57 protein-coding genes (2 of these 57 only partly in view) are annotated in these 57,671 nt (G+C 49.0%); 20 read left to right on the forward strand and 37 right to left on the reverse strand.

All coding sequences use genetic code 11. The features are described from left to right. From BLW29_RS13890 to katG, 13 genes are all read right to left on the reverse strand, one after another. On the reverse strand, positions 1-361 hold the 5' end (the start) of the coding sequence (locus BLW29_RS13890; RefSeq protein ID WP_090980442.1) for a carbohydrate ABC transporter permease. Its footprint begins 566 nt before the window's first position; the window shows 361 of its 927 coding nt (coding positions 1-361); the start codon lies at positions 359-361; its stop codon lies beyond the left edge, outside the window. 15 nt (positions 362-376) lie between these two features. After that, positions 377-1,321, reverse strand: a complete 945-nt coding sequence (locus tag BLW29_RS13895) for an ABC transporter permease (protein ID WP_090980444.1) — start codon at positions 1,319-1,321, stop codon at positions 377-379. Positions 1,322-1,544: 223 nt separating this feature from the next. Further along, positions 1,545-2,486 (reverse strand): ABC transporter permease, encoded by a 942-nt coding sequence (locus BLW29_RS13900; RefSeq protein WP_090980445.1) that lies wholly within the window; start codon positions 2,484-2,486, stop codon positions 1,545-1,547. Beyond that, a complete protein-coding gene (locus tag BLW29_RS13905) occupies positions 2,479-3,408 on the reverse strand; it encodes an ABC transporter ATP-binding protein (protein WP_090980447.1) in 930 nt (309 codons plus the stop codon). The genes BLW29_RS13900 and BLW29_RS13905 overlap by 8 nt, the downstream gene beginning before the upstream one ends. Then, on the reverse strand, positions 3,405-4,499 hold the full coding sequence (locus tag BLW29_RS13910) for a DUF4097 family beta strand repeat-containing protein (RefSeq protein WP_177186627.1): 1,095 nt from the start codon (positions 4,497-4,499) through the stop codon (positions 3,405-3,407). Before BLW29_RS13910 ends, BLW29_RS13905 begins: the two co-directional genes overlap by 4 nt. Positions 4,500-4,501: 2 nt before the next feature. Then, the gene (locus BLW29_RS31435; protein WP_177186628.1) at positions 4,502-5,245 is read right to left on the reverse strand and encodes a hypothetical protein; all 744 of its coding nucleotides are present in this window, start codon (positions 5,243-5,245) and stop codon (positions 4,502-4,504) included. Further along, positions 5,245-5,961: an ABC transporter ATP-binding protein gene (locus BLW29_RS13915; protein ID WP_090980450.1), complete on the reverse strand. Its 717-nt coding sequence runs from the start codon at positions 5,959-5,961 to the stop codon at positions 5,245-5,247. Before BLW29_RS13915 ends, BLW29_RS31435 begins: the two co-directional genes overlap by 1 nt. 3 nt (positions 5,962-5,964) lie before the next feature. Continuing rightward, positions 5,965-6,339, reverse strand: coding sequence for a GntR family transcriptional regulator (locus BLW29_RS13920; protein ID WP_090980452.1), 375 nt, complete (start codon positions 6,337-6,339; stop codon positions 5,965-5,967). Positions 6,340-6,509: 170 nt separating this feature from the next. Continuing rightward, on the reverse strand, positions 6,510-6,872 hold the full coding sequence (locus BLW29_RS13925; RefSeq protein ID WP_090980454.1) for a DUF1304 domain-containing protein: 363 nt from the start codon (positions 6,870-6,872) through the stop codon (positions 6,510-6,512). A 128-nt stretch (positions 6,873-7,000) separates the two neighbouring features. Next, on the reverse strand, positions 7,001-8,464 hold the full coding sequence (locus tag BLW29_RS13930) for an S-layer homology domain-containing protein (protein WP_090980456.1): 1,464 nt from the start codon (positions 8,462-8,464) through the stop codon (positions 7,001-7,003). 205 nt (positions 8,465-8,669) lie between these two features. Then, entirely contained in the window at positions 8,670-11,087 is a 2,418-nt protein-coding gene (helD, locus tag BLW29_RS13935; protein WP_090980458.1) for an RNA polymerase recycling motor HelD, read from the reverse strand. A 275-nt stretch (positions 11,088-11,362) separates the two neighbouring features. Beyond that, on the reverse strand, positions 11,363-11,761 hold the full coding sequence (locus BLW29_RS13940) for a DUF1398 family protein (RefSeq protein WP_090980460.1): 399 nt from the start codon (positions 11,759-11,761) through the stop codon (positions 11,363-11,365). Positions 11,762-11,922: 161 nt separating this feature from the next. Continuing rightward, positions 11,923-14,103 carry a catalase/peroxidase HPI gene (gene katG / locus BLW29_RS13945; RefSeq protein ID WP_371264721.1) on the reverse strand — a complete coding sequence of 727 codons (2,181 nt, stop codon included), beginning with the start codon at positions 14,101-14,103 and terminating at the stop codon, positions 11,923-11,925. Positions 14,104-14,531: 428 nt separating this feature from the next. Here katG and BLW29_RS13950 point away from each other — a divergent pair, with 428 nt between their 5' ends. The 5 genes from BLW29_RS13950 (at position 14,532) to BLW29_RS13970 (ending at position 18,415) form a co-directional block, all read left to right on the forward strand. Beyond that, complete coding sequence (locus BLW29_RS13950) at positions 14,532-15,596, forward strand: zinc-dependent alcohol dehydrogenase (protein ID WP_090980462.1); 1,065 nt, start codon at positions 14,532-14,534, stop codon at positions 15,594-15,596. A gap of 26 nt (positions 15,597-15,622) precedes the next feature. After that, complete coding sequence (locus BLW29_RS13955; protein WP_090980464.1) at positions 15,623-16,462, forward strand: AraC family transcriptional regulator; 840 nt, start codon at positions 15,623-15,625, stop codon at positions 16,460-16,462. A 43-nt stretch (positions 16,463-16,505) separates the two neighbouring features. Then, positions 16,506-17,282: a TIM barrel protein gene (locus BLW29_RS13960; RefSeq protein WP_090980679.1), complete on the forward strand. Its 777-nt coding sequence runs from the start codon at positions 16,506-16,508 to the stop codon at positions 17,280-17,282. 44 nt (positions 17,283-17,326) lie between these two features. Beyond that, a complete protein-coding gene (locus BLW29_RS13965) occupies positions 17,327-17,620 on the forward strand; it encodes a Dabb family protein (protein WP_090980466.1) in 294 nt (97 codons plus the stop codon). A gap of 165 nt (positions 17,621-17,785) precedes the next feature. Beyond that, on the forward strand, positions 17,786-18,415 hold the full coding sequence (locus tag BLW29_RS13970) for an HD domain-containing protein (protein ID WP_090980468.1): 630 nt from the start codon (positions 17,786-17,788) through the stop codon (positions 18,413-18,415). Positions 18,416-18,521: 106 nt separating this feature from the next. On the opposite strand, the gene BLW29_RS13975 is transcribed toward BLW29_RS13970, so the two are convergent. From BLW29_RS13975 to BLW29_RS13985, 3 genes are all read right to left on the reverse strand, one after another. Beyond that, complete coding sequence (locus tag BLW29_RS13975) at positions 18,522-18,878, reverse strand: VOC family protein (protein ID WP_090980470.1); 357 nt, start codon at positions 18,876-18,878, stop codon at positions 18,522-18,524. Between the two features lie 25 nt (positions 18,879-18,903). After that, complete coding sequence (locus tag BLW29_RS13980) at positions 18,904-19,368, reverse strand: phage tail protein (RefSeq protein ID WP_090980681.1); 465 nt, start codon at positions 19,366-19,368, stop codon at positions 18,904-18,906. A gap of 88 nt (positions 19,369-19,456) precedes the next feature. Further along, positions 19,457-20,140 (reverse strand): TetR/AcrR family transcriptional regulator, encoded by a 684-nt coding sequence (locus BLW29_RS13985; RefSeq protein ID WP_090980472.1) that lies wholly within the window; start codon positions 20,138-20,140, stop codon positions 19,457-19,459. Between the two features lie 140 nt (positions 20,141-20,280). Here BLW29_RS13985 and BLW29_RS13990 point away from each other — a divergent pair, with 140 nt between their 5' ends. Beyond that, positions 20,281-21,633, forward strand: coding sequence for an MATE family efflux transporter (locus BLW29_RS13990; RefSeq protein WP_090980474.1), 1,353 nt, complete (start codon positions 20,281-20,283; stop codon positions 21,631-21,633). A 103-nt stretch (positions 21,634-21,736) separates the two neighbouring features. On the opposite strand, the gene BLW29_RS13995 is transcribed toward BLW29_RS13990, so the two are convergent. Then, positions 21,737-23,074, reverse strand: a complete 1,338-nt coding sequence (locus BLW29_RS13995) for an aminoglycoside phosphotransferase family protein (protein WP_090980475.1) — start codon at positions 23,072-23,074, stop codon at positions 21,737-21,739. Positions 23,075-23,199: 125 nt separating this feature from the next. Between BLW29_RS13995 and BLW29_RS14000 the strand changes: the two genes are divergently transcribed. Beyond that, positions 23,200-23,907 carry a DUF4386 domain-containing protein gene (locus tag BLW29_RS14000; protein ID WP_090980477.1) on the forward strand — a complete coding sequence of 236 codons (708 nt, stop codon included), beginning with the start codon at positions 23,200-23,202 and terminating at the stop codon, positions 23,905-23,907. Here the strand turns inward: BLW29_RS14000 and BLW29_RS14005 are convergent, their stop codons facing one another. The 7 genes from BLW29_RS14005 to BLW29_RS14035 all read right to left on the reverse strand — a co-directional run bounded on the left by BLW29_RS14005 (position 23,908) and on the right by BLW29_RS14035 (position 32,883). Continuing rightward, complete coding sequence (locus BLW29_RS14005) at positions 23,908-24,492, reverse strand: Crp/Fnr family transcriptional regulator (RefSeq protein WP_090980479.1); 585 nt, start codon at positions 24,490-24,492, stop codon at positions 23,908-23,910. A 117-nt stretch (positions 24,493-24,609) separates the two neighbouring features. Beyond that, entirely contained in the window at positions 24,610-26,427 is a 1,818-nt protein-coding gene (locus tag BLW29_RS14010; protein WP_090980481.1) for a sensor histidine kinase, read from the reverse strand. Continuing rightward, positions 26,420-28,057, reverse strand: coding sequence for a response regulator (locus BLW29_RS14015; protein ID WP_090980483.1), 1,638 nt, complete (start codon positions 28,055-28,057; stop codon positions 26,420-26,422). The genes BLW29_RS14010 and BLW29_RS14015 overlap by 8 nt, the downstream gene beginning before the upstream one ends. A gap of 47 nt (positions 28,058-28,104) precedes the next feature. Next, positions 28,105-29,358 (reverse strand): FAD-dependent oxidoreductase, encoded by a 1,254-nt coding sequence (locus BLW29_RS14020; protein WP_090980485.1) that lies wholly within the window; start codon positions 29,356-29,358, stop codon positions 28,105-28,107. 75 nt (positions 29,359-29,433) lie between these two features. Next, complete coding sequence (locus BLW29_RS14025; RefSeq protein WP_090980487.1) at positions 29,434-30,981, reverse strand: extracellular solute-binding protein; 1,548 nt, start codon at positions 30,979-30,981, stop codon at positions 29,434-29,436. A gap of 90 nt (positions 30,982-31,071) precedes the next feature. Then, positions 31,072-31,950 (reverse strand): carbohydrate ABC transporter permease, encoded by an 879-nt coding sequence (locus BLW29_RS14030; RefSeq protein ID WP_256208607.1) that lies wholly within the window; start codon positions 31,948-31,950, stop codon positions 31,072-31,074. A 12-nt stretch (positions 31,951-31,962) separates the two neighbouring features. Further along, positions 31,963-32,883: an ABC transporter permease gene (locus BLW29_RS14035; protein ID WP_090980489.1), complete on the reverse strand. Its 921-nt coding sequence runs from the start codon at positions 32,881-32,883 to the stop codon at positions 31,963-31,965. Between the two features lie 225 nt (positions 32,884-33,108). On the opposite strand from BLW29_RS14035, the gene BLW29_RS14040 reads away from it, so the two are divergent. The 8 genes from BLW29_RS14040 to BLW29_RS14075 all read left to right on the forward strand — a co-directional run bounded on the left by BLW29_RS14040 (position 33,109) and on the right by BLW29_RS14075 (position 38,395). Next, the gene (locus tag BLW29_RS14040) at positions 33,109-33,486 is read left to right on the forward strand and encodes a MerR family transcriptional regulator (protein WP_090980491.1); all 378 of its coding nucleotides are present in this window, start codon (positions 33,109-33,111) and stop codon (positions 33,484-33,486) included. 1 nt (position 33,487) lies between these two features. Beyond that, positions 33,488-34,249, forward strand: a complete 762-nt coding sequence (locus tag BLW29_RS14045) for an SDR family oxidoreductase (protein WP_090980493.1) — start codon at positions 33,488-33,490, stop codon at positions 34,247-34,249. A gap of 187 nt (positions 34,250-34,436) precedes the next feature. Further along, the gene (locus tag BLW29_RS14050) at positions 34,437-34,871 is read left to right on the forward strand and encodes a DUF1641 domain-containing protein (protein WP_090980495.1); all 435 of its coding nucleotides are present in this window, start codon (positions 34,437-34,439) and stop codon (positions 34,869-34,871) included. A gap of 48 nt (positions 34,872-34,919) precedes the next feature. After that, positions 34,920-36,101, forward strand: a complete 1,182-nt coding sequence (locus tag BLW29_RS14055) for an NAD(P)/FAD-dependent oxidoreductase (RefSeq protein ID WP_090980497.1) — start codon at positions 34,920-34,922, stop codon at positions 36,099-36,101. A 212-nt stretch (positions 36,102-36,313) separates the two neighbouring features. Beyond that, positions 36,314-36,520 (forward strand): helix-turn-helix transcriptional regulator, encoded by a 207-nt coding sequence (locus BLW29_RS14060; protein WP_090980499.1) that lies wholly within the window; start codon positions 36,314-36,316, stop codon positions 36,518-36,520. Then, positions 36,517-36,948, forward strand: a complete 432-nt coding sequence (locus tag BLW29_RS14065; protein WP_090980501.1) for a hypothetical protein — start codon at positions 36,517-36,519, stop codon at positions 36,946-36,948. Before BLW29_RS14060 ends, BLW29_RS14065 begins: the two co-directional genes overlap by 4 nt. Positions 36,949-36,960: 12 nt before the next feature. Beyond that, complete coding sequence (locus BLW29_RS14070) at positions 36,961-37,146, forward strand: hypothetical protein (protein ID WP_090980503.1); 186 nt, start codon at positions 36,961-36,963, stop codon at positions 37,144-37,146. 154 nt (positions 37,147-37,300) lie between these two features. Beyond that, positions 37,301-38,395: a sensor domain-containing diguanylate cyclase gene (locus BLW29_RS14075; protein ID WP_090980505.1), complete on the forward strand. Its 1,095-nt coding sequence runs from the start codon at positions 37,301-37,303 to the stop codon at positions 38,393-38,395. 64 nt (positions 38,396-38,459) lie between these two features. On the opposite strand, the gene BLW29_RS14080 is transcribed toward BLW29_RS14075, so the two are convergent. Continuing rightward, positions 38,460-40,268, reverse strand: coding sequence for a discoidin domain-containing protein (locus BLW29_RS14080; protein WP_177186629.1), 1,809 nt, complete (start codon positions 40,266-40,268; stop codon positions 38,460-38,462). A 333-nt stretch (positions 40,269-40,601) separates the two neighbouring features. On the opposite strand from BLW29_RS14080, the gene BLW29_RS14085 reads away from it, so the two are divergent. After that, a complete protein-coding gene (locus tag BLW29_RS14085) occupies positions 40,602-41,174 on the forward strand; it encodes a hypothetical protein (RefSeq protein ID WP_090980509.1) in 573 nt (190 codons plus the stop codon). A gap of 32 nt (positions 41,175-41,206) precedes the next feature. Here the strand turns inward: BLW29_RS14085 and BLW29_RS14090 are convergent, their stop codons facing one another. Beyond that, entirely contained in the window at positions 41,207-41,794 is a 588-nt protein-coding gene (locus BLW29_RS14090; RefSeq protein WP_090980511.1) for an NAD(P)H-dependent oxidoreductase, read from the reverse strand. A 119-nt stretch (positions 41,795-41,913) separates the two neighbouring features. Here BLW29_RS14090 and BLW29_RS14095 point away from each other — a divergent pair, with 119 nt between their 5' ends. From BLW29_RS14095 to BLW29_RS14105, 3 genes are all read left to right on the forward strand, one after another. After that, positions 41,914-42,342, forward strand: a complete 429-nt coding sequence (locus BLW29_RS14095) for a MarR family winged helix-turn-helix transcriptional regulator (protein ID WP_090980513.1) — start codon at positions 41,914-41,916, stop codon at positions 42,340-42,342. A gap of 158 nt (positions 42,343-42,500) precedes the next feature. Next, a complete protein-coding gene (locus BLW29_RS14100; protein WP_090980685.1) occupies positions 42,501-42,980 on the forward strand; it encodes an RNA polymerase sigma factor in 480 nt (159 codons plus the stop codon). Further along, the gene (locus BLW29_RS14105; protein WP_090980515.1) at positions 42,981-43,592 is read left to right on the forward strand and encodes a zf-HC2 domain-containing protein; all 612 of its coding nucleotides are present in this window, start codon (positions 42,981-42,983) and stop codon (positions 43,590-43,592) included. Between the two features lie 20 nt (positions 43,593-43,612). On the opposite strand, the gene BLW29_RS14110 is transcribed toward BLW29_RS14105, so the two are convergent. The 6 genes from BLW29_RS14110 to BLW29_RS14135 all read right to left on the reverse strand — a co-directional run bounded on the left by BLW29_RS14110 (position 43,613) and on the right by BLW29_RS14135 (position 48,219). Then, a complete protein-coding gene (locus BLW29_RS14110; RefSeq protein WP_090980517.1) occupies positions 43,613-44,500 on the reverse strand; it encodes an NUDIX hydrolase in 888 nt (295 codons plus the stop codon). A gap of 12 nt (positions 44,501-44,512) precedes the next feature. Continuing rightward, positions 44,513-45,523 (reverse strand): AAA family ATPase, encoded by a 1,011-nt coding sequence (locus BLW29_RS14115; RefSeq protein ID WP_090980519.1) that lies wholly within the window; start codon positions 45,521-45,523, stop codon positions 44,513-44,515. Further along, a complete protein-coding gene (gene pnuC / locus BLW29_RS14120) occupies positions 45,520-46,197 on the reverse strand; it encodes a nicotinamide riboside transporter PnuC (RefSeq protein ID WP_090980521.1) in 678 nt (225 codons plus the stop codon). Before pnuC ends, BLW29_RS14115 begins: the two co-directional genes overlap by 4 nt. Before the next feature lie 177 nt (positions 46,198-46,374). Then, the gene (locus BLW29_RS14125; protein ID WP_090980523.1) at positions 46,375-46,779 is read right to left on the reverse strand and encodes a YflT domain-containing protein; all 405 of its coding nucleotides are present in this window, start codon (positions 46,777-46,779) and stop codon (positions 46,375-46,377) included. A 69-nt stretch (positions 46,780-46,848) separates the two neighbouring features. Further along, positions 46,849-47,010 carry a DUF1328 domain-containing protein gene (locus BLW29_RS14130; protein WP_090980525.1) on the reverse strand — a complete coding sequence of 54 codons (162 nt, stop codon included), beginning with the start codon at positions 47,008-47,010 and terminating at the stop codon, positions 46,849-46,851. A gap of 228 nt (positions 47,011-47,238) precedes the next feature. Beyond that, positions 47,239-48,219, reverse strand: coding sequence for an FAD-dependent monooxygenase (locus BLW29_RS14135; protein ID WP_218147102.1), 981 nt, complete (start codon positions 48,217-48,219; stop codon positions 47,239-47,241). Positions 48,220-48,348: 129 nt separating this feature from the next. Here BLW29_RS14135 and BLW29_RS14140 point away from each other — a divergent pair, with 129 nt between their 5' ends. Further along, on the forward strand, positions 48,349-49,068 hold the full coding sequence (locus BLW29_RS14140) for a DUF421 domain-containing protein (protein WP_371264722.1): 720 nt from the start codon (positions 48,349-48,351) through the stop codon (positions 49,066-49,068). 10 nt (positions 49,069-49,078) lie between these two features. Here the strand turns inward: BLW29_RS14140 and BLW29_RS14145 are convergent, their stop codons facing one another. The 5 genes from BLW29_RS14145 to BLW29_RS14165 form a co-directional block, all read right to left on the reverse strand. Next, positions 49,079-50,818, reverse strand: a complete 1,740-nt coding sequence (locus tag BLW29_RS14145) for an ABC-F family ATP-binding cassette domain-containing protein (RefSeq protein WP_090980528.1) — start codon at positions 50,816-50,818, stop codon at positions 49,079-49,081. A gap of 166 nt (positions 50,819-50,984) precedes the next feature. After that, the gene (locus tag BLW29_RS14150; protein WP_090980530.1) at positions 50,985-53,537 is read right to left on the reverse strand and encodes a glycoside hydrolase family 97 N-terminal domain-containing protein; all 2,553 of its coding nucleotides are present in this window, start codon (positions 53,535-53,537) and stop codon (positions 50,985-50,987) included. Positions 53,538-53,586: 49 nt separating this feature from the next. Then, the gene (locus BLW29_RS14155; protein ID WP_090980532.1) at positions 53,587-55,692 is read right to left on the reverse strand and encodes an alpha-galactosidase; all 2,106 of its coding nucleotides are present in this window, start codon (positions 55,690-55,692) and stop codon (positions 53,587-53,589) included. A gap of 110 nt (positions 55,693-55,802) precedes the next feature. After that, positions 55,803-57,458 carry an extracellular solute-binding protein gene (locus BLW29_RS14160; RefSeq protein WP_090980534.1) on the reverse strand — a complete coding sequence of 552 codons (1,656 nt, stop codon included), beginning with the start codon at positions 57,456-57,458 and terminating at the stop codon, positions 55,803-55,805. A 102-nt stretch (positions 57,459-57,560) separates the two neighbouring features. Next, positions 57,561-57,671 carry the 3' end of a carbohydrate ABC transporter permease gene (locus BLW29_RS14165; RefSeq protein ID WP_090980536.1) on the reverse strand. Its footprint extends 831 nt past the window's final position, so the window shows 111 of its 942 coding nt (coding positions 832-942); its start codon lies beyond the right edge, outside the window; its stop codon occupies positions 57,561-57,563.

The raw sequence follows: 57,671 nt of genomic DNA on the forward strand, positions 1-57,671 counted from the left end.
TCAGCAGCCCGTTAAGCTTGTAATTCGGCCTCGACAGGACATACCCCATCGAAGTCGTAAGCATTACGCCAAGCACGGTACCTACGACAGTAACGAGTACGGAGATGCCGAGCGCCTGACTAATCATCTTCCCTTGCTTGACAATATAGTGATAAGCCTCTCCGGAGAAAGCCGTCGGAATGAGATGATAACCATCGTTACGGATGGAATCCTCGCTGGCCAGCGATACGGACAGTACCACTAGGACAGGAACGAGGCAAAGCAACGCCAATATAATGAAAATGAGATGGAAACTTACGTTTGTGGCCTTCCCGATTCGGTTGAATTTGTCGAGACCGGATTCATATGCTTTTGCTTTCATTTTCCGCTTCCTCCTTTACATCATTGCGCTCTCTCGGTCTACACGACGAACGACCCAGTTGGCAATCAGAATGGTCACACAACCCATCACGGATTGTACGAATGCGGAAGCAGAAGCCATACCTACCGTTGCCGTCTTCAGCTGCTTATAGACGAGAACGTCGATGGTAGTCGCCACGTTGAAGAGCGAGTTAGAATCCCGCGGCACCTGGAAGAACAATCCGAAATCCGTGTAGAAGATGCGCCCGACGGCCAAGATGAACATCATCACGATGACCAGCTTCATAAGCGGCAATGTAATGAACCGAGCTTGCTGCCATTTGGAAGCGCCATCGATTACGGCTGCCTCGTAATACGTGCTGTCGATGCCGGTGATGGTCGCAAGATAGACAACCATGCCGTAGCCCAAGCCCTTCCATACATTCATGAAAACCAGAAAGTACGGCCAGTATTTAGGCTCCATATACCAGTTCACCGGATCCTTGCCGAGATCTGCCAGGAATTGATTGGCGATCCCTTTATCGAAGCTTAGAAACGCCCAAACAATGGCGGATACCACAACCCAAGATAAGAAATAAGGCAAGAACATCATCGTTTGATATACTTTGCCGGCCTTGCTGCTGTGCAGTTGGCCGATCATCAGTGCCAAAGTTACGGGTACCGCAATGCTTAGGATAATGAATATCAAATTGTATCCCAGCGTATTGCGCATCACGACCCAAGCATCATTCGACTTGAATAGAAACTCAAAGTTCTTGAAACCTGACCAATCGCTGTTGATAACGTTGCTGAGAAAGCCACCGTGAATCTTGAAATCTTTAAAGGCAATAATAAGACCAAACATCGGTAAGAAACAAAACAAGATATACCAAATGGTCGTCGGCAAGGCCAGAAACGTCAGTTCTGTATCCTGCGTGCGCCAGCGTGTTCGTAAGCGTTTACGCCCGCTCTTCATATCCATGTCAGCCACTCCTTCCGTTAGTTCACGTTCAGCGTGTACGCGCTTTCAAACTAACTGATGTCATTGTATAGAATGTTGCAGGCCTCATTCCAGACAACAAACATAAGACCGCAGTCAACAAACGTTAGGTTTGGGGGTGAATGTGCAAAATAAAAAAGCTTTCAATCGCCAGCATTTGGCGGTTTGAAAGCTTTTTACAAGTTCAGCTAATTTGTGGACCGACTTAGGCTGCCACATCCCTGCGCGTAAACGCAAGCCAAGAAACCAGGTTAAATACGACAAAATAAATGACGAGCATGATGACGGAGAAGGAAAGCGTCATGCCGTCCTGATACGGCCGCCCCTCCAGATACTGTGAAAGATTGATGTTGGCAAACAGCACGTACTTCGCCCAATCGTAACGCTGAATAAGCTCCGTCAAGATGTTTCCCGCGAACAATAAGAAGACGGAGGTCCCAATTGCCATTGCGCTGCTGCGGAACGCTGAAGATATCATGAATGCGATCGTGACATACATCACGGTGGATACACCGTTTAGCATATACGTTTTCCACAAGTTAACAAGCATGTTCCGCTCGAAGATGTCCCCATTCGAATCCATGCCGACCAGTGGCAAGTTCATATCGCCGAACTGATACAGCAATCCATTAATCAACACGGATACTACGAACAGCACGATTAATAAGAAAATGCCGAACAGAATCATGGATATATACTTAGAGATGAGGATCTTGAGCCGATTAGCGGGACGAATGAGGAGCAGCTTGATTGTCCCTGTTGAGAACTCCCCAGCCAAGCTGTCTCCGGCAATAATGACCATGAACAGCGTAATCAAGATGACTAACGTCGCGGAACCGTTAATGCCGCTCCACATCGTGCCGACCTCCGGCCTGATGTCATGCTCCAGCCTATAATCGATAAGTGCGATTCGATCCTTATAATATTTCTTTGATCCCTCGTCTGTTTTCGGATCCGCCAATTCCTTCTCGGCATCCGCCTTCTGCTCCTCGACTTGTTTCTGCCACGTCTCGGAACTAGGTGTTTTGTCGTAATGCCAATCCAGGATGCTCGCGGTAAATACGATCCCGATCATGATACCGACCATGATCCAAGTTCGCCAGCGGCGGTATACTTTCATATTCTCGTTCTGAATTAAGTTAACCAACCTGCTCGCCTCCCGTCATTTCCAAGAACCGATCTTCGAGCGACACCTTGATTGGATGTGCACCGAATACATCGATCCCGCTACCCATTAAGTAAGACAGAATACGCGGAATTCGTTCCCGTCCGGTCACGATTTCGGCGCCTCCCTCAACAAGCTTCACTTCTTTGACGCCTTCCAGCTGCTTAATCGCCGCCACCGCCTCATCCGTAAAGTCAGCTTCAATGAGATAGGACTTGCTCTGCTCATCCGTACCGATAAATTCGTGAATCGGTTTGATGTCCACCAGTCTGCCTTTCTGCAGAATAGCCACCCGGTCGCACATCAGCTCCATCTCGGAGAGCAAGTGGCTCGATACGATAACCGTAATGCCTTCGGTCCGTGTCAAGTACCGCAAGTAGTCGCGCAGCTCGCGAATTCCCGCAGGGTCAAGACCATTCGTCGGTTCATCCAAGATAAGGAGCGAAGGATTATGCAGCATGGCTTGCGCGACGCCTAGCCGTTGGCGCATGCCGAGGGAATACTTCTTCACCTTATCGTGAATGCGGTCCTCCAGCTTAACCAGCCTTACCACTTCGTCGATTCTTTCCTTAGTCACTCCGGGAACCATGCGTGCGTAATGGACCAAATTACGATAGCCGCTCAGAAATTTGTACATTTCCGGGTTCTCGACAATGGCACCTACGTGGCGGATCGCCTTCTCGAATTCGTTCTTGATGTTATGGCCTTGGATTCGAATTTCGCCTTTGGTGATGGACATCAAGCCGACCATCATTCGAATGGTGGTCGTTTTGCCGGCTCCGTTGGGACCGAGAAAACCGAATATTTCGCCTCTGGGCACGTCGAACGTCAAATTATCAATAATCGTTGTCTTGCCGACCTTCTTGGTCACATTGCGCAAGCTTACAACGGGTGTATCGCTCATCGTTGCGCCTCCTCTATTGGGGAATGAATAATAACCTCTCCGTTACTCGACGTAATGTCGACTTTCCATTTGCCGGTGCCGGTCGTACCTTTTAAAAGCGTCATATTCTCGTTGTCCGGGTTTGTGCTTATGAATGGCAGCTTCGTTAGAATGGCCCCATCTGTTGCCTCAACGTTAAAGCTAAATCCTCCATCCTGCGGCAGCACCACATCTGTTGTTCCGGACTGTGAACCCACTTTGATGTCACCGCGAATGCCATCCATCCGAATTTCGCCATCCACTCCGCTCAGATTAACGCTGCCGGTTATGTCGCTTACGTACACGGGGCCACCTTCGGTAACTCCGCTTACAGCTCCTTGGACGCGGCGGATAAACTGCTTTCCGGACTTGCTGCTCACCGATACATGACCTCGAACGTCCTCGATCGACGCGATTCCTGCCTTGTTGTTTAACGCGATATCCCCGTTAATGCCAGAAGCGTACACATGGCCATAGGAGCCATTAATGGTTACGCTGCCGGTGACCCCAACGAGCTCCACCAAGCCGCCGCTTGAGGTTACATCAACATCGCCATGAATCCCTTCGACACGAATGGGTTCCTCTTCAGCGCTGAGTTCCAGCTTCAAGCCATCCGGCACCAGCAGCGTGTAGGTGATGTCGTAATCATCTTGATCAAGCGTTTTCCCGCCGGCCATTGCAACCAAGGCGAGCTTACCCGCTTCATGATGCTGCTCGATGCTTACCGCCTTGTTCATCCGATCTGCTGCCTCTGCGTCCGATGCGGACACGGTAACCGCGTAATGAAGACTTACGTTGCCGCCGCTTGCTCGCTGCACCGTTATCGGACCGCCTGCCCCGGTGAGCTGAAGCTCCCGCAGTGTCCCTGGATCGGTAATCTCAAGCTGCCTCTCGTCCGTCTTTGTCACGCCATGGTTCGCTCGCTCACGGGCCTGCGTTCTCGCCTTGTTAGCGAATTGATCGCTAAATCGTTTGAAAGGCTCCTCTTTACGAATTCCAATATCCAGAATCATCGCCACGAATAGGACCAAGACTACGGAAAGAAGAAGCGTTCTCTTAGAACGTAACGTCATCTTCATACCTCCACTTCCCGTTCGAACATATACCCGTTCAGCCACGTTAATCCGACGATAATGAGCGCCACAACGATGAACGGTCCGGTTTGCACGAACGTTCCGTCCTGTCCTTCGCCGCCGATCCATATATCGGGTGTCCAACTCAGCAGAGCCGACAAGAGCGGGCTAACTCGCAGCGTGGCCCAGAGCGCCGTGACGAACGCGATGAGTACAACGAGCCACTTCAATCGCGCGACGAGCTGCCCGCATAGGAATGCGAATTGCACGATAACGACCGCGAATACCGTGATGAACAGGTAGAGCCAGAAGCTGTGCAGAAGCAAGTTCACGAGCTCGGGCTTGAAGCTTAGCAAATCGCGGACGATTCCCCACTCCTCCCACTTGGCGATGAGCAGTGTAAACGAGAAGCTTGCTGCAATCCACAGCATGACTCCAACCAGCAACGTTATCGTAGCTGCTAGCTTCGCCGCTAACACTTTCCATCCGCGTACGGGCAGCGAGAGCAGCAAGTAAATCGAATTCGTTCTCCACTCCGAATGCAACTGATAATAGCCTACGCCGATCGTGACCACAGCAATAAAGATATAAGGGAATAACAACGATAACATCGACAGCACGTCATCCTCCCATACGCCACTCTTGAACCAGAGTAAGAGATCCATCAGAAAGACCGCGACGGAGAAGACGCCGTATAAAGGCCAGACACTCTTCAGCTCTTTGCGGAATAAATTGCGGAATGCCATTACACGTACACCTTCTCCCATATGTTCTCGAGTGAACAGCCGAACTCCGCGCGCAGGTTCTCTGCGGAATCGAACAGCTTGATTCGTCCGCCTTGCAGGAAGATCACGTCATCGAACATCGGCTCAGACTCTTTCACCGAATGAGTAGATAAGATGATCGTTTGCTCTGCGGATTCGAATTCGCTGGCGATCGAACGGATGATCTTAGCACGTGAAGATGGATCGATGCCCGAGAAGGGCTCATCAAGCAGGACGAGCGGCACATCGCGAGATAAGGCAGCGATTAGCTTCAATCTTGCTCGCATTCCCTTAGACAAGCTGCGCACCTTCTGGTCGATATCAAGCTCCATCTTCGCGAGCATATCCGCCGCTTTGTCCTCCTTCCAATCCGGATAGAAGCCCGAGATGAAACGCAGCGTTTCCTTCACTGTCATCCAGCCATACAAATTGTCGATCTCCGGTAAATAAGCGATCTGCGCTTTGTTCCGAACGCCGGGCTCTCTGCCGTTTACGAGAATGCTGCCTGACGTCGGATAGATCATGCCCGCCATCATCTTAAGCAGCGTCGATTTGCCGCTCCCGTTCGGACCGAGCAAGCCGACTATTGTTCCTTTGCGGATTTGGAGATCGATTCCGTTAATCGCGTGTTTCAACAAGTAGCGTTTATGAACGCCGTGTAACTCTGCAATATTGGGTTGGTCGAACTGTTCATTCATGCTCTAAGCCTCCTCGCCTTCGTATAATTGCTTGCGAAGCAAGAGCTCTGTCTCTCCCGGTTCGACTCCCAGACCCCGCATCTCCTCGATAAATTGGCGTACCGCCGTGTTGGCCATCTCCGCTCGTATATGCAGCAGCAACGCCGGGTCGTTCTTGATGAACGTGCCTTGACCGCGCAACGTCTCCGTCAATCCTTCCCGCTCCATCTCCTGATACGCCCTTTGCACCGTATTCGGGTTAACCTGCGACATTTGAGCCCTTTCCTTCAAGGAAGGGATCTTGTCACCCGGCGCCAGCTCACCCCTGACTAACGCCTTCTTGACCTCGTCCACCATTTGCAAATATATTGGTTTCGGGTTGTCAAAATTAAGTTGCATGTCCGACCCTCCTATAGAACGCGAACCAGTGCACTACTAAACTAGTGTACTGATAATATATTTGGAACCCGAGTCGCTTGTCAATGGCTTTGTTTTGATTTGCGCCAAAAAGCCGCTTCCTATGCGGAAAGCGGCTTTTACAATCGCGATATGAGGGCATCAAGACTACCTTAAGTCATCAACACGAACGCCAGTGCAACGATGGCAGGCAGACCTTGCATAATCAAGATGGATCTCTTGGCCGTTACCCCTCCATAAATAGCAGCAACGAGTACGCAGCAGAGAAAGAATAGTTGAATCTGATGTCCGACAGCAGCTGCGGGATGGAACAATCCCCAGAACAAGCCCGCCGCTAAGAACCCGTTGTACAAACCTTGGTTGGCGGCAAGAGACTTCGACTCTTGCGCGAACGTCTTCGTGGTACCGAATGCCTTCATTGCCCTCGGCGTAGTCCACATAAACATCTCCAGTATTAAGATATAGATGTGCTCCGCTGCGACAAGTGCAACCAATAGTGCAGCTATAATCGTCATTTGCGTCTTCTCCCCTGCCTGTATGGCGGTAATACTTTATATATACATCCTACCGAACGCCGAGACAAGCACTACCTATAAAAAAAGAGCGCCACCTCGAAAGGCAGCACTCTTCATCATCCATTCTATTATGCGATGTTGTTCCAGTAAAACGTAAGTGTAACCGCGCTGGAATTGCCCGCAGCGTCAGTCAACGTACCCGTTACAACCAATTGATTGTTGTTGCCGCCGAGCTGCTTTAAGTAGCTAACGGATACACCGTCACCTTGTGCATCCAAAGCACCTAATTTAGTGATCAGATTCAAGGACGAAGCTGTTCCTCCAACAAGCTGCTGCGTGAAGGACAACGACGGATAAGATGCCAGGTTCACGTTTTGAATTGAAGTGATCGTCAAAGTAGCATCTTCATTTGACGTGATGTCTCCAGCAGTCAGGTAACCGCTTGTGATTGTGATTGTGCCATCGTTGCCATCGAGATCAACAGGAAGACTGTTGACGTTCGCTGCAGTCAGGTTTGGCGCTGCATCGTCTGCTTTAATGGTTAATGTAACTGTGCTGGAGTTGCTTGAACCATCGCGAAGCGTGCCCGTAACGACAAGCCCGTCATGGTTGGTATCCAACTGCTTAAGCAGCGACACGGATACGCCGTCTTCTTGTGGATCTAGCGCTCCAAGCTTGTCAATCAGATCAAGCGTATTCGAGCCGGAAGCCAGCGATTGAGTAAGCGATAGCGACGGATAGTCCGTCAAAGTGATGCCTTCAATTGCAGTAATGGTCAGAGTCGAAGCTTCGCTTACGCTAAGCGTTCCCTCTGTCAGATACGCACTGCTCTTAAAGCTGATCGAACCGTTTACGCCGCCTGTTACCGTTACGTTTCTGCCGTTAACCGTAGCTGCGGTGATGCTAGGTGCAGTTGTATCTCCTCCGCCGTATACCGGTGTTGTTGGCGGTGTTGGTTTATTTGCTTCTTCTTGTGCTTTCTTAATCTCTTCAAAGGCTTGCTGTCCGCCATATGCGCCTATAACCAGATCTTGTCGAGTAGCCAGTTTGGAACCGTCGACACCTGCAGGGAGGATTTTCTTATCAATGGCTTGTGTGATAGCATCGCTATACCATGGTGTTTTGGTGACGTCCACTTTACCGCCCAGGCCTCTGACGAATACAGTTGCAAGTTGGCCCATGTTGGTCGTGCCGCTAGGAGCAAATTTGTTGTCCCCAACTCCATCCATTAGTCCGGCCTTCTTCGCAGCTTCGATAAATGGAATCGCCCAAAAGTCAGTAGTTACGTCGCTAAACGACGAGGTTTTTACACTTGTATCGACTTTAAGACCAAAAATCAAAGCAGCCACTTTAGCAAATTGCGCACGGTTCATATTATCTTGAATTCCAAATGTTTCAGTGCCTTGACCCTCAAATACGCCTTTAGCCAATAACGCATCGATTTTGGCCTTAGTTGCCGCATCCAAGCCCGCCAAATCCGTAAAATCAGCCGATGTCTTTACTGTCGTGCTCTCTGCATGAGCAGCTACACCTGGCACAAGCAAGCTCACACCTAGCGGAAGCAGCAACCATTTTGAAGCTTTCTTTTTCAACGTAAAACACTCCTTTATTGATAATTAGTAAATTATTCTAGGTTTTATTTCGGCATGCAGACCTAATTTGTTTAGCTTTTAATGAAAATGAATGACAAAAGAACATGATTCTTTCGAACTATAGTTAATTTCTATAAAGTGGCTATCAACAAAAATAAACACGGCACCCAAGTCGGGTACCGTGTTTGCTGCGATACAGATACTTTTACACCTCAAATAAAGAGGAATCCAATGCCTGAATATATGGCGTCCATTCATCTGTCGTATAGAGTAGAAGCCGGTGCATCGCACGCGTACAAGCCGTGTAGAAGAGCTTGCGCTCGCTTTCCCGATGGTACACCGAAGAAGATGCATCATAGATAAGCACGGCGTCGAACTCCACCCCTTTGGCGAGGTAAGAGGGAATAACCATGATTCCCTTCTCGAAGTCAGGCGTCTCCTTCGTAACAAGCCGCAGCCCCTGACAACCATGAGCGGCAAGGCGCTCGTAGGCTTCCCTGCTCTCGGCCGCTGTCTTCGTAATAATAGCAATGGAGCCGAGGTCCTCCGACTGAAGAGCCGCGAGATCCGCTGCCATTCGCGCCGCCCTCATCACGTCGCTGCCCGTCTGAATAAGAAGGGGTTTCCTTCCTCTCCGATCAAAGGGCACAATCCCCTCTTCGCCGCCCGGCAGCAGCGATCTTGTAAACTCTACAATTTCGCGCGTGGAACGGTAACTGCGGGACAATAAGATGCGGCTCGTTTTATCCTCGCCATAGAGCTTGAGCAGCGGTGACTCCGCCTCATGTAAATTCGTAGCCTGCGTGAAGATCGCCTGACCGAAATCACCCAATACCGTCATGCGGGCACGAGGGAACAGATTCTTGAGAAACTGATATTGGAACATCGAATAATCCTGACCCTCGTCAATGAAGATATACCGAACCAGCGTATTCACCCGAGAGCCCTCAATGAGTTCTTTTAGATAGAGGTACGGTGTTGCGTCCTCGTAATACAGCTCGCGCCGATTCAGCTTCTCCCTCGTCTGCGCACAGATTTGCGGCCAAAGCTCAGGCACTTCCGCCGTATTCGTCATGGTTAGATACACGTCGTCATTCTCGCTGAACAATTGCGTGTATATCCCCTGCATGTCGATAAACAACATACTCTTTACGCTTCGCCTTAGCGGCTTGAAGGCTTCCTTCACGACCATGCGGCAGAGCATCTCTTCCTCTTGCTCGGCGAAGTTGAAGTCTGCTTCATCTCCGCGGCGCTTTTTCGTTACAAATTCCTGTACCTCCGCATACTGCTCGGCAAAATCAAACACACCGCGATCCTTGTGCAGTTCGCCAAATACCTCCGCATATTGCTCATTGTCCAGATAGTTCAGTTCCTCCTGAACCCACGAAGCAGACAGCTCTTCTCTCTCCAGCCGAGTCAGTTCCTTCATTAACCATTCCTGCAATAACGTTATGCGATTCGTTAGTCGAATCGAGGTGTCATACCTATAAAATTTCGATCGAATGAGATCGCCGGTAATGAGTACCCGATCGCGGAATCGAATGTCGTTAAACCTCATCCCTTCCTGCCCCAGCCATGACGCATAACCGTGGAGCGCCTGAAGGAACGCTTCCGACGACTTATATTGGATTCCGCTCAGACGGGACGCATACCCTTGCGCCGAAGCTTCGGTCAGGACATATTCAAGCTGGTCAAAGGAATCCTCCAGTTGAAATGCAGATCCAAGCCAATAGTCCAGATATTCTTGGAACGTCGTCTGTTGCATATTCTCCTCGCCAAGCTCCGGAAGAACGGTAGACACGTAGCTGTTAAACATCGGATTAGGCGAGAAGAGGACAATCTGATCAGCCGTCAGCTTATTGCGATGTTTGTATAGTAAGTACGCTACGCGCTGCAGGGCCGCAGAAGTTTTTCCACTACCAGCCACACCCTGCACAATGAGCATGCGGCTTCTATCGTCACGGATGATGGCGTTCTGCTCCTTCTGGATCGTCGCCACGATACTCTTCATCTGTGTATCAGCACCTTTGCCCAGCACCTGCTGGAGCAATTCGTCGCCGATCGTTATGCTGGAATCGAACAAGTTCTGGATCTGTCCGTCACGAATCTGGTATTGCCGCTTCTGCGTCATGATCCCCTTAATTGAACCCCCAGGTGTATCGTAAGCGACCTCGCCAGGAGAGTAATCGTAATACAAACTCGCAATTGGCGTACGCCAGTCGTACACCAAGAAATTCATGCCGTCCTGTTCCACGAAAGAGGATACCCCTATATAAACCTGCTCGATCAGATTCTGACCAGCCTCTTGAAAATCAATCCGGCCAAAATAAGGAGATTGCAGCAGTCGCTTGACGCTATTCCATTTCTGCTGCAGCTGCCGGTGGCTTCGCTCCCGTTCGGATAATACGGCTGCCTGCTGCTGGATCGTGAAGAAGGTCTCTTCGAAATCCTCATGCGTGCTCGTATTCACCGTAACTTCTTCCCAGAATCGCTTGCGAATGTCCGCTGCTTGATGACCCAGTTGATCCACTTTAGGCTCCAGCTCCACGACTGCTTCGCTAAGCTTGCTCATTGTCTGGTCCAGCCGCTCTTGTTCGTTCTCCCAATCCTTTGCGTGTATCATCCTTCTTAACACACTCCTTTAACCAATAATTTGGAGAAGCAAAAGAACATTTGACAACCCGCAATTCCCTGTGATAATATTAAGGTATAAGTAAGATGCAATAACTACGACCTAATACATAAAAATTGCAGAGAATTCTTTCATTATAGCATGATGTTTTTTCGAGCACAATTGGTTATTACGAGAAACACCCCGGGAAATTTTCCCGGGGTGTTTCTGTCTCTTTTGCAGACTAAGCTTGAACCTGTGATCAGGCAGCCCCCTCGACTTCGGGGTTATTCAAAAACCGGAACAGCCTCCACATAAGACTCGCCGGCTCTCCCGCTCGTATAGTTAATCGTACGATCGATCATATTCACTTCGTAATAGTGTACTCCTGCAGCAGCCATGTCCCGAAGAAATTCTGCAAAAGGAGTCCGATGCTGCTGATGATGTAACAGTCCTCTCTTTACGGCATCGGCATGGAACTGCTCCGCTACCTCAAGGGTTGACACCGAAGCCGATTTCGTTTCCTCGTACTGACTGTCTGCCCCCATATATACGATGTTGTCGTTAGCTACGCTTGTCCGATAAGAAACGACTCCTGCATGAAGCAATTCCTGAAACGTTCTTGGGTAGGGCCATCTTTCACTCTTGGATACCGAGCTGATTCGTTTGACTTCTTCGATATTCATAGGAAACCTCTCCTTTGAGATGTTAGTGTACGAGCTGGATTTAATGCCATAATAGCACACCTACAAGCCGGACAAAAAGGAAGAGCGCCACCTGAATTAGGCAGCGCTCTTCCGCTTCTATAAATGGAATTCAATAATTGCTCGGTCTACTCTCGAATCGGTTATGCAAGATCGTAACGGTCTGCGTTCATAACCTTCACCCATGCCGCAATGAAGTCACGCACGAACTTCTCTTGGTTATCGTCTTGCGCGTAAACCTCGGCAATGGCGCGCAGTACGGAGTTTGAACCGAACACGAGATCTACGATTGTAGCCGTACGCACGACTTCGCCTGTCTTCCGGTCTCGCCCTTCGTAAACCACTGCATTGGCCGGCTTCCACTGCAAGCCCATATCCAGTAAGTTGACGAAGAAATCATTCGTGAGCGTACCTTCGCGATCGGTGAATACGCCATGCGCGGTATTCCCGAAGTTCGTGCCCAGTACGCGCATGCCGCCTACAAGCACAGTCATTTCCGGTGCCGTCAGGTTCAGCAGCTGTGCCTTATCCACCAGAAGCTCTGCCGGGCTGACGCTATACTGCTTCTTCTGATAGTTGCGGAATCCATCGGCAGCCGGCTCCAGCACGGCGAAGCTTTCAACGTCCGTTTGCTCTTGCGTGGCATCGCCGCGTCCGGAGGTGAAAGGCACCGTCACATCAAAGCCCGCATCGCGAGCGGCTTTCTCTACTGCAGCGCTGCCGCCCAGTACGATTAAGTCTGCTAGGCTTACTTGCTTATCCAGACCACTCTGAATCGCTTCCAGTGCGGCAATAACCTTCGCAAGCTGCTCCGGCTGATTCACTTCCCAATCCTTCTGCGGAGCAAGTCGAATTCGAGAACCATTCGCGCCGCCGCGCATATCGGAGGCGCGGAATGTACTGGCTGAAGCCCAAGCGGTCGATACCAGTTCGCCGACGGTTAGTCCCGCGCTCAGAATCTTCAATTTCAGCTCTTCTACTTCGGCGTCTGTCAGCTCTGTCTCAGCTGCCGGAATAGGATCTTGCCAGATCAGAATTTCTTCCGGCACTTCCGGACCCAGATATCTTGCACGCGGGCCCATGTCACGGTGAGTCAGCTTAAACCATGCGCGAGCAAAGGCATCCGCGAACTCTTCCGGGTTCTCATAGTAACGGCGAGAAATGGTCTCGTACGCCGGATCCGCACGAAGCGCCATGTCCGCAGTGGTCATAATCGTCGGAACGCGAACGGATGCATCTTCCGCATCGGGTGCAAGATGCTCCTTAGCAGGGTTTATAGGCGTCCACTGGTTAGCGCCTGCCGGGCTCTTCGTAAGCTTCCATTCATACCCGAGCAGTAGCTCGAAGAAACCATTATCCCACTGCGTCGGATTTGCCGTCCATGCGCCTTCGATACCGCTCGTGATGGCGTCACGGCCTTTGCCTGAGCCATGCGTGCTCAACCAGCCCAAGCCTTGCGCTTCAATAGAAGCCCCTTCCGGCTCAGCACCGACGAGTGCAGCATCCCCCGCTCCGTGCGCTTTGCCGAAAGTATGCCCGCCCGCTACGAGGGCGACCGTCTCTTCATCGTCCATTCCCATCCGTTTGAACGTTTCACGAATGTCACGGGCACTTGCAAGCGGGTCCGGGCTGCCGTTCGGGCCTTCCGGATTCACATAGATCAAGCCCATTTGAACAGCCGCGAGCGGATTATCGAGCTCACGATCGCCTTTGTAGCGATTGTCTCCCAGCCATACCGTTTCAGCACCCCAGTAGATATCCTCTTCCGGATGCCAGACGTCCTCACGTCCGCCGCCGAAACCGAAGGTTTTACCGCCCATAGACTCAATGGCCACATTCCCCGTCAGAATAAACAAGTCCGCCCAAGAGATCTTGTTGCCATACTTCTGTTTAATCGGCCACAGCAGTCGACGCGCTTTATCCAAGTTGCCATTATCAGGCCAGCTGTTAAGGGGAGCAAACCGCTGCGTACCGGTTCCGGCTCCTCCACGACCATCGCCTGTACGATAAGTACCTGCCGAGTGCCACGCCATACGGATAAAGAATGGACCGTAATGACCGTAGTCGGCCGGCCACCAATCTTGACTGGTTGTCATCAGATCACGAAGATCCTGTTTAAGTTGTGGATAGTCCAGCTTAGCGAATTCCTCTGCATAGTTAAACGCTGCGCCCATCGGGTTCGTTTTCTGGTCATGCTGATGAAGAATGTTCAAATTCAGTTGATTCGGCCACCAGTTTCTATTCGACGTACCGCTAGATGCAGGACTCGTAGCGCTTCCATGATTGAACGGACACTTCCCTGCGTTAGCATGATCCATATTCATCGCTATCACCCCATTAACTAAAATTAGTACTAAATGATAATTATTCTAATACTAGTTATAAAACTAATCGCAGCAGAAATCAATTGTTTTTTTGGGGCTTTCTTCACGTCGTCAAGACTCTACCAAATATATATGTCCCACCCCGCAACCCTATGTCCAACGCTGCCAAATACGGACAATCCCGCTTCCTCCATTACCCGATTAAGGTCACTTTTAAATACTAGGTTTAAATCGTCGCGATCGGTCGTTTCTAGCTCCCCTCATTTGGGGAGCTTTTTTCATTACACCTGTAAAAGTGATAAGTATCCATCGGTTATTGATAATGGTTCATGGAATAATATGCTATATAATCAAGCTGTAAGCGATATCAACCGAGATTATATTCTTATTCATAAGTGATTATTATCTTACAATCAGGAGGATGAATCATGCTTAGACAATTGATCGCATCAGCCCCGCGTAAAGCGGCAATTATTCCTTACGAGGATCGTGCTATTCTGCCGAATGAAGTAAAAGTGCGCGTCGACCAGGCTTCGCCCAAACACGGTACCGATCTTGCAGGCTTCCGCGGAGAAAGCCCGCATACGGCGGATTACTTCGATGATAAAGAAGGTTGGAATCTGTTCTTGCCGAGGGATCCGAAGGATATTCAGACAGACGGCGGCTTTGGACGATGGAACCTCGGTAACATCTGGGTAGGCGTCATAACAGAGGCAGGTACCGAAGTAACGGAGTATAACGTTGGCGACCGCGTAGCTTGTTACGGCGGCATTCGTGAAACGCATATCGTGAACGCGGTTAACAACTATTATTTGAAAAAGATGCCTGAAGGCATGTCGTGGCAGAACGCGGTATGCTTCGATCCCGCTCAATTTGCGCTCGGCGGCATTCGCGACGCCCACGTTAGGGCAGGTGACCGGGTCGCCGTATTCGGACTCGGTGCGATCGGCCAACTCTCCGCGCAAATGGCAAAGCTCGCCGGCGCTAGCTGGGTGGCCGTTATCGATCCGATTGCGGGACGGCGCGAAGTCGCACTTAAGAACGGTGCCGATGCGGCATTCGACCCCCTCACGGATGACGTGGGGCTAGAGCTCAAGAAAGCGACAGACAAGCTCGGCGTCGATGTGATCTTGGAGACTAGCGCCAATGAATTCGCGCTTCAACAAGCGCTCAGAGGGCTGGCATACGGCGGCACAATCGCTTTCCTCGGCTGGGCCAGAGCGTTCAAGGGCGGGCTCGACTTAGGCCGCGAAGCGCATTTCAACAACGCCAAAATCGTCTTCTCCCGAGCGTGCAGCGAGCCGAATCCGGACTACCCGCGCTGGAGCTGGCGCCGAATCGAAGACGTCTGCTGGGATATCCTCGCGAGCGGCCGCATCGATTGCGAGAATATCATCTATCCGGTCATCCCTTTCGAGGAATCGGCCGCAGGCTACGAGAAATACGTGGATCAGAGTCCGGAGCAGAGCATTAAGCTTGGCGTCACATTTTAGTTCAAATCAAGAAAGGGGGAAGTGGTATGAGCGATAGCTTAAGCGATCTCTTGAGGCATGCCGAACTGCAAATCATTCAATTCGACGTTCACCGCCGGGATGAGATGAAGACGCTGAATCGCACGCTTCCCTTCTACGTGATGTCCTATTTGAAGTCGGGCAGCGCTAAGCTCCGAATTGATGGCGAGGAGATGGAACTTGAACCGGGGACGGTCGCCTTCATTCCCCCGAACGTGGCGCATGATCATTATAAAGACACCTCCGACCCAACCGAGTTTCTCTGGTGGCATTTCACCTTTGAAATCGAAGGCGTCATGGATGTCATGAACATGTTCCAAATTCCATTCGTGTTCCATCTGCAAGATCATGTGTATTTCGAGAAGGTATTCATGGAGTTCATGGAATCCGCGGATGCCCGCATGCATTCCTTGCCGCGCTCGATCTTAACGCGAGCGAAGTCGCTCGAGCTCTTATATATCATTCTTAACAGCGCACTCCGTCAGAAGAATGCCCAGAAAGACGTCGCCAAGTCGGATGTATTCCTGGACATGCTGACACGAGTCGTGCAATCGCCCGAAGAACCGTTAACGCTGCAGCAGATGGCCGATGAGCTGCACATGCATCCCACCTACGTAAGCAATCGGTTCAAGGAATTATTCGGCAAGTCTCCGCTTCAGGTACAACGTGAAATGCGGATTCAGAAGGCGAAGACGCTGCTGGAGACATCCGATCTATCCGTGACGGAAATTTCGCAACGGCTGGGCTATAGCGAATTACAGAATTTCACGAGACTATTCAAGTCCTATGTCGGCATAGCACCTACCCAATTTCGCGAGCTGAATCGCAAATGGCGGGTTTCGAAGTAAGGTATCGTTTCATCATAAAGGGTCAGGGGAGCGAATGGGCAGCATGAAATATTCATTGTGTATCGGGGCTTATCCAGGCAAGGACGCCGTCTATCATCTGGAGAAAATCAAAGAACACGGCTTTCACGGGCTCGAATACTACGCCTGGTGGGAGCTGGAGGACCTTAACGCTTTCGCCAAGGAACAAGAGCGGATCGGCGTCGGCATCAGCGCGACGTGCACGAAGTTCATCAGCTTGGTCGACGAGTCGCAGCGGGACGCCTACATCGAAGGCGTTAAGCAGACGATCGAAGCTTGCCGGGTACTGAACGTGAAGTCAATTATTTCTCAGACAGGCAACGAAATCGAGGGCATGCCTCGCGATGTTCAGCGTGCGACGATGGTGGAGACATTGAAGCGCTTGGCGCCTCTGCTCGAGGATGCCGGTGTCGTATTGGAATTGGAGCCGCTTAATGGGCTCGTCGATCATAAGGGACATTTCCTGCAGCATTCGGACGAATCGGTGGATGTCGTCGACCAAGTGGGCAGCCCGAACGTGAAGCTCGTGTTCGACGTCTACCATCAGCAGATTACAGAAGGCAACGTCATCCGCAACGCGACCGGTTACATAGAACGCATAAACCACTACCATATCGCGGATAACCCCGGCCGCAAGCAGCCAGGCACGGGAGAGCTAAATTACGTGAATATCCTGAATGCCATCAAAGGTACCGGGTTCTCCGGTTTTGTCGGATTGGAAGGCGGCTACACGATCGATACGGACGCAGCCATTCAACAGTTTAAAGACGAGATCTTGTCTCGAGTGGAAACCGGAATGTAAGATGGATAAGAACTACTACCGCTGCCTTACAGGAGGAATTATCCATGATTCAACGTACTTTACTTTTGAAATTCGCTGAAACAACCACGCATGAACAGCTTCTAGAGGTCGCGAAACGCTTCAAGGCACTGCAAGCTACCATCTCTGGAATCGTCGAAATTCAGGCGGGACTTAACATGGCGGAGAAAAGCAAAGAATATCAAGTTGTGCTTATGGTGAGATTCGAGAATCAAGATGCGGTGAATGCCTACACGATTCATGAAAACCATCAAGCTGTTGTCTCCTACATTCGCGAAGTTGGCAGATTAGAAAGTATCGGTGTGGATATTGAGATCTAAGTGTGCGTTTAATCGAAAGGCCATCCTTTGCAGGATGGCCTTTCTTCATGAATCTTCAGTCCACCGATTGCCAATATCGAGTTAACGATCCGTAAACAATCGGCTTATATACTGAATTTACGACGGCAGCAAGCCAACTCCAATAGAAGAAAGGAATGTGATCGTATGGGCATTCATGCGTATTTCCAATCGTTGACCGACTTGGAACGAATCATTCGTTGTCCCGGCAAATTCAAATTCCAGGAACATAGCGTTGCTGAGCATTCGTGGAAAGTGATTCAGTATGCCAAAACGCTGGCCGATATCGAAGAAAGCCATGGCGTCACTGTCGACTGGAAGAAGCTCTATGAGATCACCAGCAGTCACGACTACGGTGAAATTTTCATCGGCGACATTAAGACGCCCGTCAAGCACTACTCCATGGAGCTGCGCTCCATGTTACAGCAAGTCGAAGAAGGAATGGTGGCCCATTTCATCGATGAGCATATCCCTGAAGAATTCAAGTCCATCTTCCGCAGACAGCTGCGCGAAGGCAAAGATGATTCCGTAGAAGGGCGAATCCTCGAAGTGGCCGATAAAATGGATCAGATCTACGAAGCGTTCGCCGAGCTCCAGAAGGGAAATTCCGAGCAAGAATTCATCGTGATGTACCGACATGCGCTCATTAAGATCAAAGGCATGCGGCTGCACTGCGTCGATTACTTCCTGCAGCACATTTTGCCCGACCTCGTAAGCGAAGGCGCTCGCTCTCCAATCGACATCGAGCAGATCACGAAGGAAGCATTGGCTTCCTGATGCTGTGTACATTCCCGTTAGTATTGCTGCCCTATCAGCTGTTCATTCATCCGGTGAATTTATAAAGGCCATCCTTCTGCGGGATGGCCTTAACTTTGGTCTAAACTCAGTTCTCCAGGTCGTACGCAACGGGGTGAAGCGGTTGGTAGATCGAAAGATCCGCACCGCTCGGAAGCTTAATGGAGGCCAGCTTGCCCCAACCTTGATCGCTGATCGGCGCCGAGATTTCAACACCTTTTGCCGATAAATCCATTAGTGTCTTCTCAATGTCCTCGCACATAAAGTAGAACTCATGCTTGCTTGGTCCATCTGTAGGATGTACAGCAATTTCAGCAGGAGGAAGTTTAAAAATCAGCCACCCGCCGCCGGCATCCACACCTGCTAATCCGAGTACATCTCGCATGAATACCCTGTCTGCATCCGCGTCGGTGCTATACAAAATAATATGTGCAGCATTGATCATAGCGGCAACGTCACTGCCCTTCCGTTTAATATTCACCCTTAATAACGAAGAACGAACCCCGAATTGTTCCGGCTAGCTTGGACTTCTGCCTTGCGAACTTAAACTTCGGTTCCAGCTCCTTCGGTATCTCCATCCCTTCGGACAGCTTAAACCCAACAGCCCGCTTCTTAGGGTCATCGACCGTATACATCACATTGATGGAAAGGCCATCCTCATAGAAGACGTAGGTGAATTGAATGTTTTCCACTTGAAAACGCGAGGTCTCCAGAGGCTTGGCCGCAAACTCGATATTGCGCTCTTCCCTCAGAATCCGGTGCGCATAATCAAGGTCTTCCTGACTTTCGCTTGCGGGGACAGTCGTAAACACATGGTTGTATTTGTTCATGAAATAACGGGCTTCATTCGCGCGCAAGCCGGCAAGCGTCTCAGCTACCGGTGAAGACTCTAAACCAACTGTAGACACATTCTTAAAATCAACGATGTACGCCATTGTCATCCCTCATTCTCTCCATGATCCTTCTATTATTCCCCGATATTATACCAAATATTAGGCAAGACAAGCCTTCATTATTTGCATTCTACCTCTCCTGCTCTCCTATCACCTGTTCGATCCCGAGCAGGATAAGCCTCAAACCAAACTCAAACGCCCCGTCAGTCCCCATTACCTGGAACAGCCCCGTCGTGAACATTCTCCGGAACAGTCCCGCATCCGTCTCACTCATCGTGTCCAGCAGGCGAATCAACTCCTCACCTGGTTGCGGCGCTCCCTGCTCCTTAAGAATAGCGGCGACATTACGCTCATGCTGATAATGGTCTAGCACGAAGTAGAAAACATAATTCACAAGCGTGTTCACCGCTTGCAATTTCTGCTCTGCGTCAAGAGGCGTTGATTCAACGCAGAGCAGCATACGGTTGGTAAACCGGATAATGTCCGGTTCGTGGGGGAGCGTCATCATCATGAGCTGCGTGGAGCAGGGATAACGGCTGAGTACACTGCGCTGCGTGACTGCAAGACTCTTCAACTGCTCCTTCCAGTCCCCTTCCGACTGGAACTCCTCCAGAATAACTTTCGATACTTGGTTGGCGAGCCGCTGATAGAGATTCTGCTTGCTCTTGAAGTACCAGTACAGAGAAGGAGCCTGAATCCCCAGTCGATCGGCCAACCGTCTCAGGCTGAATTTCTCGATGCCCTCCTCTCCAAGAAGCTCCCATGAAGCTTCCAAAATCTTGTCTTCCGAAATCTGCGGCGGCTGCTTTTTCATCGTGATCACCCTTTTATCTAACAGTGTAAGTTTGTGCTTTACAGGTTTATACGATCATGATATCATCTAACACTGTAAGGTTCAAACTAACACCGTTAGATAGAGGCTTTCCACAATTAAATAAGAAAGAAGTGACTTCTATGGATGCAGAAAACCTCCATTATTTTGAGAAAGCACCGGTCGCCAAAGCCGTCGCTCATTTCGCTGTCCCGATGATGTTAGGAATGTCAATGAGTGTCATCTACTCCATCTTAAATGCCTATTTCCTTGGTACACTGGGGAATACCGCTATGTTAACTGCACTGGCACTAACCTTGCCGTTATTTGCGGCTATTATGGCACTAGGTAACTTAATTGGCATCGGCAGCAGTGCTTTCATCTCTCGTTTACTGGGGGAGAAAAGATATGATGATGTCAAACATGCGTCTTCATTCGCCTTCTACAGCAGTTTAGTTCTCGGTCTAATTATGATGGCCGCCGGACTTCCATTGATTGACGCGATTGTTCATGGTCTGGGAGCGACGCCTGACTCCTTCGGGTTCACGAAAGACTATGTCACGATTATGATTGTCGGTTCTCCGTTTATCGTCTTATTCTTCACGCTGGAGAATATCGTGCGTTCGGAAGGCGCGGCCATCACGTCCATGATCGGTATGATTCTTAGTGTCGTGGTGAATATTATTCTCGATGCGTTAGTCATCTTCGTCTTCCATTGGGACGTAATTGGTGTCGCTTCTGCGACGGTGATTTCTAACTTGGTTGCGAGTGCATTCTACGCCTACCACATCGGATATAAGAGTCCATTTCTAACCGTCTCTGTAAAATGGTTCAAAGCGAACAAAGAAATACTAGGCCAGGTATTCAAAATCGGAGTTCCCGTCTTTATTATGAGTCTCTTCCTAGGCGCCATGTCGCTCATCTTTAACCGTTACCTGGTCGAATATGGGGAGCAGGCCGTAGCGGCGTTCGGGATTTCATCGCGCTTATTGCAATTTCCCGAGGTTATTCTGATGGGTTTATGCGAGGGAGTCGTGCCGCTCATTGCCTATTCTTTTACAGCAAATAAATTACGCATGAAGCGGACCATTGCCTTCACCATTAAAGCGATTGTGGCGTTAGCGATCGTGTTCGGCGTTATCGTCTATCTGATTTCCGATCACTTAATTGGCCTGTTTACGAATGACCCGCAATTAATTGACATGGGCAGCTACATCCTGCATGTGACATTCTTATCCTTGTTCATTACAGGAATGACCGCGCTGTTTACGGGGATCTTCCAAGCTACAGCGCAAGGAACCGCCGCATTTATTATGTCCATCATTCAAGGGATCACTCTGATTCCTGTGCTCTATATCGCCAATCGAATGAACGGATTCCACGGGGTGGTCTGGTCTCTTGTCATTGCCGATGCTGTCACATTCCTTGTTGGTGCTGTCATGCTGTATATCCTTCGGAACAAATTGCAGCCGGATTTAGAAAGTTTAGTTCAGTAGAACACATAAAGGCAGGATTAGGGACACACCCCGATCCTGCCTTCTATTTATTGCAACGTAAGAATCACTTGCTCCCCGGACCGGGTAATGCGGTAGATTTGAATTATTGTTCACCTTGCTCATGAAGAAATCGCAATGCCTTGCGAAGGTAGAATGGCGGACCATCGTCCAATTCAGGTCTTGCCCTTTCCTCGGTGTGGTGCAAAATGGATTGGTAGCTTATGGCGTGATGAATGGCATGGATGACCTCGCAGAGCGACCAGAGCTCCAACAGACGATGCTCCGGCTCGAAGTCGCTCCACATAGCCAAGTAAACGTCCCGAAGTTGAGTCCGCAGCGTTACATCGCTTTCGTCAAAGATGAGGAACATATCCATGAAGGGGTGGCCTACGGATGCGTCCGTCCAATCGATGAGACTCAGCCTGTCGTTTGCGCTTGTCACATTCCCTAGATTTAGATCCCCGTGTAGAAGCGTGGATGGAACCTTGTACTCCGAGAGCTTCAAGCACATCTCCGTGATTGTGGGCAAGTGCTTTCGAAGTTCGCTAATTTCTTCCGGCGTTAGCCGTTCTGTCATTAGTTCATCATCCAATAGTGGAGCAATGAAAGGAACGTATAGTTGCGGTCTGCGATCGGCACAGCCTACTTCCAGCAACTCATCTATATGGTTGATGGAATCAAGCTGGATGCCTGCGAATACACGCAGTAATTCCATCTTCTGTTCCAGTGTAACGCTATTTCTTATGCTCTTTCCGCTATCGCTTGCTAACATCCATCCGTATCGCGGTTCAGTTCCAAGGACGACCGGTACACGCCCCGGATAGAAGTTACCTATGAGCTCAAGAAACCTCGCTTCATCTACAAACAACGGTTGTTCGGCATTTACCTTGAAGTAGACATTCCCCTGTGTAGTGGGTACCCGGAGGACACACGACAGACTCCACCATTTCATGAGTTCCGGTTGCGCAATAACCTCGCCGCCCAATGAGCCGACGACTTCTTGTATCCAATTCGTGACTGCGGTAAACCATCCACTGTTCTCCCATGGGCGGCGGAACTTTGGCTGATCCACTGTCTCCGGTTCAGAATAATAATTGTAAAGGACCTCGAGATGGTCCGACCGTTTGAATTGTAAATTAGCCAAGTCATCTCTGCTTACCCATTTTCCCTCTTGCGTTATTTTATCGCTGCCAAGATTGTCTAATAAGAATATGCCTTCCCTTCGCCCTGTTTGTAGGTCTTCCGAAATGGATACGTATCTATACGCGACCACGGTCTGACCGAACAGACGCGACATCTCTCGGGTAGCTGAAATCGAGGAAATTTGTTCTTCCACTCGCAGATAAGGGAGACACCACTCATCATTTTCTTTCTGCACAAAAACCCGGCCCGCGAGTGTCGGATGCGGCAATACGCCATAGATTACATTAACATTGTCCATGTGATCATAACTCCTTACCAAATATACTTAGTTACAATGTCGACTCGTTCATTGACTTAAGTCAATGCACGTCAAAACCCTCCCAGATACAATGAAATGACCACGTACATCTAGGAGGGTCTTTAATGGTTACTCAAGGAAGAGAGCTGTCGGATCAGCGAAAGTCGGCTCTAACTGCCGGTACAGCACTCATGCTCATGACGCTGGCCGCCATTTTTTCGTATGGCTTTGTGCATGCAAGGATCTTGAAACAGGGGGATACAAGCGCCGTAATCCAGTACTTGATTTCGTATCACCATCTCTTCAAAGCCGAAATCTTCGGGTGGTTGATCATCCTGCTGTGCGATATTGTGGTCGCTTGGTCATGCTACGTGTTCCTGAAACCAACCCATAAAGATCTAGCCTTGCTCGGCGCATGGCTCCGTCTTGTTTATGCGACCTTATTGGGAATAGCGATCGCCAATCTATTATTCGTGCTGACGCTTACTACGAACAGCACCGATTATGGATCCCCTTTTACCTCCAATCAAGTTGGAGCACAAGTGATGTTACATTTACAGGCTTTTGATCTTATTTGGTCCGTTGGTTTAATCGTCTTTGGCGCGCATCTGCTAATCTTGGGAATATTAGCTCTCCGAACAGACAACATTCCGCGATGGATCGGCATCCTGCTGCTTCTAGCTTCTATTGGCTATATCTTGATTCACATGAGTAAACTATTCTTTGAGGATTACGAGGAAGTCGGAAAGATACTCGAAAATGTTTTTATTGTCCCTATGACAGCGGGAGAGCTCGGCTTTGGATTATGGTTGCTATTCAGGGGAGGGAAATAGCTAGGTATGTTCGCGATGCATTCTCTTCTTAATTCTACTTAAGGACTCCGGGGTCATGCCGAGAAAACTCGCCAATTGATGCTGCGGAACGCGGTCGATTAGCGAAGGTCGTTTCATGAGCAGCGCCTTGAAGCGCTCCTCAGGCGAAGAAGCGATGAACGCCGCGAATTCTGCCTGCACCTGACTAAAGTTCTCTTCAATTATCTTACGAGTCATCGACTCCAACTGCGTGTATTTGGCATACATGTTCTGTTCCGTATTCAGGTCGCCAACCACCACCACAGAGTCTTCAAGGCAGGCGATGGTGTAGTCGGATGACTTGTCTGCCTTATGATAATTGAAGAAGGCAATCGCCTGCTCTTCGGTATACAAGTTCGATGTTACCTCGTTCCCCTCTTCATCGATTGAGTACTGCCTGATGCATCCCTTCAGAATGAAATAACATTTAGCAGGTACCTCTCCTTGTCTAAGGAGGACGGTACCTTTCTTAAATTCTTCGATATGAATTTCGTTTACGATCGCTTGTTGTTCTTCTTCGCTTAAGGAGGTCAATTTCGACATATAGGTGAATAAAATGTTTTCCATTATCGCTCTCCTTCTACAATGACTCGGTTATCTCCATTGTACTACAACGAATGCGGACGATTGATAAAGAAGAAGACATAAATAAAAGCCTGCCGAAATGAATCGACAGGCCAACTATTAATTGTCGTTCGCAAGCGCCGCCTTGAATCGGATCGTTACGATCGTACCGGCGCCAAGCTCGGAGGAAATGCTTAATCCATATTCGTCTCCGGAATAAAGCTTGATGCGCTCATTGACGTTGTAAAGTCCGTAGGAGCTTCCGGATCCGTCGGATTTGACGGCGGTTGGTGCCGCTGACAGAAGCGACCGCGCTTTATGCGCCTCCATGCCGATCCCGTTATCAGCTACAACGAAGAGGAGCTCACCTTCGACCTCCCGAACGGTGATGACGATAGAGCCGCTCTTCCCTTTCGCTTTGCGGATCCCGTGCAAGAGTGCATTCTCGACAATGGGCTGCAGGATCAGCTTCGGCATTTGATACGCTTCGAGGCCGGGCTCCATATCCACCCGGAAGTCGAACGTATTCGGGAAACGGCTCTGCTGAATTTCCAAATAGACTTGAGCCAAACACAGCTCGTCCTCTACGCTGACGATACTTCTGCCCTTGTTAAGACTGAGCCGGAAGTATTTCGCCAAGCCGTCGATCATCTGGCTGATATCGGTTGCGCCTTTGCCGATAGCGATCCAATTGATCGTATCCAATGTGTTATATAAGAAATGCGGATTAATCTGGGCTTGCAGCGCTTGAAGCTGCGCCTCGCGCTCATGGATTTGGGCCAAGTACTTCTCTTCGACCAGCGTCCGCACTCGCAAGAGCATGTGTTCGACGCTTCGTTCGAGCAGCAAGAAATCACTTGTTTCCGCAGGAACATCCATCGGAGTGTCCGTGCCTTCTTTGCGTATGGTGGTGATGACGCTTTTGACCCTGCGATTCATTCCCCGCACGATGATGGCCAGCAAGACGACCGGCAGCAATAAGAACAACGCAATGTATTCCAAGAGCGTGGTTAACCCCGTCATCTGCGTTAGCTTCACCGCGCGGTGAGACAGTTGCGATTCCGTGCCCTGTGCGACCAGCTTCCACCCGGTCGGATCAATGGTTGTATACAGGACATCATTGACCTCCGCATTCAGCTTGAGCGAGAGCGTTCCTTCACTCCCACTGCCGAGCGCCTCTTGCATGTCGGAGCTGACTTTCGAGCCGACGAGCGCCTTATCCGGATGATAAGCAATGGTTCCGGAAGGATCTACGAGGTAGACGTTCGTTCCCGGCGAGAATTGAAGCGTCGACAAGATGTCCGTCACCAGCTGCTCTCTAACGTCGATCATCAGCACACCCGACACCTTCTCGTATTGGTTAGGGTCCCTTAGCATCCGGGCAGCCGAGATGACGCGGGCATTCCCCGCTTCCAGGTACCGTTCATCGTAACTGCCCGACCATACGATTCCGCCATTTTCCATGATGATCTTCTCGTACCAGGAGCCCGTCTTCAAGCTTTCCAGCGAGAAGAAATTAATGCGTTCGCCTGCGTAGAGCTTCGATTTATCGACGAAAAGCCGGACATGGAACACATCGGAATTCGACTGAATGGACTCGACCAAATTCCGCAAGTCTTTGATCACCTGAAATTGAATGCCGATTAACCGATCGTTCTTACTGATGGAAAGATACTCATGCAGATTAGGGTTCATCATCACCGAATTGCTGATGTCCTCAATATGCTCCAGACGGTACGCCAAATTGTTCCCCGCCTGTTTAAGCGCCTGCTGCATCGTCCGAATGACTTCATCCTTGAGAATCGTGGCAGAACGCTCATAAAACCCGTACAAAATGACACCCGCAGGTACCACGATTAAGAGCAGATAGGCCAACAGCCACTGTCTCGGGATCGAGAAGCGGCGAATGAAACGACCGAATGCACCTGCCCTAAACATGGCTATCCCGGTAAACGCTTGGCGTTACGCCTGTCGATTTCTTGAACAGCTTCGTAAAGTAACTCGGATCCGTGTATCCGATTGCATAGCAGATATCATAAAATTTATACCGATGATCGCGAAGCATTGCCTTGGCTCGTTCCACGCGCACTTGCGTCAAATATTCGTTGATCGTTTGTCCCGTTTCCTGCTTATAGAGCAAACTGACATAGGTCGGCGTTAAATAGACTTCTTTGCCGATGACCTCGACGGTTAAATTGCCGTCGGCGTAGTTATGCTCGATAATGGCGCGAACCCGTTCCGCCAAATTCGCGACTTTACCGGTTCGCTTCTCGCGAATACGATCGCAAGCCGACAGCAAGTGGGATTCGATTAATTGTCGCATCTCGCCGATCGTTTCTTGCTCGAACAACGCTTCCCATAATACCGATTCCGCCGATTCCAACTCGGGAGACTGCACGTTCAGCTCCATTAACAGCTGCCCCACCACGAGAGCCATCTGCAGACATACGTTGCGTCCGTATTTCAGCCCGGCCGTCCGATTGCGGTTCATGTCCGAGAACAGCAGATCGAGAACCTCGCGAACCTTCTCCAGATCGGCCGCTTTCAGCGCTGAAACCAGCTGCTCCTGATGCTCGGGATCGAACTTGCTGCTACCGCCGCCGTCCGACTCGGGGTTTTCGAGGCTATTCATCGTAATGATCCGATTTTTTCCCAAATACCATTTGTGCGTGACCGCTTCCCTAGCCTGTTTGTACCCCTGAGCCAGCTCAGCCAAGGAATCCGCGCGATCGCCAATTCCGATTGTCACGCCAATCTTAAGCCAGCGTTCCAAGTTTTCTCGAATGTCGGCGGCCAGCGCGAGCAGAACGTTCGCGGCATCCTGAGCGTCGTCAGCCAAAGGCTCCGTCCGCAATATGCCAACGAACTCCCCGCTCCTGTGCTCGAAAGCGTACCCGCTCATATGAACATCTATCAGTTCCCTGCATATGTTCAGCACCGAGTACCATAAGAGCTGCCGATCCACCTCGGAACGCAGCGCCGTCACTTCCCCCAGATCATCAACGGAAATTGCCATGATCCAGTAGGAAGCTTCGATGGGTAACTCCAACCCCAGAAAAGCAAGGCGGTCTTGAAGATTATGCTTCGGTATGGCATTGCCGATTAACGAGAGCAGGAATTTCTCCCTCAGAAGCGGCATGCCTTCCTTCAGCTTGGACCGCATTTCCTCTTTGCGGCGCTGCTCATGCCCTCTATAATCCAAGTCTGCGACGACCTTCTTGATGACCTCCGTCAACTCTTGTAGGTTGACGGGCTTGAAGATGTAGTCGACCGCGCTGACCTTCATGGCGGATTTCAAATACTCGGCGTCGTCATGACCGCTCACGAATATAATCTGAACCTCGGGGTATGTCGCCGAAATTTGCCTGGCCATCGTAATTCCGTCCATGTTCGGCATTCGGATGTCGGACAAGATCAGGTCGGGCAGCTCTTGCTCGATGAATGCGAGCGCCACGTCCCCGTCGTCCGCCTCTCCGATGACCTCGATACCGTGGGAGGACCAGTCAAAATAGGAGCTTAAGCCTGTTCTAACCGTCGGCTCGTCATCCACGATCAATAATTTATACATGTCTAAGTCGTCCTCCCCGGCTCTCGGTGCCTTATCTAACAGCTATCTTATTGAACGAAAAACTTAACGCCTTGCTTCTTCAATTGTTCATGAAGCACATCCATCGGAACGTCTCTCATCGGAGTCTCGCGGTCCATGGAGATAGCTGCCGCCGCTCCCGCTGCTTGCCCCAGCGCGTAGCATGTCGCCTGCACGCGCATCGAGGACATCGCCACATGCGTCGCGGAAATCGACCGCCCCGCCACGAGAAGGTTATCAATCGCCTCCGGAACCATACAACGGTAGGGGATATCGTACCCGTCGATTTTACGTTCGTCTGTCGTTTTCGCCGCATCCGGGCTGTGAATGTCGATTTCGTAGTTCGTTTGCGCGACCACGTCCGAGAAGCGCGCTCCGGTCACCAAATCCTGCTCGGTCAGCCGATAGAGCGCTTCAATTTGGTTCGTTTCGCGAACGCCGGTCTGCGATGCAATATGAGAGACAGTATAGTTGCCGTACCCTGTTTTCTGCAAATAGTAGGCGATGGAAAATACCTGCTTCAGGGCTTCGGCCTCCGCATAGTTAACCTCATCGATCTTTGCACCGTTCGCTTTGACACGTGACATGTTGACGAGCAGCGTGCCGTTGTTGTTTTGCTCCCAATATAGCCGGCGCCCTTGCGGAAGGTCGGACACTTCCTTGTACTCGTAGCATCCTTCCGGCAAGAAAGGCGTGACGGGGCTGCCTGTATTCGTCATCTGGAACATCAAAGTCATCGGCTGCGTTAAGCCGTCCTCTTCTCGTCCCGTTGTATACGGAACGCCGACATCGATTGCGACTCTCGCATCACCGGTGCAATCGATAAACCGATCACCTTCGAAAGCCTTCAAGCCTTCGCGAGTTGACATAATAACCGCCTTGATCGTATTCCCTTCCCTGATCGTGCCGACGAATTCGGTATGGAAGTAAACGTCCACGTTCTCCTTCTTCATCTTCTCGTTGAAATAATGCCGAAGCAGGAAGGGCGAGTATTGGGGTGCAATGGACTCGTCATGCCCCTCAGGTAGGTACTCGGCCAGCATTTCCGCAATAATCTCCCGATAAATGCCGGTTACGTTCCCGATCGGCATAAAGATGCTTACGTTCCCGAGCGTACCCATGCCGCCGAGCTGTGCCGATTTCTCAAGCAGTACGACTTTCTTGCCGGAACGCGCCGCACCGATCGCAGCGGCTGTACCTGCAGGTCCTCCTCCGATAACAACGACGTCCGCGTGCGCATGAGTTTCAATCTGTCGTTCAAACGAATAGGAATTAGGATTCATAAGGGCTTCTCCTCCAAGTGGAAGGAAGCGGCTGGTTCCATGAACCGACCGCCGCCTTCGTAAGTGATCAACTTGTTATTTCGTAGTCGCGTACCAATCGTTGATTTCCTTTGCACTGACTTCTTCTCCGGAAGTCTTATATTTCTCTTGGAATTTCGCCAGATCGTCCAGTGACTCTGCGCCTGCGAACAGTTTTACCGTATATTCCCCGACCATCATTTCAAGGCGCATATTATTCTTCGCATGCTCTGGCAAATACGGAGCCCAGCCGAGCGTATTGCGAACTTTCACCTCTGCAGGCTGTTTGTTGTTCAAGAAATCGAAGCCTTCGAACATGATCGGGTTCTTGCGGACGCGAGCTTGCCAGTATTGCGGATAGATCGCTTCATCTACGCCGGCCATGTAATTGTTCGCTTGATTACGCTCATCGGAGAAAATCGGCAAAATCGGAATATAAGCATCGTTCTCAAACTTGTAATGCTTGCCTTCCTCTCCGATCGCCAACTCTTTGAACGTTGCCGGCTCCAGCAAATCGTTGATGTACTTGATCGCCTCAACCGGATTGGCCGCGGATTTCGGAATAAACGTCAGACGGTCGAAGCCCGACATGGCGCCGAAGCCTGCTTGACCTTTCGGACCTTTAAGGGCGCCTGCGTACGCGAATTTCGCATCCGGTGCGACTTTGATCAGTGCGTCGTTCAGACCGGGGATATCCGCCCAGTGCACGATGATCGCGCCGGCCTTGCCGCTCGCGAACTTCTCTTTAGCGGTAGCATCCTTGTTGATGATGAACTCTTTGTCGAGCAAACCTTGTTTGTACAATTCCGCTACGTATTTCACATAGTCCGGATAGTTCGGATCGAGCACACGCGGAGTCAATTGGCCATTAACATCGTTCCACGAGTTCGGCATGCCGAAAGCGCCTACAATATTCTCGAGCATCGCTTGGTCACCTTTAATTGTAAGGGGAACGTTCTGATCGCCATTGCCGCCCGGATCCTTCTCTTTAAACGCTTTCAAAACATTCACCAGTTCATCTGTCGTCGTCGGCATCGACATGCCGACCTTCTCCAGCCAGTCAGTGCGGATCAGAATGCTGGATCCAACCTCATGCGTAACCGGAGCCGGGATTGCGAACAGCTTGCCGTCGATTTTGAGCGCATCCATCGATTGCTGAGAAACCGCGTTCTTGATATTCGGTCCATATTGATCGATTAGCGGAGTCAAATCGGTCAATGCTCCTTTTTGAGCATAGTCGGAGTAGAGCGCCAAATCGTTGTAGAACGTAATCATGTCGTAAGGCTCGCCGGAAGCGAAGATTAGATTGAGCTTCTCTGCCGTTTTGTCTTGCGGAAGGACGTCGTACTGGACTTTATAGCCCGTCTTGTCTTCCAGAAATTTCGCTACGGGATACGTTGCATAATCGTCCGCTTGAAAGACGTTCAGTCGTTTCAAAGTCGGTTTCTCCGCTGCTGGAGCCGCGCTGTTTGCTTCGGTTGCCGTGTTACCCTCTGAGGCTGGGGAATTGTTGTTCCCGTTGTCTGTCGACCCGCATGCTGCCAAAAATCCGACAAGCATCACGGACATAGCGGCAAGCGTGAGTAGTTTCGGTATTTTCCTCAATGCATGACCCTCCTAAAAATTATAATTATATCATTAACAATCAGGTATTCCTGAAAAGGTTAATGCCAGATCACATTTTCTTCGCCTACCCTACCCTTTAACGGAACCGATTAGCACACCTTTGATGAAGTATCTCTGCAGAAACGGATACACAAGCAAAATCGGAATCGTCGAAGCAATAACGGTCGCTGCCCGAATGCCCTCTGCCGGTACATTCATCATATCGTCGGCGGTCTTGTTCAAGGCCGTAGACGTATCCGCATTCATGACTATATCCTGCAAATACAACTGTAACGGCTTCAAGGAAGTGCTATTGATGTAGAGCATCGGGTTAAAGTAGTCGTTCCAGTAATAGACGGCGTAGAACAATCCGACTGTCGCCAGTACCGGACCGCTCAGCGGCAGAATAATACGGAACAGGATGCCGATGTTCTTCGCCCCATCGAGCTTGGCCGATTCCTCTAAGCTCGGCGGCAGGCTTTCGAAATAGCTTTTGATCACGAGCAGATTAAACACGCTGATTAAGGCAGGCAAGATCAGCGAGCTAAGATGGTCAAGCATGCCCAATTCACGCAAGAGCAAGTAATTCGGAATAATGCCTCCGCTGAACATCATCGTGAAGATGAACAAGACGATTAAGACACCCATGCCCGGCAGCTCCCTCTTCGAGAGCGGGTATGCCGTCATGGCCGTAAGCAGAATAGAAGCAAGCGTCCCAACGACGGTAACGAACGCGGAGATCAAGAAGGAATGAAGGAATTGGTCCGAAGTAATGACGAACCGCATCGTATCTAACTGAAAGCCCTTCGGGAATACGCCGACCTTGCCTGCGACAATCGCCCACTCTTCGCTCACCGACTTGGACAAGACGTTGGCGAAAGGAAGCAAGGTGATCAGCCCCATAAGGGTCAAGATGATATAAATACCGATATCGAGCACATAATCGCCGGCTTTTCTATGATGACGCAAGCGGCTCACCCCCTACCAAATGCTACGTTGAAGAAATTTTCTGCTGAGCATGTTACCGATGACAATCAAGAGGAAGCCCACTACGGAGTTGAACAGACCGACTGCCGTGCTGAAGCTATAATCCTGCTGCCCAAGGCCCATGCGGTATACGAATGTTCCGATGACGTCGCCGGTTTCATACACGAGCGGATTGTACATCGTGAGGATCTGTTCGGTCCCCGCTTCCAACAGACTGCCGATGCGCAGGATGAACATGAGAACGATCGTCGGCAGCATGCCCGGCAGCGATACCGAGATCATTTGCCGGATTCGGCCTGCACCATCGATGGCGGCTGCCTCGTATTGCTCTTGCTCAATGCTGGCGATCGCCGCGATGAATATGATCGCGTTCCATCCGATTTCCTTCCAGCCTGCCGTGAATACGACGATGCTGCGGAAGAAATCATTGTCGGCGAGAAACGAGATCGGCTCTCCGCCCAGCCACTTGATGAGGCCATTGACGATTCCGCTCGTCGGCGAAAGGATATTGATGAACAAACCCGAGATAATGACCCACGATAGAAAGTGAGGCAAGTATATGATCGTCTGTATCGCGCGTTTGAAGAACATGCGGCGAACTTCGTTCAGAAGCAGCGCGATGACGATCGGAATCGGAAACAAGATGACAATTTTGTACAAACTAATCAACAGCGTATTGGTCAAAACCTGATAAAAATCGTCCGAGTGAAACAGCTTCTCAAACTGATTCAGCCCTACCCACTCGCTGCCGCCAATACCGCTGAAAATGTTGAAATCCTGAAAGGCGATCAGAATGCCATACATCGGCGTGTATTTGAATACCAGCAAAAAGGCCAGCCCCGGCAGCACCAAAGCATACATATCCAGGTTGCTTCGAATGATTTTCCATTGGCGTCCTACCTTGCCCAAATCCATCACCTTCTTCCGTCTGTGTGTCTTTATTGTACGGAACAAGCCGAAATCGCTGTAGAAGCTAAACCTTCGATTTCTGGTACTTTCTTATAGTCTTCCTGCTGCATGCCATAAAAAAAGAAGACTCGGTCAAAGTCCTCTCGTTTCAAAATTTCGGGGTTGACTTAAACCATGGTTTAAGTCGTATTCTATTCCTGTCGACAGGAAATGATGGATGGAGGTCTCCGGATGAAGTACCGTTCTATTAGCGAAGCTGCAGCGAAATTATCTATCCCAGAAACTACGATACGGTATTATGAAAAAAAAGGACTGCTCCCCCTGATCGAGCGCGATGAAGCTGGCAGGCGGTTATTTTCAGAAAAACAAATGGCACTCCTTGAGACCGTTATTTGTTTAAAGAACACGCACATGCCCTTAAGCGACATCAAGCAATATATGGATTGGATTATGGAAGGGGCAAGCACCATTCCGCTCCGACTTGAAATGATGAACGCTCACAAGCAAGCGGTGCTGGCTGAAATTTCATTGATGACTGAAGCGTTAAAAGGAATAGATGACAAAATTGCACGATATACAAACGAATCATCAATGGAGAGGATGGATTAAAATGAAACTTTCAGGAAACACAATACTCATTACGGGCGGTAGTACCGGAATCGGACTAGCTTTTGCAGAACGCTTTATGCAAACTGGCAACACAGTCATTGTTTCAGGACGGCGTGAACATGTACTTCAGGAGGCACAAGAAAAATACCCCGCGCTGATTACGCGAGTAAGCGATTTGAATTCGGAATCCGAACGTGCAGCATTATTTGATTGGGTGACGGCGAGTTATCCGGAGGTCAATGTGTTGGTCAACAATGCAGGGATCCAGCAACGCTTTCATGTGTTGAAGGCGGACGCGAAGAATAGTTGGCGGGAGTTCAACCAAGAAATCACAACAAATATAGAAGCGCCTATCCATCTTTCTATGCTGTTCGCTCCTTATTTTGCGGCCAAAGAAAACGCGGCAATCATTAACGTGACATCGGGCTTAGCCTTCACTCCACTTGCGATTGCACCGATTTATTCCGCAACGAAAGCCGCACTTCATTCCTTTACGATGAGCTTAAGACACCAGCTTGCGGACACGTCTGTAGCAGTGATCGAGGTCGCTCCCCCGGCGGTGAATACCGATTTAGGCGGTGCTGGGCTGCATACACATGGTGAACCGTTAAATGACTTCGCTGATGGCATTTTCAAGGGATTAACAGCAGGCGACACCGAGATTGGATATGGTACTTCTGTCAATCGCTTACGCATGTCACGGGATGAAGTCGATGAACATGTAGCCGCTATGTATAAGACGTTGAGAACAACAATTGAATAACCAGAACGCCAAGCAGTCCCAGCCACCGGTGAAGTGGCTGGGATTTTTGCTGTATGTTTTCCGCGTGTGATTTGAATAATAACTCCAACTGGATAACCTTGTTATCCCCATATCCATCACAAAAACCGTCCTTAAATCGTTATATATACAGCAGGACAACCTACACTGCTTGAAGGGGGAACTTGGCATGTCGAATACAACTACGCTCGAATCGGATCAAGGGAATATAGCGGTGACACAAGGTAACGTCAATCCGGATGTGATGGAACAATTGGCGAAACCGGACGTGCAGGCAGCCTTAGCCGTATTGATTGATCATTTGCCCCAACTTATCGAAATTTCTACTCAACTTATAAAGACTTACGATTTCACCCAGAAGGTACTTTCAGACCGCGTGCTGCTCGCAGATACCGCGAAGGTCATGAAAGAGTTAGCGATTCCGATTGAGACAAAGGTGAAGGCCATTGCGACCGCGGCTATCGAAGCCTCCGACCGCGCTGAGCAAAGCAAGGAAACGATCGGTTTGCTTGGCATGTTGAGATTGTTGAAAAACCCGGAGCTGCAGAAGATGCTTCGGTTCGGTCAAGCCTATCTGGATATTCTGGGCGAAAGAAAGAAGTAAACCGCACACGTCGTCCAATTCACAATATACATGGGGGAGGACTTTAAAATGAGCAAACATATCGTCATTGTCGGTGCCGGCTACGGAGGACTACTGAGCGCTTTATCTGCCCGAGCGCATCTAACGGCCGCGGATGCCCAGATTACCGTTATTAATCGCATTGCGACGCACCAAATCGTTACCGAGCTGCATCGTCTTGCCGCGGGAAACGTTGCCGATCAGGCCGTTGCCTTGCCTTTAAATAAGCTTCTGAGCAATAAAGACATCCATGTGAAAATCGGTACGGTTCAACAAATCGACCCGGTGGCCCGCAAGGTCGTATTGGAAGACGGATCCATGCTCAGCTATGATGCATTGGTCTTGGCATTAGGCAGCGAAAGCAATTATTTCGGAATTCCGGGTCTTCAGGAGAACAGCCTGAGCCTTAAATCTGTAGCAGACGCGCACCGGATCAACACGCACATCCATGAACGAATCAGCGAATATGCGCGGACGAAGAATAAGGCAGACGCAACCTTCATCATCGGCGGCGGCGGCCTCACCGGCGTAGAGGTCATCGGCGAACTTGTCGACGAACTCCCGGGTATATGTCGTAAGTACAATGTCGATTATGCGGATGTCTCGCTGTTTCTGGTAGAGGCCGGCCCGGCCATTCTTAAAGGGTTCCCGGCGGAATTGGTTCAGCGGGCGACGGAAAGCCTTGAGAAGCGAGGCGTACAGCTGCTTACCGGGCTAGCGGTCACCGAAGTCAACGGAGCCACCGTAAGCTTGAAGGACGGAAGAAGGATCGATGCCAATACCTTGATTTGGACCGGTGGCGTGAAGGGGCATCCGCTTGTTGCCGATTGCGGCGTGGAAGTAAATCGCGGACGGGCGGTCCTGAATCCGTTCTTGCAATCCGTTTCTCATCCCGATGTATTCGTGGCGGGCGATTGCGGAATTGTGATGGGCCCGCAAGGAAACCCGCTTCCGGAGAGCGCGCAGCTGGCGTGGCAGATGGGCGAGCAAGCGGGCGCGAATATCGCGGCATATTTCAAGGCCACCCGCATGAAGGAATTCCACTATGTATTCTCCGGCACGCTTGCCAGCCTAGGCCGCAAGGACGCTGTCGGCTTTATCGGCGAGACAGGCATCGAACTGAAAGGTCTGCCAGCCACCATGATGAAAAAAGCCAGCGATGTCCGTTATTTAACGCACATTAACGGATTGACTTCTCTTGCTTATTTCTAAGGCAAGCTAGTGCTTGACAATAAACAAGAATACGGCTGCTTTTCCTGCATAGGCGCGGGAAAGGCGGCCGTTTTTGTTTGTTGTTTGTTCTGCCCGGGCTGTAACTGTAGATAGCCTTCCACTTTGAAATGGAAAGCTTACTTGACATTCCATACATCTCGCCATATACTCCCCTTATGGGAAGCTAGCTTTCCATGAGGAGGATAAACGCATTGAACAACCGTTTAGAAGAAATTCGCAAGCAACGCGGAATCAAGCAAGAAGAATTAGCAGCAGCTCTTGAAGTTTCGAGACAAACGATTGGTTCGCTGGAAAACGGTCGTTATAACCCCTCCATCCTTTTGGCGTTCAAGATTGCTCGTTTTTTCGGTATGCGTATCGAAGAAATCTTTATCTATGAGGAGGATGAATCGGTATGAATAAGACGATTTTGTATTATTTGCTAACCGTTGGAGGCGTGGGATTACTGGCAGTTGGTGTGTATTTCATCAAAACCGTTGAAGATCCTCAAGGCTTACTGCGAGCGCTGCCTTATATCTGCGTTGGGCTTGGCTGCGGCCTATTCGGTCACGCCATGGGAGAAGTCATCATCCGGAGTGCCATGAAGAAGAATCCCGCCGCAGCCAAGCAGCTGGAAATTGAACAGAACGATGAGCGTAACTTAGCCATCGCTAATCGGGCAAAGGCGAAAGCCTATGACATGATGGTCTTTGTGCTTGGCGCTTTAATTACATCGTTTGCCTTGATGGCGATCGATTTAATCATGGTCGTGCTATTAGTTGTTGCTTACATGCTTATTCTTGGCTATAACTCTTATTACCGTTATAAGTACTTCAAAGAAATGTAAGGAGTGACGACGATGACCAAATTATCTTATAGCGGTGTCAAACATGGCGCACCTGATGTGGAACTAACAATAATGGTGGATATTCAGAATGATTGGTTTGAGGTAACGCATACCAAGGAAGTTTCTCAAGTAATGAATAAATCAACAGGTGAATATATCATCGTCAAACGAAACACCTTGAAAGTCGAGGCTGGCTGAACGCTGATTTGACTTAGAATTACCCTATATAAGATTGAAAAAGGCTATTGCCCAGATGACCTTCGTTCTCGGCTGACAAACCTATTTAAACGTGCTAGCATGTTATTAAAATAATCGGCAGATTACTATGCGAGCATGGAGGGATATGGGGTCGATGATAGAGAACCGCCGCCTGAAAGTCATTATGGAAGTCCAACAGCAGATGCTGCTATCTAACTTTGATTTAAAGCTATTTATGAATACAATATGCGATCGGATGTGCTTATTAACAGAAGCCGACGGTTCTACCATCGAGATGCTGGCGGGAGACGAAATGGTGTATGCTGCCGTCAGCGGTACTTTGCAGCCTCATATCGGCATTCGACTGAATAAGAATGGCAGTTTGTCGGGATTGTGCGTAACGAAGAAGGATATCCTGTACTCCCCGGATACGCAGCTGGATGATCGCGTCAACAAGGAAGCGTGTATGAAAGTCGGCGCGCGAAGCATGGTCTGCGTTCCCTTGTTCGAATCCAGCAACGCTGTCGGTGTATTAAAAGTCATCTCCGGCCGGCCTGATGCTTTCTCGAGCCGCCATATCGAGACGTTGCAATTGTTATCGCTCGCTCTGGGCTCAGAGCTCGGTAAGCAAGTGAACTATGACGACAAAATTCGGATTCTGAATGATTATGAGCAATTATTAGTTCAATTAAGAGCCGAAATTGAAAGACGCGAGAAACTAGAGCACGAGCTTATTCAATTGACAGAACGGGACATTCTGACGGGATTACTTAATCGCAGAGGCTTTAGCGTTCGAATCCAAAGCTGGATCAATCGCGCCGGTCAAGGGGAAGGCATATTCGGCGTGTTCTACCTCGATTTGAATAAATTCAAACAGTGCAACGATACGTACGGCCATGAAGTCGGCGATCTCGTGCTTGTAGAATTCGCGAATCGCATCAGGCATGTCATTCGCGAATCCGATCTGGTCGCTCGCGTAGGCGGGGATGAGTTCGTGGTGGCGGTATGGATGCAGAACGACTACGACGGCTTGATGCAAGTTGCCAAACGGTTAATCGAGCAACTGGAGGAGTCGCCGATGCGCATTAAGGAGCTTCAACTCCCCATGACCACCAGCATCGGCTGTACCTTGTGGACAGAAGACAAGACCGAGCTAGACCTCATGCGTGCGGCGGACCAAGCAATGTATCTCGCCAAGTCGAGCGGCACCAATCGGATTGCGGTTAATGGGGAGCTCATCAGAGGCTAGTTGTTTAGGGCAAGTTGAAGGGCCGTCCCCTGTGGACGGCCCTTCATTATTATTCCTTTGAAACTTAGCTTGGTCCGTAGACCTCAAACTCGTAGATTCTTGCGGCAAGGTTCGTCGTTTGCGTAGGCACCGTAACGTTCAACTTTACGTATCGAGCCGGCACGGCAGTTATTTTGTCTACCGATATGCCGCCCGTATTGTTAGTCACGCTCACTACTTTATTCCAATTCGTACCGTCAGTGCTGACGAGAATATTATACGCCTTCGTGTTGTAGGAAGCGGTCTCTCCGCCTTCCGATGCATGCTTGATGACAAATTGGTTCACCTGCTTCACGGAGCCGAGATCGATCTGCAGCCACAAGTTGCTGGACTTGGAGCACCATTTGCTGTCATTAATAACGCTGCCGTCCACGGCTTTGGACGCAATTTGCGTGGCGGTGCACGTACTGTCAACCGTCGCGGATTTATTGAAAGCCAAATTCGGGAGGCCAAACACCTGGAACTCGAAGATTCTTGCAGCAGTGTTCGTGGTTTGCGTAGGCGTCGTCACGTTCAACTTAATATATCTTGCCGAGACGGAAGCGATATTGTCTACCGTTATGCTTCTCGTATTATTGGTTACTTTGACTGCCGTGCTCCAATTCGTACCATCATTGCTAACCTGGATATTATAAGCCTTCGTGTTATAGGAGGCCGTCTCTCCGCCTTCCGATGCGTGCTTGATGATGAATTGATTGACTTGCTTCACGGAGCCAAGGTCGATCTGGAGCCAGCGATTGCTGGACTTGGAGCACCATTTGCTATCATTGGCGACGCTGCCGTCCAAGGCTTTGGCTGCAGTCTGCGAGACGGTACACGTACTATCGGCCGTCGCTGGTTTATTAAAGGATAAATTCTGATGCTCATATACCTCGAACTCAACGATCCTTGCCGCGGTGTCCGTAGTTTGCGTAGGCGTCGTCACGTTTAATCTGACATACCTGGCCTGCGCAGCCGGTATATTGTCTACCGTAACGCCGCTCGTATTATTGGTTACGGTAACTACCGTGCTCCAACTTTTGGCGTCGGAACTAACTTGGATGTTGTAGGCTTTCGTATTATAAGAAGCGGACTGTGCCCCTTCCGATGCGTGCTTGATGACAAATTGGTTCACTGGCTTCACGGAGCCGAGATCAACCTGCAGCCAGCGGTTCCCGGACATGGAACACCATTTGCTATCATTGACGATGGTGCCGTCCACGGCCTTGGAAGCGTTCTGCGAAGCGATACACGAGCTGTCAGCAGTTGCAGGTCTATTGAAGGCTAAATTCGGAGAACTCACCGTTATCGTATAGGTAACCTTATTCGTTCCGGATTGCGGAGTTAAGATGAGCTTCATGCCCGTCTCTAGCGTCGTCGCTTTCGTTATTCCGTCCGCATTGTAGATTTCGAACGTTGCATTCGCTGCCGGCGTGATCGCAGCCTTCAATGCCGTTAACGTGACGTCACTCCCGACAATTATAGTCTCATTGGCCGTCCCGCCGGTACTGACCGTACCTATTGTCGAGGTTAGCGCAGCGGCGCCGCACTGCGAGTTCCCCCCTGATGCCGCCCATTTCGCATACAGGGTTACATTTTGAGTGATTGGATCTGACCCTTTGTAGGCTTGTGTCAGCGCTATGTCGTAGTACCAGCCTACGAAGCTGTAGCACTCCTTCACCGGAATATGCTGAAAGAGTACCGTTCCTCCGGGCGACACGAATTCAGAGTCGATTCTGGAGCCGCCATTCGTTTCATAAGTTACGACCTTTTGAGTGGGAATGTCCCCTGGATCGCCTCCTGCAAACGCAGGAGATCCGAATGTCAGAATTGAAACGATGAGAGCAAACACCATAAAATAACCTCTTATCTTCGCTGTATGCCTTTTCTTCCCCTGGCTAAACCTTACCCGCTCCATCACTCGCTCCCCTTCCAATAATACGAACTGTAGCACCGTTCATATTGGTATTCGCTGCAACTCGGAAGAATGCATGTTTATCAAGGATCCCGAGCCTTATGTATAGGCAAAACAAATAGCCCATAAATGGATTTTGTATAGATGAACGTTGCCATTGCAAGCCAATCCATCCGGAAAAATCCCTCATGAGCTATTCCCATCTTAGCATACCTGCTGGTCTATTCATAATGGAGAAGCATATAGGTATAGAAACGCTAACGGAGGAATACTATGGCGAAATCAGAGCAAGAATACATCCTCGGTATTAAGATCGCGAGGGCGATGCAAGCCGGCCCCAGACATATCACCAAAGACGCGACAGTTGCAGAGCTGGGGGCAAACGGCAAGCTGATTATTCTGCGTCAGGGCACAAACCACTGGGTCTGCTTTCCCGGAGATGAGAATCAGATCGGTAATCCTCCTATGTGCGCCGATCCCATGGGTCTGCAATGGACGATGGACATTATAGCCAAGAGACCGCGTCCTACGAATAGGGCTCCGGGTCTGATCTATATGCTATGCGGCGCCACGCAGCACAGCGTCACCGATCCGTTCGATCGAACAAGCCCCGCTATCCCGATTGGTCCGCACTGGATGATCCTTTGGCCATATAACGCCAGGCAGTCCGGACTGCCGAATACGGTCAGGGATGCCGGCGCTTGGGTCATGTTCGACGGAACTCCTTACGCCTATCTCCACATCTGCGGTACACCTTGGGTCGGCAACGTCTACGATGTGAATAACCCCGGCGATCAGGTTCCGATCTGGACCATGGAATATGGCCCCCAAACAGAGCCAAAATGATTTGTTCCGTCATTAATGCGGCAATAGTCTTTTTATTGGTTAATCGTGAGAAAATAACGATTAACCTTTTTCAGTTTCTCCTTATGCTTGCCTCGTGAACTCTCCATATTGCCAAACTCAAAGAACTTTACATGTTTAATGCCCACAAAGTTGAAGAGCGCTCTTCGCATTAATATCTTATGGGCGTTATGAAGCCATAGTAATGGATAAAAAGCCGGTCCTTTCATGGTAGAGATGCAAACGACCGACTTGCCTTTCAGAAGACCTTCCGGAAAAGCACCGCCATTCTCCCTATAAGCAAATCCCGATGCAAACATCTGATCGATATAGCCCAGAAGCAGAGCCGGAGGACGCCCCCACCAAATCGGATAAATGAGCACAATTTTGTCGGCCCAGAGAAGCTGCTCTCTATACTTGGCGAGATCAGGGTCCATATGCATGTCTCTTCTCCGCTTATTCTCGTTAAAAATCAGAACCGGATTAAACCCTTCTTCGTACAAATCCAATACTCTTACCTCTTCGATCCGACCATTCCCATTGCACCCGTTAACGACCTCTTGCAAGAAAGCATAACTCAAGCTCTGGTGATTGGGATGCGTAAAAATAACCAACGTTTTCATAAGCCCACCTCTTTACTTATCATTTGATAACAATAAAATAGCACATTCTTATTTTTGTTGTCAAATGATAATTGTTATTTGATAATCGGTTTGCTATTGTTTCATAAAGAGGTGATTTGATGCTTACGAACGCGTTATTTCAGAAATTCGTTACCTTCATATCTGCCGTCCATCAAACGACGCATGAGATGACTAAGGACGCCAGATCCATTGAAATTACGGCCCTGCAATATAAAATTTTGGAGTACGTTGCCATTAATCAGCCTGTCAATCTTAGCGATATTAGCGATTGCATGCATATGTCCATGCCAAACACCAGTCGCGAGCTAAGGAAACTAAGCGAAAAACAGCTTTGCAGCAAAACTTCCGAAACGGAGGACAAGCGTAAACAGTCTATCCGGCTTTCCGAAAGAGGGGAAGCGTTAATGACAGCTTCTTTTCAAGCCGCAGAAGCGCAGTTTCTCAAACGAATTGAAACGGTTTCCGATCAAGAACGACAGGATATTGAGCGTGCGCTCGATCTTCTGAGCTCTAAAGTTTTTTATTGAAGAAAGCCGGTTAAACAGCCAAGAACCTCTCCGATACTTCATCGAAGAGGTTCTTTCGTTTATATCAGATAGGAGTGCAAGTATACTATAAAAGAAAAAAATATTTCATTGTAACGAACTATGAATTTATCGGATATATAGTCGAAGGGAGTGAGAGAGTGGCGGAGGACATAGAAGAAATTTATAAACAGTATGCAAAAAGCGTCTTCCGATATTTACTTAGCCTTACTCATGACGAAGATTTGGCCGAGGAATTAACGGGGGAAACCTTTTATCGCGCTGTATATTCTATCCATACCTATAACGGCTCCTGCAAGATAAGTGTATGGCTTTGCCAAATCGCCAAGCACGTGTGGTATCAGGAGCTTGGGAAACGAAAAAGGCATCCAAATCAAGAGCTGCAGGAGGATGTGCCTTCGCCGAATATGTCGCCGGAGGAAGCCCACCTATTCCAAAATAACAAAATGGACTTGTATCGAGCTATTCACCAATTAAGTGAACCTATGCGGGAAATTGTCCACATGCGTATATCCGGCGAATTTTCCTTCGCGGAAATCGGTGAAATACTTGGCAAAAGCGAAAATTGGGCACGTGTCACTTTCTACCGAGCTAAACAAAAAATGATGGAGGCGTTATAAATGGTCAAATGTCATATTGTCCAAGACATTATGCCAAGCTACATAGACGGCTTGCTCAGTCCGGAAACCGAACATGACATCCGGCAACACATTGAGGAATGCGAGGCCTGCCGTACGCTTCATGCTAAGCTGTCCACTTCAATAGACAATGCCGATTTACATGTAAATAAGAAAGAAATCGATTTTCTGAAGAAAGTAAGAACAAAAACAACAAAGAAAGTGGTACTAGGATTTACAGTTCTCCTATTGATTATTGCATTGTTAACTTACTTGTTGGCTATTGGCCCCTCTGTCCGCAAGGAAAATCTCATCTATACAACCAGCGTTGTGGGGGACACGTGGCGAATAAATATGGAGCTTACAAACGGCAAAGCCTTGCTTGTCAAAACAGAGCCGATTTATGGCGAAAAAGACAGCAATGGTATTAAGCCTGTTGTTGGCGTACTTGTAAAACCTCACGAATTGCTGCCTTCTCCAATCTTAGAAAGCGATAATAATTCCTTTATGTTTGGCAGCACGATTGACAGTTTCAACAAGCGTAATTATAAAGTCGTTCTTCGGTTAGCGGATGGGGACATTGTTTTTACATCAGCTAATTATAATAAGCGGTAACCTTGGGTTTCTTCTCTCTTTCATTCCGCCCAATTTCTTCGAAACAAGCGCGAAGGACGGTGGCCGGCATTCTCCGTATAATGATCGGTCTCAGACACGAGGTCGGCTACTTTGCGCCTGAAGTTAGCCTTTAACAGCTCTTTGTCCAGAATCACCTCGTACACTTGCTGTAATTCCGTAAGGGTAAACAGCCTTGGCATTAAGTGCAAGGCAATATCGGTATCATTCGTTTCCCCTCGCAGCCGTTCAATCGCACAGGCAATTATTTTTGCATGGTCGAAAGCTAATCCATCATTCGACACGATCTCGAAGCCGATAGACTTCGAGGTCGGCTTTGCCGTTACGGTCCGATTTACCACCGCCGTAAGCTGCACCTCCTCGGAATGAAGCTTTAGCTCGTAGGACCACGTTTTAGCGTATCCCTCTTCCAGCAATTCTTTGTGCTCTCGCACAAGCCGGTAGCTCACCTTGAACCAGTGTGCGTCTTCGGCGTCGTCCCCTGCCTTTAGCCGGAATCGACTGCTATCGATCAAAGCCATATAACTGCAGCTCATTACCCAGGTCCGGGGATCCCGTCCGACATCGCTAAAAGTATGTAACTGCTCCAAATAGACGTCATCCACGCCTGTTTCCTCGCGCAATTCCCGCACGGCCGCCTGCTCCGCGGTCTCGTTAGGCCGAACAAAACCGCCTGGCAGCGCCCATTTGCCCAAATAGGGATGCCCTCCGCGGCGAATAAGCAGCATACGCAGTTCCTTTTCCGGAAGCTTGCGATAATTGTCCTCCTCCGTGTTCGTCACCGTAAAAATAACCATATCTGCGGCTACAGAAGGTCGCTCGTAATCCCCTGCCCGGTATTGCGCCAGAAATTCTTGCTCCGTAAGTCCGTCACGATCATGCGTATCCAACGACTTTACCCCCTAAATATGCAGCTCTCCGAAATAGTTGCGGTAAGGTTCAAACTTCTCCAGCACCTTGTCTACCTGACGCATGCGTTCCTCCAGCGTCCCCCTTAATGTGATAAAGGGGATTCTCCGCTCCTTGAGATCCGCAATAATTTGCTTGTGGAAGACTTGCCGTTTCTGATTCCCGCTTCGATCCCACGTATCGTCATAAGGAATATCGTCGTCGCAGAGGAAAAACAGGTCATAACGCTGTGCATTTTCGAGGGCGATTCTGATTAGGCGTTCAGGAGCACGTCCGTGGTAATCCAAGGCAAACATATACGTAGTAATGGCATTCGTATCGACAAAGAGATATCGGTTGGCTTCCAACAGTGCTTGCTCTTCCCGTTCGATATGGCCTATGGCAATTTCATCAAACGCTTCAAACCCAATTCGGCGGTCCACCTGATGCTCGGTCCAATAATCCCTGCCATACTCGCTGGCGAATTTCGTCTGATACTGACGGGCCAACGCCTCGGTAATCGTTGATTTGCCTGTCGACATCGCTCCTACGAAGACGACTTTCGTGATGAGATCCCTATATACGATATCGCTGACATATGCCCGATGTTGGTAGGGATCTTTACGAATCATCGTCGCTGATATGGGCACGCTCTGGCGGGCTTCGTCGACGCGGCGGTCTTCTGCGCCTAGAGCGATGCTCATATGCTTGCCGTAAAACTCGCTCGAGTAGAAGTGCGTCACTTGCTCCCCGTTCAATAACCCAAGAATATACTGCTCTTCCCGAATCTCATGCGCTCTGTCGTCAGAATACCCGTCCGGACCATCCCATGCTTCGATTACCCGAACGGACGGATAGAGTTTGCGAATCCAGTTCGCCCGAATATGAAGGGGAATTGGTGTAACCGGCGTATCGTATATGACAACAATTAGTTCTTCGACTTCGTTCAGCGCTGTTTCTATCATGAATTGATGCCCCTTATGCAGCGGCGCGAACTTGCCAAGCGTTAATCCCAGCTTCTTCATGCCAAAGCCTCCTTTGCCCCTCTATTCCAGATATAGTAACCGTATCCCGCGTTAACCAAATAAGCACTCCACATGATGATCATCATCAATCCATCTTCGCTTCCATCCAACGTTCGGACAATCCAGAGCAGCACGGTGAATATATTCAGAACCATATAGAGGAGCCATTGTTCCTTGAATCTTCTCACCATTAGAATGGTGGCCACGACGGATAGCACTGTTGTTAGGGCATCCATATAAGGAGCGTTCTGACCTTTAATGAAGGATAATCCGAACCCCACTAACAGGGAGCCCAATAAACAGACAATTCCTACGAGCAACAAGCCCTTCATCTTCATCTCGCGCATGGACAACCTGCCGCCTTGCAAATTCTTTCGCCACATATAGAAACCAACGACATTCATGGGGACGAAGAATAGCAAATTCAACATGACTTCTCCAAATAATCCGTTTATATAAGCCAAATAAGCATAACCAACCGTATTATACATGCCGAAGACATAACTCATCAGCATACCCTTCGCCGTGAGCACCACGCATAGCACCCCGGTGATAAATACCGTGAACCCGAATATAGAATCCTTGGAGAGAACATTAAACAAGGCAGCAATCAAAGTAAACAAAACCAACCAACTCAATTCAAACCAATTCCAACTGCCTACATATCTCCTCACGCTGCATCCCCCACTTCAAAGCTTGTTCTTCATCCAATTGACTTCGTAACTTATTGATATTTTCAACTTGTTACTATCAACATAACAGATGAATCAATGACGCGCAAGGGAAATAAAGTAAAAGACCTACCCCATAGGGATAGGCCTTCTTCTGTTTATAGGTGTAGGTTCTTAGCCTTAGAAAGGCGTGTAACCCGGGTAGTAGTAGATGGCATCGTCATACTCATCGTTTAGGTATTCCCTGCCGCCCCAGGCGATGACGAGGATTTTGTCCTTGTCCATCTCTCCTTCGAGATGCTCGGCATAGGGTTCGGAAATTCCGAGTGACCTCATCTTGGCACGAAGCTCGTCGCCGGTTGAGCGGAACACATTCGCAATTGCCGTGCCGACGCCCTCAACAGTTACGCCAATCTTCTCGGCGTCCGTGTTCTCGGCGATTCTGGACGTCCTGTCCTTGTCATGGGTCAATACGAAGATGTTGTTTGGATCGTAGCCTTCCGTTCGGAAGCGATTGACTTCTCGTTGAACCTCGTTCAAGTTGCCCACCGTGTGTACCTTCGTCGTCATCGTTTGAATTGTCATTGTAATTCCTCCTTGTTCATGAATGATTAGAATTGATTTGAAGCTTGAGACTAGACTAGCAGCTTGTAACTAGGCCCGTCGTCTTCCGAAAATCAATGAAACCAAGAACATAACCAGGAAGACTACGAAAAGGATCTTCGCGATGCCGGCTAACGCTGATGCGATGCCGAGAAAGCCGAATATGCCGGCGATGATTGCGAAGATGAAAAACACCATTGCCCATCCTAGCATAACAATCACCTCTTCTTCCGTATAACTTGTTTCCCTTGCTTGATACTGGTTTAACCGGGTTGGTTAGGGTTGAAACACCTGCATGGCAAAAAAACCCACCATAATCGGTGGGCTTTACGGCTATTAATCGAAGGGATTTTTTCGAACTATTTTACAACAAAATGAGCTTGTTTCAGATCTGCCCAAGCGGTGTAAAAATGCTCAAAGTTAAGAACGCAGGTCCCGCACTTACAGATCGTTCCCTGTTTGCGAATTTCTTTCGCGAATGGCTTTTTCCGTTCTTGGGACTAGAAAGTCTACGAACATTGCAGCGTTGGCTTGCACTTCCTCGATAAAAGGACGAAAGCTCTTGTCGTATTCTTGGAACGCAAGCTCATAATCGCCCTGACAGTTTTGGAAAGCATCAGCTAAAGCGGCCGCCCCGTCTATTGCAAGCGATCCTCCCATTCCGGCAGCCGGGGAGGCGCAATATCCTGCATCGCCGACTAGCGCTACTCGGCCTTTTATCCACGACAGCATCTTCATTTGGCACAGCTTGTCGAAGTAAAACGTTGTCGAGTTCTTCACTTCTTCCAGCAACTCCGGCATGCGCCAGCCCATTCCTGCCCTTCCCGGTTCATTGTACACTTGCGTCGTATTCTCTCGAATCAACAGCTTATCCACGATCGTAATGGAAAAATACGTTTCAAGGAAATGCGAGAAATCCGTTTCCTCGCCGAAGCTATATTTTCTGACAGCCGAATGAATGCCATCGCAGTCAAATACCAGGTCATACGTTCGCTTCTCGCCCCTTTTAAAAGCTACTTCGACGCCGTTAGCTTCTTCCTTCAACGACGTTATGCTATCTCCGAAAATAAATGCGACATCATCCTTGATCGCCTCGAACATAATATTCAGCAGGACATCTCGCTCGATTTCATATTCATCATCGATAATCTGCTCGCGGATTACCATTCTTTCGGTGACATCTTCAGCATTTCTGAATTCCATCGCTTCCATATTTAGTTTGTTGGACCGGATTTGGTCGAGTAGACCCATACGTTTCACGATGTCGACGGTATTTTCGCGGATATTTACAGGAGTTCCACCTTTTTTAAGACCTTCGGCGATTTCAATAATGGTCACGTTATAGCCCAACCGATTCATCCAGTACGCTGTTGAGATACCGGCGAAACTCGCCCCGCTAACTAAGATATTCTTCTTCATCATCAATCTCCCCACTTCGTATAACGTTGATGTTGTATAGGGTACGATAGGATTATGAACTGAATATTAACATTATCGAGTAGAGCCATTCGACATGAATATCTTGATTAAATGAAAGGGGGTCACGCTTGCATGTGGATAGACTACACGAAGGATTCATTGCTGATTGCAGGAAGGATCGCGACGATTTACCCTCTTATGTTAGTGATTGGATTAATCATGGGGAAACGCTCTCTGGGTGAATTGCCCGTATTCGATTTTCTAGTCATTCTTTCTTTGGGATCCGTCATCGGGGCTGATATTGCCGATCCGAGCGTTAACCACATCCATATCGCAATCGCAATCATATTGATCGGTCTACTGCAGCGGATCGTTTCCTCGCTTTCAATCAAGTGGAGGAAGTTCGGGAAGCTCATTTCGTTCGAACCGACCGTCGTCGTACATCAAGGAAACTTACTGGTTCATAACCTCAAGAGAGCACGGTATTCCATCGATAACATTCTTCAGATGCTGCGCGAGAAGGACATCTTTCATCTGGCCGACGTCGAATTCGCCGTACTGGAGGCTAACGGTAAATTAACCGCATACAAGAAGAGTCCCAAATCCGCGCCTACCTTGGAAGAGCTAGGTCTGATCAGAATGCAGAGCGACTTGTCCTATCCCCTCATCGTAGAAGGGACCTTATACCGAGATACGCTTACTTATATCAAGAAAGATACCGCCTGGCTGAATTCGCAACTACATGCGAAAAGCATTCGCCAAGACGATATCTTTTATGCCTCCGTCGATGACCAAGGTAACATTTACATTTCCGATGCGACGCTTGTGAATCCGCCGCCTATTCGGCATTAGTCGATTGTACTTAAAACAGCTTTATCAGCCCTTCCAGCTCATCAACCAATCCTTTGGCAAGTTCAAAATTAGTCTCTTTTAAAGCCAATTCTATTTTCATTTCAACTGATCTCTTGTTTTGTTCCTTTTCTAGATAGTCTTTATCAAAATGACTAGCATAAATCATCTCTCTGAAATGGTGCATACTCATTTTTCTGATCTTCTTATCTTCAATAATTAGCACATAATCCATGCCATTTACAACAGAATAGAAATCATGAGAAATCATGACAATCGCGCCTTGATACTCTGCAATGGCCTTCTCGAGTGCTAGTTGCGTATAGGTGTCTAAATGGCTTGTCGGTTCATCAAGAAGCAATACGTTTGCTTTACTGGCAGCAACTTTAGCCAATTGAAGGATGTTCTTTTCTCCACCCGATAAAGATTTTATCTTTTGATTAACGATTTCGCCTTCAAAACCATAGTCCAAAAGATACGTTCTAATCTCATCATAAGTGTTAAACCCGGCATCGATAAATTCTTCGAGTATGGTATTCGAATCCTTCAGCATTTCACCTTGAATCTGAGATAAATAAGCTACTTTTGCATCAGCATGGATTTCAATGGAAGCTTGATTGTTGTTAAAGATATCTCGGAGTAAAGTCGTTTTCCCGGTACCGTTTGGACCAATAATGGCCACTTTATCCGTAGATTTGATCGCAAAGTTAACATTGTCTAGCAGCAGCTCATCAAAGGCAACACTATAATTATTAACATTTACAACAATGGTGTCTTCCATTAGATTATCCGCGCCAAAGCTGATAGTCGGCTGTTTGATTTCAACGAAAGGCGCCTTAATTCTACGCGCTTCCAATCTTTCTTGAAATCTAACTCTCGCTTTTAACGCTCTGCCTCTGGATGCTTCTGAATTATAAGTTGCGATTACTCTAAGATTGTTAATGATGGTGTCGTTTCTCTCAATCTCTTCCTGTTCGGCGACTGCGATTTCTTGCAACTCGACCTTAGTCTGAAGTAAGGAGAAGGTATATTCCAAATAGCGCCCGTCAAACTCTTGGATCTCCGTGTTTTCGAGGTGTATGATTTTGTTGAAACAATGATTCAATAGATAGCGGTTGTGCGTAACAACCAGCAGCATTCCTTTGTGACCATTAATCAGTTTTTTAAGCGCATTGAGGTTTTCGAAGTCTAGAAATACATCCGGCTCGTCCATGATCATGAGATCGGGACGATTAAGCATTTCCTTCATCACTTGAATCAGCTTGAATTCCCCGCCGCTCAGATCAGATACCTTATGATCTTTCAGCTTCATCAGGCCTGCTAGATTTAGTTTCTTATTGATATGGCTTTCGTAATCATCCCCGCCGATGGCATCAAATGCATCTAGAGCGAATTGATACTTTTCTAATAACGCGTCCATATCCGAAGTCGTTTCCATTTCCGTACAAATAGAGGCAATTTCATTTTGTATGTTATTAAAAGGTTCCGCAATATATTCAAAAACGGTTGTTTCTTTCGTGTTGTCTAGCTCCGAGAACTGACTTACATATCCAATTGTGCAACCGGGGTCCATCTCTAATTTGCCATCGAACAGATATTTCTCCGGATCCATCAGGATATCAATCAAGGTACTTTTACCACTGCCGCTTGTTCCTATGAAAGCGCAATGTTGTGCCTCTTCTAGCGTAAATGTAATATCGTTATAGAGTTCTTTGTGCGGAAATGAGAAGGATAAGCGTTCCACTTTTATCATAGTGTTACCTTTCTTGATAACTAAAGTTAGTTGTATTGGAAAACATACATGATGCGTTTACCGTTGTAAGAGTAACACTGTTTACCACCAACATCAATCGGATTTGTATCCCATCCCTTGGGAGTAAAGACAAAACCACTCCCGACAAGGAGTGGTTTCTTCGTTCTTATTCATCTGCCGTAATCGCAAAGCCGTAGATATGAACCGCCCGGCCTTGATCATTATATAGACGCAATGTATTGTTACCTGCTTGCATCCGGATGCGAATTTCACGCTGATCTTTAACATCCCAAGTAGGGAAACCCCAACCTGCCGTGTTATGCAGATTCGTTCTGTATGTGCCAGCTCCTCCGTTCACTTCTACGCTGAGATCTCTGCTTTCCCCTGCGCAGTAGTCGAAGCGCATTAAATAGTAGCCATCCTTAGGCAGCACAATGTGGTCAAACTTAAGCTCGCCTCCGTTACCAAGACCTGTAACCTTCTCGCCGCCTGACGCATCCCGAACAAATTCTGCGCCGCCGCTCAGGCTGCCTTTCCCCACAGGAATATACCATTCTTTCTGCGGTTTGTTATCGATAATATGGATTCTTTCCAAAGCGGGCACAGCTCCTGCAATACGTTCGATAATCAACGCGCTCTCGCCGCCGGCGAAGGGAAATACCACGTCTTTGGTAAGGAATATTTTATTAGAGCCGCTTTGCGGCATTTCCATGTCCACCTTGTTGATTCCGTCGCTTACACGCAGTGTCCAAGGCTCCTTGGCTGCATAGAACAGCCTTATGGTTTGGGCTTCGGCGGTTGTATTTACAGAAAATCCAACACTGCCATTCAGCAATACGGCTTCCTGTTCATTCTCATACACTACGGGCTCGCTTCCTTGCAGCGTTCGTGCCGCTTGCGCCGAATATTCCGTTCTTGCTTCGCTCATATAACCGGAAGCAATGCCTTTCGGCAATGGCATAATCTCTTTGGCGATATAAATGCCTGCGCCGCCGCTCTTTAGAAGCGGAAGTTCTATCACCGTCTTGGTATTCACGTTGCAGCGCCTTACTTTCATCATTTCGCCGCTGGAGTCATCCTCGTAAATTTCGGCTACGAACTCGCCTTCGGGCAGGAAATCCATGTTCAGACGCAGAATCATGGCTTCGTCCGTAATGCAGCCAATCAACCAGTCTTCTTTCGAGCGGCGCATGATGGCTGCATGATGACCGGGGAATCCGGATAGCACCTTCACTTCATCGTAAGCGGGCTTCATGCGGCGTAAGAAATCCGTCCCTCTCCACGCTTCCAGATAATATATAGAAGCGGCAACATGCGAAGCGCCGGATTCGAATACAACGGAAAGCGCCATTTGATGCGCTAACGTCGTATTTCGGTTAGTGTTCGAGAATCCGGTCGGCGTATAATCCATCGGACCGACCACATTGCGCGTGAACGGAACCGTACAATTGTGTCGCGCGTCCGGCAACCCGCTCCACATATAATGTTCAAGACCCAAGATCCCTTCCGCCGTCATAAAATTCGGCCATGTGCGCCCTTCGCCCATGCATTTGGTTGCCCCGTGGAAATTAATCATCAACCGATGCTCGGTCATCATATCGGCAATCATCTCGTATTGCCACATCGTGTGCTGGGAATCATTCTGGAAGAAGTCCACCTTGAGACCATCTACCCCGCAGCTTGCCCAGAGCGAAATTTTCTCCCGTGCCGTTTCAGGCGTATCGATATACTGCATGGCGCTCCAGAGCCATACGACAATCCCCTTCGAATGGGCATAATCGCACAACTCTTTCAGCCACGTAATATCCCAGTCCGCATCCACGGTGAGTCCTTCGAATCCGATCCCTGCCGCAAAATCCACATAACGCTTCTGCTCCGTGTACAGCTGTGCGCTATTCATGTATTCCCACCAAGCCCATAAACAACGCCCCGGTTTGATCCAGCTTGTGTCTTCGATTACGGAAGGCGGATTCAAGTTATAGTTGATTGTCGTATTCACCAATTCGTTTAAGTCGTCCGTCGCCACGATAACGCGCCAAGGAGAGGAGAACGGCAGCTTACAGGAGAGCGGCTTTCCCTTTTCCTCCGGGGCGAACTCCAAAGACATGCTGCGGCCTTCGGTTCCACGCAAGTGAGAAGAACAATAGCTGCCGTTCGTGTTATACACCTGCGCTTCCGTAAGCATGACCCAACCGCCATTGTCGGCGTGGAATACGCTTGGCATTCCATAATCCCTGCCCGCTTTGTCTTCCCATCCGGTATGGTCATAGGTAGCCTCATAACTGCTGGTCAAATGCTGCAACCATAAGTCGTCGTAGCCCTCTGCCAAGTTGAAATCCGTTGCTTCGCGCATGACTTTCATAGGCTGTTCTGCATCGGACAGGACTTGATAGCGGAAAGCAGCACCATCTTCATAAGCACGCGCGCACAGGACGAACGTATACGCGCCACACTCAAACGCTAACGTCATCTCATTCGCATGATTCGTATAAGCTTCCTTCTTTCCCGCTGGTAACGAATAGGTCTCGTCGATAACGGTACGTGCTTCCTTTACAAAACGAAAAGCTTTCGTGAAATTGGCCAAATCGCTTTCGAACCCGAGCTTGCTTGGCCCGATTACCGCTTTGCCATTGCGTTCGACCTCGTACCGTAACTCTTTATCTGAATTTTCAAAAATCGTTATGCAGACGGCATGATTAGGCGAATATAGTTTCCACATAGATACAATCTCCTGTACGTCGTAATATAATTTCATCATTTAACAAACCCTATATCTGGCTCTCCGGCAGCAAGCGCACCATGCAACTGGCATAATCATGATTTAATGTAATAGGGAGTCCGCTGTTCATCAGAAATGCGCCGGAATAGGTCTGCTGCTGCTGCCCTTCTATTTCAACGTGATAGGAGGTTTTAGCATCCAAGCCCCTTGGGCGAACGGTAAATACGGTACGCCAGCGAGAGGGGTGATCCAAGAAGGCAAACAATACGCTTTCCTTGCCGTTCTCATACTGCAAGGCCTGCAACCCGTCCACCGGCAGCGAAGCCAAGCGGTGCAATTGCCCGAACTGAATAATGGATCGAATTTCTTTATAGAGCGCCACGTATTTCTCCAGGATCTTCGAATCCTCTTCCGTACACTCATTCAGGTTAAGACCGATCCCAAGCGCACCGCACATGGAGACATGCAAACGAAACAACAAAGGCATGGCACGTTTGCCGTTATTTCCGGAATCCGTTACCCAGGCACGCATATATTTGATCGGATATAGATAGCTGTATCCTTCTTGAATAGACAAACGATCCAATGGATCCGTGTTGTCGCTTGGCCAGAATTCGTCAAAATAACGCATCGCGCCATAATCGACTCGGCCGCCGCCGCTTGCGCAAGCCTCCCACTCTACCTCGGGATGCAGCTCTCTCAACGACTGAATAATATGGTAAAATGCCGCCGTGTGCCGGTACCAGATGCTTTTGAATTCATGACGGTCCAAGATCGCGGAAGCAACCTCGCTCAACCCTCGGTTCATATCCCATTTGATATAGGAGATGTCATTCTCCGCAAGCAAGCGATCGATTTCGCCGATGATATAATCTTGTACATCCCGCCTTGTAAGATCCAGCATATATTGATAGCGGCCTTCCATCACCGGACGACTTGCGTAGCGGTACACCCAGTCGGGATGCTTGCGATACAATTCACTATCGGGGTTGACCATTTCCGGCTCGATCCACAAACCGAATCGCATGCCGTAGCTCTTCAGCCTCTGCGTCAGCGGTGCAAGTCCGTTAGGAAACTTTACTGCGTTTACTTGCCAATCTCCCAAGCCGGCATGGTCGTCGCTGCGCTGTCCGAACCAACCGTCGTCCATGACGAATAGCTCTACACCGATTTGTGCGGCCTTGTCGATAAGCTCGAGCTGCGCTTGTTCATTCACATCGAAATACGTAGCCTCCCAGGAGTTATATAGAACGGATAGAGGCTTACTCGCCAAAGGCTGCGGCATCACGTATTTTCTTGCGAATTCGCCCATTGAGTTGGACATTCTGTCGAATCCATCCGGCGAATACCCTAGATATAGAGCCGGCGTTTCCAGCGTTTCGCCCGCCTTCATCCGCCATTCAAAGTCCGTATCATTGATGCCGGCCAGAATATTTAAATACTCGTACGGCGTTTGCTCCAATATGATTTTGAAATTCCCCGACCATGCTAGCGCGCCATAATAGACTTCTCCGTAAGTTTCTCCTGCATTTTGATAGAGCATAAAGCTGGGATTTGCCACATGACCCGTTGCGCCGCGCAAACTTTCCAGCACCGTTTTTCCGCCCGTTATCTTCTGCTCGTATGCGTCGAAATCGGAGTTCCACATGCCGTTAAAGTTCTTCAGATTCCAACCCGCTCCTGGAAGCGAACACTCTCCCGAATGCAAACGTTCCACTACGACGACATCGTTGCCGCAGTTTTTTACCGTACGCCGCTTTTCAATCACATCCACGTCTTCATACACCTTGTAATGCAAGATCATCTGAAGCGGAAACACCGTATCTTCCAAGATCACCGTGAGTTCGTCGTTCTCGATGGCGTGCTTCACATAACGATAACGAAAATCTCGCGTGCCATCGGCATAAGTGACCTTAAACGAAGTTTCTTTGAACCGCATCGTTCCGAAAGAGGAGCATTCCTCTCTCTTCACGTCATAGATGGAATGAAAACCCTGCTCCCATACATAGGGCTCATTTTTGAAATCTTCAATCGTATCGATGCGCGATCCCCAATAAAGATGCCGCAGCAGCCCTTCTCGATCCACGCTAAAGCTATACGAACAGTTTTGGGTATTCAACAAAAAGACATTGTTCTCTCCAATGAAAATAGCCATTCTCCGTCTCCTTGCAAATCGATTTCATGCTCCTGGAATACATGGGGCAGAGTACGCCTGCCGCACTCTGCCCCGTGATACAAGCGATGCTCTTCGGTATTGCTACATGCTTATTTGCCTTCGGCAGTCTGATACAATGCCATACGAGCCTTATAGTTAGTCGAGTAAATATCTTCGATTTTCACTGCGCTGTTTGCATCGATTTCGGCAATCATCTTTATATACATACCGTCGATTTCATCATTCGATGTTGCATACACCATAGCGGAGAAGCCATTGTCCATAATATCCTTGATTTTTTGCTCGCTCAATGCGTCAGGCGTGCCTCCCTTTGGACCGAGATCATCATAAAGCGCGGTATCCCAAGTGGAACCTGCCATGGATTTCAAGGCATGTTGATTCACGTTATCCCGGTTGTAACGGAACATTAAGTCATAAGGAGTGCCGTCTTCGCCGAGTCCATTACGAATCATCCATGTCCATTTGCGCGCGCCTGTCGTTTTCGAGAATTCCGCCCAATCTTTGCTGATGGCATCGAGCGCTTCTTGTTTCGGTACATGGACACCGTTCTCCATGGTCCAGTTCATGCCTTCTTTACCCCACATCAGCAAATATTGGCCTTCTTCGCTTGCCAGGAAGTCCAGAAATTTGATCGTTTCTTCCGGATGCTTATTTGCTACCGTAATGCCGACGCCGTCCCAACCCAAAGAACTGCGAGGACCGTATGTCGTCTTCTCCGGATCAACGCCTGGAGCCGTTACTTTAAACGCGTAGAACAGTTGATTGGTATCCTTGCCGTATTGCGTGCGGAATGCATTGTTGGCTTCATTCACGATACCGCCACCTGTTGCAAACACACGTCCGCTGGCCGTTTTCTGTTCAAAATTTTGAGCTTTATTGATGCCCCATTCACGGTCAAGCAAACCTTCCGTATAGAGCGTGTTAATATATTTGATCATTTCCAAGTAACGCGGATCTCGGACTATAAATTCGAGACGGCCATCATGCTCATAATACGTTTTCATCCCGTACATCGCCTTGAATGAACCTATAATGGCAGGCATTTGTTCTGCGTTCACGGTCATTGGTATGGAAGGTTTGCCATCTACACTCGGATACTTCTCCTTGAATTTTCTCAGCAGATCCAGGAATTCTTGCTGCGTAAAGGAGTCCCCGGCCTTAGCGCGTTCGCCGTATCCGAACTCTTCCAGAACATCCATGCGCATACTGATTGCCCAGTTCGGATCGGGATCCAATCCGTACCAGTTGTTTAAATAATAATTCTTGCCATCCTCGTACACGCTTTTGGAAAGCACGTCGCCATAGCGCTTCTTGATATTCGGAGCATACTTGTCAATTAAATCGTTCAGCGGAATCAAAGCTCCGCCGGCAATGTATTTGTTCAAGGTAGCCACGCGTCTGTCGATCAGGGCAATGTCCGGCAAATCCCCGCTGACTAACATCAAATTCAGTTTCTCGTCCGGATTGCCGGTGGGCTGCTGAATCTCGATCGTCACGCCTGTACGTTCCGTGATTTCCTTTGCTACAGGGTTAGTAAACGGATCGCCCACGTTTTTGTCAAACAACGTTAACGTGATGGGTTTCTTCGGCGTGTTGTTCGATCCCGCGCTTGATGTCTCGTTCGATGCTTCGTTTGATTTTTCGCCTTCGGATGCGTTATTGCCCGCATTTTTGTTGCCTGTATTGCACGCACTCAGAAGCATAATGCTTGCTAGTACCCCTGCCAAGATGAGTCTTTTTTTCATTAAGATCCCCCTCATTGAATGAAATAGCTTTTATTTAAACCACATTCCGAACGGACAACGCTTCGGGAAGATGGAGCAAATACGTTCGATCATTCGTATCGCTTAGCCTTTCACTGACCCAATAAGCATTCCTTTCAGGAAATATTTCTGCAGCAATGGATATAGAAGAATAATCGGCAGCGTTGCTACCATGGTCACTGCCATACGGATCGT

This window comes from Paenibacillus sp. CF384 (assembly GCF_900106745.1).
In the GTDB taxonomy this organism is placed as follows: Bacteria; Bacillota; Bacilli; order Paenibacillales; family Paenibacillaceae; genus Paenibacillus_Z.

Bases quoted from the DNA above. Each gene is read 5' to 3' on its own strand.
- BLW29_RS13895 (WP_090980444.1), bottom strand. From the start codon at position 1,321: ATGGATATGAAGAGCGGGCGTAAACGCTTACGAACACGCTGGCGCACG.
- BLW29_RS13980 (WP_090980681.1), bottom strand. From the start codon at position 19,368: ATGGCGTACATCGTTGATTTTAAGAATGTGTCTACAGTTGGTTTAGAG.
- BLW29_RS13975 (WP_090980470.1), bottom strand. From the start codon at position 18,878: ATGATCAATGCTGCACATATTATTTTGTATAGCACCGACGCGGATGCA.
- BLW29_RS14015 (WP_090980483.1), bottom strand. From the start codon at position 28,057: ATGTATAAATTATTGATCGTGGATGACGAGCCGACGGTTAGAACAGGC.
- BLW29_RS14040 (WP_090980491.1), top strand. From the start codon at position 33,109: ATGAAGTACCGTTCTATTAGCGAAGCTGCAGCGAAATTATCTATCCCA.
- BLW29_RS31435 (WP_177186628.1), bottom strand. From the start codon at position 5,245: ATGGCATTCCGCAATTTATTCCGCAAAGAGCTGAAGAGTGTCTGGCCT.
- BLW29_RS14145 (WP_090980528.1), bottom strand. From the start codon at position 50,818: ATGATAAAAGTGGAACGCTTATCCTTCTCATTTCCGCACAAAGAACTC.
- BLW29_RS14005 (WP_090980479.1), bottom strand. From the start codon at position 24,492: ATGGAAAACATTTTATTCACCTATATGTCGAAATTGACCTCCTTAAGC.
- BLW29_RS14035 (WP_090980489.1), bottom strand. From the start codon at position 32,883: ATGGATTTGGGCAAGGTAGGACGCCAATGGAAAATCATTCGAAGCAAC.
- BLW29_RS14155 (WP_090980532.1), bottom strand. From the start codon at position 55,692: ATGGCTATTTTCATTGGAGAGAACAATGTCTTTTTGTTGAATACCCAA.
- BLW29_RS14105 (WP_090980515.1), top strand. From the start codon at position 42,981: ATGGTCAAATGTCATATTGTCCAAGACATTATGCCAAGCTACATAGAC.
- BLW29_RS13905 (WP_090980447.1), bottom strand. From the start codon at position 3,408: ATGAGCGATACACCCGTTGTAAGCTTGCGCAATGTGACCAAGAAGGTC.
- BLW29_RS13940 (WP_090980460.1), bottom strand. From the start codon at position 11,761: ATGAATATCGAAGAAGTCAAACGAATCAGCTCGGTATCCAAGAGTGAA.
- BLW29_RS13965 (WP_090980466.1), top strand. From the start codon at position 17,327: ATGATTCAACGTACTTTACTTTTGAAATTCGCTGAAACAACCACGCAT.
- BLW29_RS13990 (WP_090980474.1), top strand. From the start codon at position 20,281: ATGGATGCAGAAAACCTCCATTATTTTGAGAAAGCACCGGTCGCCAAA.
- BLW29_RS14085 (WP_090980509.1), top strand. From the start codon at position 40,602: ATGGCGAAATCAGAGCAAGAATACATCCTCGGTATTAAGATCGCGAGG.
- BLW29_RS14010 (WP_090980481.1), bottom strand. From the start codon at position 26,427: ATGTTTAGGGCAGGTGCATTCGGTCGTTTCATTCGCCGCTTCTCGATC.
- BLW29_RS14125 (WP_090980523.1), bottom strand. From the start codon at position 46,779: ATGACAATTCAAACGATGACGACGAAGGTACACACGGTGGGCAACTTG.
- BLW29_RS13955 (WP_090980464.1), top strand. From the start codon at position 15,623: ATGAGCGATAGCTTAAGCGATCTCTTGAGGCATGCCGAACTGCAAATC.
- BLW29_RS13920 (WP_090980452.1), bottom strand. From the start codon at position 6,339: ATGCAACTTAATTTTGACAACCCGAAACCAATATATTTGCAAATGGTG.
- BLW29_RS14075 (WP_090980505.1), top strand. From the start codon at position 37,301: ATGATAGAGAACCGCCGCCTGAAAGTCATTATGGAAGTCCAACAGCAG.
- BLW29_RS14095 (WP_090980513.1), top strand. From the start codon at position 41,914: ATGCTTACGAACGCGTTATTTCAGAAATTCGTTACCTTCATATCTGCC.
- BLW29_RS14140 (WP_371264722.1), top strand. From the start codon at position 48,349: ATGTGGATAGACTACACGAAGGATTCATTGCTGATTGCAGGAAGGATC.
- BLW29_RS14160 (WP_090980534.1), bottom strand. From the start codon at position 57,458: ATGAAAAAAAGACTCATCTTGGCAGGGGTACTAGCAAGCATTATGCTT.
- BLW29_RS14000 (WP_090980477.1), top strand. From the start codon at position 23,200: ATGGTTACTCAAGGAAGAGAGCTGTCGGATCAGCGAAAGTCGGCTCTA.
- BLW29_RS13960 (WP_090980679.1), top strand. From the start codon at position 16,506: ATGAAATATTCATTGTGTATCGGGGCTTATCCAGGCAAGGACGCCGTC.
- BLW29_RS14070 (WP_090980503.1), top strand. From the start codon at position 36,961: ATGACCAAATTATCTTATAGCGGTGTCAAACATGGCGCACCTGATGTG.
- BLW29_RS13985 (WP_090980472.1), bottom strand. From the start codon at position 20,140: ATGAAAAAGCAGCCGCCGCAGATTTCGGAAGACAAGATTTTGGAAGCT.
- BLW29_RS14045 (WP_090980493.1), top strand. From the start codon at position 33,488: ATGAAACTTTCAGGAAACACAATACTCATTACGGGCGGTAGTACCGGA.
- BLW29_RS14065 (WP_090980501.1), top strand. From the start codon at position 36,517: ATGAATAAGACGATTTTGTATTATTTGCTAACCGTTGGAGGCGTGGGA.
- katG (WP_371264721.1), bottom strand. From the start codon at position 14,103: ATGAATATGGATCATGCTAACGCAGGGAAGTGTCCGTTCAATCATGGA.
- BLW29_RS14050 (WP_090980495.1), top strand. From the start codon at position 34,437: ATGTCGAATACAACTACGCTCGAATCGGATCAAGGGAATATAGCGGTG.
- BLW29_RS14020 (WP_090980485.1), bottom strand. From the start codon at position 29,358: ATGAATCCTAATTCCTATTCGTTTGAACGACAGATTGAAACTCATGCG.
- BLW29_RS14055 (WP_090980497.1), top strand. From the start codon at position 34,920: ATGAGCAAACATATCGTCATTGTCGGTGCCGGCTACGGAGGACTACTG.
- BLW29_RS14115 (WP_090980519.1), bottom strand. From the start codon at position 45,523: ATGAAGAAGCTGGGATTAACGCTTGGCAAGTTCGCGCCGCTGCATAAG.
- BLW29_RS13910 (WP_177186627.1), bottom strand. From the start codon at position 4,499: ATGACGTTACGTTCTAAGAGAACGCTTCTTCTTTCCGTAGTCTTGGTC.
- BLW29_RS13995 (WP_090980475.1), bottom strand. From the start codon at position 23,074: ATGGACAATGTTAATGTAATCTATGGCGTATTGCCGCATCCGACACTC.
- BLW29_RS14150 (WP_090980530.1), bottom strand. From the start codon at position 53,537: ATGTGGAAACTATATTCGCCTAATCATGCCGTCTGCATAACGATTTTT.
- BLW29_RS14080 (WP_177186629.1), bottom strand. From the start codon at position 40,268: ATGGTGTTTGCTCTCATCGTTTCAATTCTGACATTCGGATCTCCTGCG.
- BLW29_RS14130 (WP_090980525.1), bottom strand. From the start codon at position 47,010: ATGCTAGGATGGGCAATGGTGTTTTTCATCTTCGCAATCATCGCCGGC.
- BLW29_RS14090 (WP_090980511.1), bottom strand. From the start codon at position 41,794: ATGAAAACGTTGGTTATTTTTACGCATCCCAATCACCAGAGCTTGAGT.
- BLW29_RS13950 (WP_090980462.1), top strand. From the start codon at position 14,532: ATGCTTAGACAATTGATCGCATCAGCCCCGCGTAAAGCGGCAATTATT.
- BLW29_RS13925 (WP_090980454.1), bottom strand. From the start codon at position 6,872: ATGACGATTATAGCTGCACTATTGGTTGCACTTGTCGCAGCGGAGCAC.
- BLW29_RS13915 (WP_090980450.1), bottom strand. From the start codon at position 5,961: ATGAATGAACAGTTCGACCAACCCAATATTGCAGAGTTACACGGCGTT.
- BLW29_RS14135 (WP_218147102.1), bottom strand. From the start codon at position 48,219: ATGATGAAGAAGAATATCTTAGTTAGCGGGGCGAGTTTCGCCGGTATC.
- BLW29_RS13970 (WP_090980468.1), top strand. From the start codon at position 17,786: ATGGGCATTCATGCGTATTTCCAATCGTTGACCGACTTGGAACGAATC.
- helD (WP_090980458.1), bottom strand. From the start codon at position 11,087: ATGATACACGCAAAGGATTGGGAGAACGAACAAGAGCGGCTGGACCAG.